We start from the raw sequence: 57671 nt of genomic DNA, 5'->3' as shown, positions 1-57671 counted from the left end.
ACATCGACATCGGCAATCTTGGACTGCCGTTGATTGTCATCTACACGATGGCGTCCGTCGGCAGTGTGGCTGGAGGATGGCTGTCGTCCCGGCTGATGCAGCGTTCCCACAAACCTAACGTCGCACGCAAGATCGCGATGGGTGTCTGCGCGCTGTGCGTCCTCCCGATTGCCACGCTTTCGCTCTTTCAAAGCCTCTGGTACGCAGTCTTCGCCGTCGGACTTGCCGCAGCGGCTCACCAGGGGTGGTCGGCAAATCTTGTCACGACCGTCGGCGACGTGTTTCCGCGCCGGATGGTTGGCACGGTGGTCGGTATCGGCGGCGTGGCAGGGATGATCGGCTCGTTCTTCTACTCGGGAATCATCGGCGAGACGTTGCAGCGCACCGGTCAGTATTGGGTGCTCTTCGCTGTCGGTGCATCGGCTTATCTGGTCGCGCTCGGCATCATTCATCTGCTGATGCCACGCATGACGCCTGTGAACCTGGAGCAATAGACTGCTCTCTGCTGAGGGTCTTCGGCAACCCCGAGACCGGCAGGCCATTGATGCAACGCGCGTCAACTGCTGCGTTGGATCTTCCACTTGAGGTGCTCGTCTGGGAGGATGCCAATGGCCGTACATGGTTGGCATTCAACTCCATCGCATATCTCCGTCGTCGTCACTGTCTTCCGCATGATTTGATGAGGCCCGTCAGTGGCGCGGCCGCCCTGGTGGAGGCGGCCGCTGCGCAAAAGAACCTTCAAATGCGGCTCCCACACGGTTCGCTGCACTCAAGTGACGGCAGCTGTTTGTCGGGAACCAACAGGCACGTGTCGTGCGCCAACCACCTAACGACATCCGAACATCCCGATGTTCGTGAGCCCGACTTTCTCGGCCATCGCAACCGGCAATATCGCGATTGGTTCTCGCCATTATTTGTCAGCCTCTTCATACATTGGTTCGAGTCTTCATGTGAGCTCAACGGCGAAGTAAAAAGGCGTAGACGCATTAGATAAAGGCTTGTAGGAGAGACTTGCGACTCTAGCCGTGACCTATGCTTGGACGATACGGTGTCGTCATTACGATCCCGATCTTCATACCATTGCTAAGGTTTCCTGACGGAGATGAACCATGGCTATTGCGTCGGCAGGAACCTTCAAGTTGCGTGAAATCTCCGATCTTCCGGCGCCGCGAGGCCTCCCGCTGATTGGAAATGCGCACCAGTTGACGCCATCGCGCGCGCATCTCATTCTCGAGCGGTGGGCGCAGGAGCTTGGCACGCCCTATCGTTTCCAGATCGGCTCACGGCCTGTGACGGTCTGGGACGACACGGAGTTGTGTCATTCGATTATGCGCGAGCGGCCAAACGGATATCGGCGATATTCGCCGATTGAGGAGAATCTTGACGAGATGGGCAGCAACGGCGTGTTTTCTGTCGAGGGCGCCGCATGGGAGCCGCAACGAAAGCTGGTGATGCAGGCGCTTTCCGTGGCGCATATCAAGGCGTTCTACCCCACCCTGGCGGCCATCACCGAGCGTCTCAGAGTACGGTGGGAACGCGCCGCGCGCAGTGACCGCGTCGTCGAGATGACCGAAGATCTCAAACGCTATACGGTCGATGTCACCAGCGCGCTCGCGTTCGGCGACGATCCGGGAACCCTGGAGCAGGACGGCAACGTCATTCAGGAACATCTGGCGTTGATTTTTCCCACGCTAATGAGCCGGATAAACGCTCCGTTCCCCTATTGGCGATACGTCAAACTGCCACGCGATCACCGGCTCGATCACGCCCTGGCGGAAGTGCATCGCTACGTGCGCTTGACGATGAATCGTGCGCGCGAGCGCATTCGAGACCAGCCTCATGACGAACCCGGCAATTTACTCGAAGCCATGCTGCAAATTCGCGACACACCGGGCTCTGGTATCACCGATGACCAGGTGGCGGCCAACGTGCTGACCATGTTGCTCGCGGGCGAAGACACCACGGCGCATTCGATCGCGTGGGCGCTTCTGTATCTGAGCGCCGACGATGCGTTGCAGAGTCGGGTTTCAAACCGGTCACGCGCCGTGTTGGGAGCCGCTGGCGTGTGCCCGACTTACGAAACACTCAAGACGCTCGACCTGTGCGAGGCCGTGTGCACTGAAGCGAGCCGGTTCAGGCCCGTAGTTCCCGTTCATGCGTTTGAGCCGCTGCAGGACGTCGAGCATCGCGGGATTCACTTGCCTGCCGGTTCCAGAATGTTCTTCTTGACGCGCCCCTCCATGCTGGACGCGAGCAACTTCGAGCATCCGGACAAATTTGATCCAGAGCGTTGGATGCATGAACGAACACCGGAGCGCGGAGCGCACGAGACGCGCGCGCATTTGCAGTTTGGCGGGGGACCGCGGGTATGTCCTGGCCGGCATCTTTCGACGGTCGAAATGCGGCTTGTTATTTCAATGTTATCGGCCGGGTTTGTTTCGCAACTTGCAGTCGATACGAGTTCTATTCGGGAAGTGGCCGCGTTTACGATGGTGCCGGATAGGATGCCAGTGCGGCTTTATATGCGGCAGTGATTGTCCGTTGGCAACACGTGAGCGCGGTCATCGAGTCGTGAAAATGTGATCGATGTCTCGTGGCAACAGATATCGCGTAACGCTCAAAAGAACCTTGGTTTGTCTGCTGTACGTGCTTATTGGTTTACTCAGGAGACCGCTTCAAGCCGTCGCATCCGCCTCGGCAATATGCCGCACGATCATGGCGTTGACGCTGTCGGCGTGCGTGAGCGGCCCCATGTGTCCTGCACCCTCGACGATTGCAAGACGCGCAGCGGGCAGCAGCATCGGCAGCCGCTCGGCGATCGCGCGCGTCGGGACGGGCGCGTGCTGGCCGCGCATGATCAGCGCCGGGACACGCAGGCCGGTGTATGCGCTTGCGGGCGTGCGTTCGTCGAGCAGCGCGCGAAAGTCGAGCGGCGCCTTTGGCGCCCAGCGTGTGAGTGCCGCCTGCACCGAGGGCCGCAACGCTTCCCATGCGCCCCGGCCGCCCCAGTAATCGACGAATGAAGCCGCCGCGCCCCGATAGTCGCCACAGGTCACGCCATCGGCGGTGCGCTTCGAGATGGCGATGATTTCCGCGAGCGCGTACGCTCCGTGCGCGCCCATCACTTTCAGCAGATGAAACGCCGAGGGCTCGTAGAGCGTGATGCTCGCGATGCGCTCCGGCCGTTCGACGGCCGCGCGCAACGCCACGCCACCGCCATACGAGTGCCCGACGAGATGCACCTTGCCGCGCGAGGCGTCGATGATGCCGATCGTCCTCGCGGCCTCGTCGGCGAGCGTGAACGCGCGCTCGCCGCTCCACGGGCCCGTGCTATCGCAGCCGTAGTGCTCGGGCGCGACGAACGCGTGGCGCGAGCCCAGCGCTTCGCCGAGCTTGCGCCATTGCGCCGCTCCCGAGCCGGAGCAGTGCAGTGCGATCACCGACGTTGCGGATGAGAAGGCTTGCGAAACGATAGTGCTATTCATGTCGTTCATGGAACTCAGGAGTTGGGCGCACGGATGCCGGATCGCGGAAGTCTCTACTATCGGCGCGGTGCGGGCGGCTGGCTATGATCGAGACGCCGGAGCGCATGTCCAGGCGTCCAAACTGATTGAGAGAGGGCGCGTTGGTTTGTCGCGTCAGCGGTCAATCTCCGTTAAATGCATGCGGCGTTCGAGTTCGCCCATGTCGGCGGCGGACGCGAGATATTCGTCACGACGACTGTGTTCAGCACGGTCAAGTGCCTTTTTCAGCAACGGGTAAAGATAGATGAGCAAGATAAGCAAGACGTCCTCCGGTTGGCGACCTGGTTGATTGCGTATCGCGCACGAACGGGCACGACACGTGGGTTCCAGGCGTGCATCCGGTGGGGACATCCGAGTTCGATGGATGGGCGGGTCGTGCTACGGCTGGACGCAGCGTAATGCAGAGTCCATGCCAAATTGCAGCGAGCCTTGTCTGGCGGACGTTTGGCGATATTTGAGGGGCGCGGATGGGGCGAAGTGTCGTCGCGCGGCCGACGAATATTCGAGTGGAAGTCGGGCCGCGACAGACACGTGCTCAGTACGTGGCACGCTATACCAAGCGCCACGCTTCGGAAAGGGGCAAGAACTCAGTCACGAGTTCCAGTGTGAACGCCCGACTACTGCGCGATGACATCGAGCATTCACTATCCATTTAGAACTGGTGACGAACACCCACCATCGCACCCGTTTGATCCACCCCGGGCAATGGCGTAGAAGCGGGTGGAATCACGCCGCCATCAATCGTGAACGCGGCGTTGCGCTGGTTGAACATACGCCCTGCTGTGACGTACACGGAAGTGCGCTTGGACAATAAGTACGACACACGCGCTGCGATCACGGAAGCTCCCGCGGAACTCCCACCGTTGACCGATATATGTCCGAACTGGGCGTCAAGCGCGATCTGTGGAACGGGAAAATAGGTCCCGCCAAGCCACCAGTAGTTGCTGACCGCGTCGAAAACAGTCGGCGTCTGTACCCCGTGATTAATTCGATGAAGGTATCCCGCACCGATCGTCGAGGTACCCAGTTTCACGTAGCCGTCGATGACGGCACGTGTATCAGTTTGCGAGGTATTGGGCTGGGGCGAGCCAGGGCCGCCACCGCCGTAATTGCGGTCAATCGCCGTCGCCACGCCCCATGTCGCCGCTTCATATTTCACCATGGCAGACATTGACTTGCAGGCCCGCCAGTCCGTCGGCGACTGCCCGGCGCACCCGCCGGCCGGCGCAGAATCCACCGCGTCGCGCCCGAACGAATAAGTCACGCCCACGGTCAGCCCCGATGACGTGAACGTGTAGGCGACCGCGTTGTCGAGCCGCGCTTGAGACAAGTACGGGTCCAGATCACCGGCGGCATAGACATTCGGCCCCATCGTGTCACCCGGCAAGGCCCAATAGATCTGAGAATATTGCCGGCCTAAAGATAATGTCCCCCACCGCCCTGAAAGTCCGACATATGCCTGCCTGCCAAACAGGCGACCACCCTGATTCAGCGTTCCCTGTGACGGGGCGAAGCCCGACTCCAATACGAAAACCGCGCTGAGACCGCCACCCAGATCCTCCTTGCCACGCAAGCCCCACCTCGAGGGTATCGATGCCGTGAGCGACGGCATACGCACGACGCTGGACTGGTGAGCACCGACATTTGTCACGTACTCGATACCGGTATCGATAATCCCATACAGAGTGACAGAGCTCTGTGCCTGCGATGCTCCCGGCGCACATGCCGCAAGAGACGCGAGTCCCCACCAAATTGTCTGACGCCACGAGAAGGCACGTCCCGTCCGACCCAGCCTCGAACTCATCATCTGTCTCCCTTTGGTTAAATGCTTCCACGGAAGATAATTTTTTGTCGTCTTCCCTGTCAAACGATTTGCCGTCGGGAGATACCCGCATCTGGAACCTCTGAGGCTTGGCATCGTCAGAAATAACGAGCCTTACCCACGAAATTCGCTGTGTTTGTCGAAATTTTCACATATTGGCGTTTGCCCTACCTCGACACTCATCGCTCAGAATAGTATCTTCCGTGGAAGACGTAATAGATTGACGTGATCAATTGAGCAGGAGTTCGTTGAAAAATGAAGCAATTGAAAGATCACCAGACAAACCACGGTCGCGGTGCCGCACCGTCACCGAACCCAGCGTGGGAGAAGGATCGCGTGCTCTCCGGCTTCGCCTGGCATGATGACTACGCCCTTGGCCATCAGGCGATGGACGAGACCCATCACGAGTTTGTCGCGTGTGTACACACGCTGCTGACAACGGACGACGAAAATCTCGAGAACGCGCTCGAAGCGTTTGCCGAGCATGCGCGCCGCCACTTTGATGACGAGGACGCCTCGATGCGCGAGACAGCCTACGGTTCAGCGGGCTGCCATATCGACGAGCACGCGGCCGTGCTCCGATCCCTCGACGAGGTACGCACCATGTTGGCTGATGGACGGACCGAGGTCGTCCGCTCTTTTGCCAGAGCGCTGGTGGATTGGTTTCCGGAGCATGTGCGCGTGATGGACCAAGGTCTGGCGCGCTGGCTGGTTCAGCGACAGTTGGGCGCCTCGCCAGTAGTCATCCGGCGTCGGCTTCACATCGCCGCATGACACGCTCTCCTCTCTTTACGGCTATATCCGTCATGGAACACAAATCGACCCCTATGAACACTTTGCTGCAAGTCAAAGTCTCTGCCAAAACCTGGCCGGCGGACGACATTGCCGGCTATGACCTCTCGCCATTGGCGGATAGTGCACTGCCTGCCTTCGAAGCAGGCGCGCACATCGACCTACACGTGCCTGGTGGCCCCGTACGTCAGTACTCCTTGTATGAACTGCCGGGCGAATACCCCCGCTACCGGATTGGCGTGCTGCGCGATCCCCAATCCCGCGGCGGCTCGGTAAAGCTTCTCGATAACGTGCATGCGGGAGATACGCTCACGATCAGCGCCCCGCGCAATCACTTCAGCCTGCACAGCGGTCAAAACAACCGTTCGATCCTGTTCGCGGGTGGCATCGGTATCACGCCGATCCTCTGCATGGCGCAGCAGTTGGCGCGCGAGCACCGCCCATTCGCGATGCACTACTGTGGGCGCACGCTGTCGCGCATGGCTTTCGTCGATCGCCTGCAACAAGCGCAATTTGGCGACGATTCGCAGATGCACGTGCACGTCGATGACGGCGCCCCCGACCAGCAACTCGATGCCCGCTCCGCGATAGGCTCGCCCTCTTCCGACAAGCATCTTTACGTGTGTGGACCCAACGGCTTTATGGACCACATCCTGCAGACCGCGCGCGAACTCGGTTGGGACGAGGGACACCTGCACCGCGAATATTTCGCGGCAACGCCAATCGATTCTTCAGAGGACGGACGGTTCGAAATCGAGATCGGCAGCAGTGGCCAGGTCATCGAGGTTCACGCGGATCAAAGTGCCGCGCACGCCTTGCTCGACGCCGGTTTCAACTTGCCATTGTCTTGCGAGCAAGGAGTTTGCGGCACCTGCATGACGAAGGTGCTGGCCGGCGCACCCGACCATCGAGATCTGTATCTGACGGACGAGGAGCGGGCACGCAACGACAGCTTCATGCCGTGCTGCTCGCGCGCCAAGACTTCCCGGCTGGTGCTAGATCTTTGAGGCCACCTGTTACTCACTGCCTGACACTGTAGCGAGGGGATCAACATGTTGACCAAGCAAGATAACGAATTGATGTGCCGTATCGGAGTAGGTACGGCCATGGGCGAGGCAATGCGCCGCTTCTGGCTGCCCGTCATCCAGGCGTCGGACATGCCGCAGGCGAATGGAGAGCCGCAGACGATAGATCTGCTGGGTGAGCGGTTTGTCGTGTGGCGCGACCAGCAGGGTCGCCCCGGCCTCTATGCAGAGGGCTGTCTACACCGGGGTGCTTCAATGCAGTTGGCCCGTTCGGAGGGCGATGGCCTGCGCTGCATCTATCACGGCTGGAAGTTTGCGGTGGATGGGACTGTCCTCGAGACCCCGAACATCGAAGACCCGAAATTCAAGGAGCGCATCAAGGGACGAACCTATCCAGTGCGGGAAGCGGGCGGCATCGTCTGGGGTTATCTGGGTCCCAAGGGTGAAGAGCCGCCCTTCCCGCACACGGCCTTCATGGACCAGCCGGACTCGCACCGCATCAACGCCTGCGCGGTCATCAACGCCAATTTCGTTCAGGTGATGGAAGGTCTCGTCGACTCATCGCATTTGACCGTCCTCCACAGTTCCGCCCTCGCGAGGACCAACGACTCCGATCTTGACTATGCGAAGAAGACTTCGCACATGCAGTTCGACGCAACCCCGAAGATCGAAGCAGACGAAACGGACTTTGGTTTCCACTATGTCGCAATCCGCCAAAACGGGGACAAACGTATCGCTCGAGTAACCGCATTCATCGCACCTTGCTTCATCGCCAACGCGAACGGGGATGTCTGGCTTGCGATCGTCCCGGTTAGCGACGAGCGCTGCAACCTGTATCACGTGTGGTGGGACGCCGAAAAGCGCATTGGCGTAGAACCGTTGCGCAGTGAGCAACTCACGTTCGTGGGCCTGGATCAGCCGACGCTGCGCAAGTACGGGATGACGACCGACACCTGTGACTCGTCGGCCGCGATGTCCGTCGCCAATGGCTATCGTCAGGACCGCGTGCAGCAGCGCAATGGCCACTTCACCGGTTTTGACGGCATCACGCAGGAAGACGCCGCGTGCAGCGTTTCGAGCGGCGCAATTCGCGACCGGTCGCAGGAAATGCTATCCACGGCCGACATCGCGATCAGCCGTCTTCAGCGCTGCTTGCTGGCGTACGCCCGGGCGGCCCGTGACCAGCAGGAGATAGCGGCGCTGCGAGCGAACGCTGGCAGCGCAATAGGCGTGTCCGGTGAGATCGGTATCGACGAGAACTGGCGCACCCTGGTTCCGCACCATCGGATCGTTTCGTCCCATGGTGCACGTGCAGAGCGCAGTTAATAACGAAAGTCAGGAAAGGAGCATTAAATGTTGAGCCACGCAGACAACGAGATTCTTTGCCGTATCGGTCCGGGTACCCCTGGAGGAAACCTGATGCGACGCTTCTGGCACCCGGTGTGCACCTCGGCCCAATTGCCGCATCCGGACTGCGCGCCACTGCGCGTCCGACTGCTCGGCGAGAACTATGTCGCGTTCCGGGACACCGAGGGCAAGGTCGGCTTTCTGGAAGAGCTGTGCATGCACCGGGGCGCATCGCTCGCACTGGGAAGGGTCGAGGAAGGCGGCATCCGCTGCCTCTATCACGGCTGGAAGTTCAGCGCGTCCGGCACCGTCATGGAAACGCCGAACCACGCCGATCCGAAATACGCTACACGGATGAAGGCGCCGGCCTTTCCAGTGCGCGAGGAAGGCGGCATCGTCTGGGCGTATGTGGGCCCAATCGAGTTGCTCCCGGCGTTTTCCCGCTATGCCTTCATGGATGCGGAACCGAACCACCGCGTCGTGCTGCGCGTCAACGTCGCCTGCAACTATCTGCAACTGGTGGAGGGTGGGGAGGACAGCTCTCACGTCGGCGTGCTGCATACCAACATGGCACGCCCCGGCTGGAAAGACAACGAGTTCACACGCAACCCTGACGTAATCAATCCTGCTGCGCTTGCATCCAATGACCTTGAACCGGCTCTGAAAATCGAAGAGACGGCCTTCGGTTTCCACTATGTCGCGCTGCGCAAGACCAATGAGCCGGGAGTCCGTAATGCACGCGTAGTCCCATTTATCGTCCCGTACGGCCGCATCATTCCTGCCCCGGCGTTTCAGTTCACCGTCCTCGAAGTCCCCGAAGACGACACGCACACCAGCACCTACATCGTCGTTCATGGCGACGCCCCGGTGAGCGAAGAGAAGATCATCGAGTTGCTCGGGCTGAACGACTGTACGTACTATGACCGCAAGAATTGCACGTTCACGGCTAGCTGGAACGACACCTTCGGCCAGAATCGCGAGCTGATGAAGGAAAGCTGGACCGGATTGCGCGGCGTCGAGGTGGAGGACGCCACGATCGGATTGTCTCAAGGGCCGCTCTACGACCGTTCGCGCGAGCATCTGGTGCCAGCCGACCAGGCTGTCGTGCGTGTGCGCCGCGTGCTGCTGGATTCGATCAAGCGTGTGACGCAGAACCAGCAGCCGCCCGCGCTCGGCCTCGACCTTCGGGGCGTGAGCGCCTGTGACCGACAACTCGAAGACGGTGTAGCCTGGCAAGAGCTGCTGCCTTCACATCGCCAGGTAGTGGCAGCCTGAGGAGGAGACTCGCATGAGCAACAACATCCATAACGACGTTCCGGACTACTTGTCCTTGTTACGACTCGACGGTCGCGGTTTTGTAGTGCTTGGCGCCGGCCAGGGTATCGGCGCGCAGACCGTTCATGCACTGGCTCAGGCCGGTGCTCGCGTGCTCTGCGTCGATCGCGACGAGACGCTCGCCCGGAACATTGCGGACGCCGTGGCCGGGATACCGTGCGTGGCGGACGCAACATCCCGCGTCGACATGCAGCGCGTGTTCGACACCGCGCGGCAGCATTTCGGCCGCGTCCATGGCGTCGTCGATATCATCGGTGTCGCGGGAATCAAGCCGCTATCCGCCGTCGACGATGAGTCGTGGGACCAGCAATTCGATATCGTCGTACGCCACGCGTACCTCGCGATTCAAATTGCCGGCGAAATGATGAAGGCCGATGGTGGCGGCACCTTTGCGTTTGTCGGCTCGCTCGCCGGCGATCGCGCGGTGCCGAACGAGGTTGCCTACGCGGCCTCGAAGGCGGCATTGCATCACCTCGTGCGCTGCGCGGGTGTTGAGTATGCCCCCCACAACGTGCGCATCAATGCAGTGTCTCCGGGTTTCGTCCGCACGCGCGACTGAATCAGCGTCTGGACGAATCGACGTGGACGACAGTCGGTCGCGCGATTCCGATTGGCCGGGCCGCCACGCCGGCGGAAATCGCGGGCCACCTGCTATTCCTTGCTTCCGATCTGAGCGCCCATATGGCCGGTGAGATCATCACTGTGGATGGCGGCCTCAGCGTCGTTGCCGCCATTCCCGCCATTACGTTCGCTCCCTCCACGACCCCGACTCCCTGAAATCAACGATGTCTTCTTCCTCTCAAAACCATATCCACCCGTCGCTTCGCGCTATTGCCGCAAATGCCGCAGCGAAACCGAGCATGGCGGAGGTGAGCCCCGAGGAGGCGCGTGCAGGCATCGCCGCACGCACTGCCGCACGGGAGCCCGGCCCCCGTATCGACAAGGTTTTCGATTTCATGATTCCGGGCCTCGACGCCGAAATCCCCGTACGCATCTACCATCCAAAGGGCGCCACAGGGGTCACGATGGCCTTTCACGGCGGCGGATGGCTGATGGGCAATCGGGACAGCTTCGACGCGGTATGCCGGCATCTGGGCCACGACTCCGGACTGGCGGTGGTCAGTGTCGACTATCGGCTCGCGCCTGAGCACCCCTTCCCTGCAGCGTTGGACGACGTGTGGGCCGCGACCTGCTGGGTCGCCGAGTACGGGCACACGCTGGGCCTTCCGTCCGAACGCTTGACCGTGTTCGGCGAGTCGGCCGGCGGCAATCTCGCGGCAGTGGTCTGCCTGCTTGCGCGGGACCACGCCAAGCCGCGCATTCTCGCCCAGGCACTCGTCTATCCTGCAACAGATGCTCGTCAGCAGATGGCCTCGCTATCCACCTATGCCGAAGGCTTCATGCAGCGCAAGGCCGACGTCGAGTACGCATTTCGCACGTACGCACTGGATCATGGTGTGACGCCCACAACCTGGAAGCTCTCGCCGCTCCTTGCCGACAACCATGCGGGACTACCGCCGGCCATCGTTATCACCGCCGAGTGTGATGCCGTGCGCGACGATGGCGAAGCCTACGCGCGGAAATTGGCCGAAGCGGGCGTCCCGGCGACGTGCGTGCGATACCTCGGCATGCTGCATACCTTTTACAGCATGCGCGGCCAAGTCGACGCGGCGGCGCTGGCCCAGCGCCAGATAGCCGACATGTTGCGCAATGCGGTGCAAGCGGTATAAGGACGACTATCCTCCAAGCGGAACTACTCGGCCGCGCGCCTGATCTTTGACGCGTCGTCGGAAAATTTACGTACAATTGTGCGCGGCCATATTGAGCCAGTCCCGCTAAAATTTGCCGGGAGTGAACATCCTTCCAGGGAAGTCATCGAGATGAGCATCGCAGCACCAAAGCGACCCGCGCCTACCCGAACCCGCAAGAATGCGGCATCGGAACAGTCGGAGCCCCCCAGGAAAGCGAATCTTCCTGGTAGCAGCCTGATCGAATTCATCACGCTGCAGTGGCAACGCGAACACAGCGAGCTCGATCTCTCCAACTTCCTGCTCGCGATCTATTTCATGCGGCTCGGCACGCTCGTAGAACAGGCGTTTGACAAAATGTGCCAGGGCCTGTGTGGCATTAGCGGGTCGGACATGCGTGTGCTGCTGGCACTGCGCCGCAGCGGTCATCCGTACGCGAAACGCCCCACGGATTTGTATCGGGCACTACTCGTTACCTCGGGCGCAATTACCAAAAAGATCGACCGTCTCGCGAGCCTTGGCTTGGTGGAGCGTCAGCAAGACCCAAGTCACGGCGGCGGATTCATCGTCCATTTGACCAGGAAAGGCCTTGATGTCGTTGAGAAGGCGATAGTGAAGCTGGCGGAAGAGTCGTCGATCGCGCCCGCGATGGCACACTTTTCAGAGGCGGAACGCGCTGCGGGCAACGAGTTCTGCCTGCGGACACTGGCGTTAATGGAAGAATTGGTCCTTCCGGGTCTTGAAGAACCCGACAACGCATTGTCGAAGCCTCGGGTCAAGGGCACGCGCTCGCCACGCAGTCGTTGAAGATCCACTCATCTTCACATACTGAGACTCTCCATTCGCCGGTGCTGGTCGCCCACGGCGGCTTCGCCCTGGTCGTGCGGCGCCCGAATGTGCTCGATATAGTCGTTCGCGCTACGGCTCAATTGATCCGCCGGAATAACGTGATTCGCGCCCTGCAACGCGAAAAGAGGCAAATAACGCGCGCCGACAAAACGCGCCGTTTGTTCGAGCGGACGAAGCAGTTCGACCAGCGTGTGTCCCACACGGCCATCTGACTGATAAGCGGCTTCAGGACTGCCGGTCGATACGACCAGCCCTATTTCTTTGTGCGCCAGCCGATTGCCACCCGGACCGTATGCCCAGCCATAAGCGAGGACGTCGTCGAGCCATTTTTTCAGCAGCGGCGGAGTGCTGTACCAATACAGCGGAAACTGCAGAAAGATTCTCTCGTGGCTTTCGAGCAGCGCCTGCTCCGCCGCGACGTCGATATTCCAGTCCGGGTATAGCTCATAAATATTCCGAATGGTGACCGGACCCGGAGCTTCCTGGAGCCTGGATCGCCACGCCGCATTGATCTGCGACTCGGCAAGGTTCGGATGAGCGAGTATGACCAACGTTTTCTTGCTCATGATTTCCTCGCTCCATGACGGAAATCGATGCGCGTTCATAATGCGTTTCATGTCAGGCTCCTTGACGGATAAGAGGGACCCAACGACCCGGTGTCTGCGCAAGATCTGCCTTCGCGCTCCGGTGCGTCGATCCGTTGCAGACATTCTTGCCCGCCAGAGCGGCCCCGCCAATTCCCCAAACATGCGGGCAACGGGTGCAGCAATGCACAAGTCCGCGCACATCTGCAGCCTTGCAATTAAAGTCAATCGTAGGCGCAAAAATAGTTGATTGAGATCGGTCCAGTCCGCTTCTAATATCTTTGTCCAGCCGCGTCACCTCGAGATTCGGACGATCAAGAGAGAAAAGGAGAGCATCCGTGTTCGACTGGGAGGATTTACGCTATTTCATTGCATTTAGTCAGGAAGAATCCCTCGCAAAAGCGGCGCCGCAATTGAAGGTCGACCACGCGACCGTCGCGCGAAGAATTGCTTCACTCGAACAGGCCCTTGAACTCAAGCTAGTCGACCGCCCCCGCGCGCCTATGTTCTGACCACGGACGGCGAACGCATCGCAGAACGCGGCAAGGAAGTATGGCTCTCCATCCACGACGATCTGCGGCACGCGCCGGCCATCCGTAGCTTCATTCAGTTCATTGCCAACTGCTTCCCCGGCGACGGTTGGCGCCAACAGCACGTCACCAAAGATTGTGCATTTCTTCACGGACCATCCGCACATTTCGGGAATTGGCAGATAGAAGACCGGTAGCAATAATGAGTTCACCGATCGACGAACAACACGAGATGAATCGTAGATTTTCCGCCTCGTCGTTGAACGTCTTCTCTTCGATCTCTCAAGGAGCATGAAATGAAACGCGTATTGATCCCGGCTGTTGTTCTTGCAAGTGTCATCGCATCATCCACTGTGTTCGCCGCGCCTGCCGACTACGGCAAGACTCGCGCACAAGTGCGGGCGGAACTGATCCAGGCTCGTGAAGCGGGTTTACTCGACGCGCCCGATACCACGTACCCCACCGCTCAGTTGCGCGCAGCAGCCGCACTGCAGGCCGCTAACACGGCCGCCACGAACGCCAGCGCATCAGCCGTGGGTGGCAGCGTCGCGGGCCACTCTCAAAGCGGACGCCGCACTGTAACCGCGCCCGAAGCACGGGACAGCATCTATTTCGGTCAATGAACGTCGCGTAAAGGAAGCATGCGCATCGCCAGAACCCGATGCGCATTTCTTCACATGCGGCGTGCAGTAGTGAGGAGTTCCGTGACGCCGGTCAGGCAACTACGATGAACTCACCGTAACCAGTCAAGGAGTAACGTGATGGAACAGTTCAAGATGCGCATCGGCAGCGAGTGGCGCGGTGCGAGCGATGGTCGGACGTTCGAAAGCCTCAACCCCTACAACGGCGAGATCTGGGCCGAGGTGCCGCGCGGCACAGCCGAAGATGTCGACGCCGCGGTGCGCGCCGCTCATGCAGCGTTCAAGCGCGGCCCTTGGGCGACGATGACAGCGAGCCAGCGCGGCATGGTCCTGCACAAGATCGGCGATGCGATCGCCGCGCACGCGGAGGAGCTGGCCGACATGGAAGTGAAGGATAACGGCAAGCTGAAAGCCGAAATGCTCAAGCAGATGGAATATCTGCCGCAATGGTTCTACTACTACGGCGGCCTCGCCGACAAGGTTCAGGGCAACGTCACACCGTTCGACAAACCCGGCATTTTCCACTACAGCACGTTCGAGCCGCTCGGCGTAGTGGCAACGATCGCGCCGTGGAATTCTCCGCTGCTGCTCGCGGTTTGGAAAATAGCGCCGGCGCTTGCAGCGGGTAACACGGTCGTCATCAAGCCATCCGAGTTCTCGTCGGCATCCTCCATTCTGTTTGCGAAACTGTGTGAAGAGGCCGGCGTGCCGGATGGCGTCGTCAATATCGTAACTGGCTTCGGCAAAGAAGTGGGTGAACCGCTCGTCGCTCATCCATTGGTCGCACGCGTCGCCTTCACCGGCAGCGAGGGCGGTGGTCGCCATGTGTACGAGAACGCGGCACGCTCCTTCAAGCGCGTTTCACTGGAACTGGGCGGCAAGTCGGCCAATATCGTCTTCGAGGATGCGAACCTCGACGACGCGGTGAAGGGCGCCGTAACCGCCATCTTCTCGGCAACGGGCCAGAGCTGCATGGCCGGATCACGCCTGCTCGTGCATTCGAGCATCCATGACGAGTTCGTCGAGCGGCTGGTGAAGTTCATGCAGGACGTGCGACTGGGCGATCCGATGTCGCCGGAGACGAACATGGGCCCTGTCTCTACCCAGCCACAACTCGAAAAAACCCTGTACTACATCGACGTGGCGAAACAGGAAGGCGCACGCCTCGTTCTGGGTGGCGGACGTTCGACGCGGCCTGGCACCGAGAACGGCTTCTTTGTCGAGCCGACCATTTTCGTCGATGTTCGCAACGACATGCGCATCGCGCAGGAAGAGGTATTCGGACCGGTCGTGGCGGTCATCAAGTTCGACACGGAAGAGGAAGCGATCGCGATTGCCAACGACAGCAACTATGGTCTGGCGGCCGGCGTCTGGACACGCGATCTTCGCCGCGCCATGACGGTGCCGAAACAACTCGAAGCAGGCAGCGTGTGGGTCAATGCGTATCGCCTCGTCAGCTATCTCGCGCCGTTTGGCGGTGTGAAAGCGTCGGGAATCGGCCGCGAGAATGGCATTCGTGCGATTTACGAATACCTCGAAGCCAAGAGTGTCTTCATCAACCCCACGCCGGGTGTCGAAAATCCGTTCGTGCTGGGCTGAGCAGGCCGTGTCTCCAGGACGATCGCCGACGTAGTCGCACGCCGGCGGTCGTCCTTACGCAAGGACACCGACTGCACACATTCTTCAACCAACGTCGACAGCAAGCGAAAGGGTTGGCAAGGCAATGCGTTCGAAGTGGATCCCCTCTTATAGCCTCGTGATGTTCGCGGGCCGTGCGGCTCTGGCCGCGACGCTCGCGCTACTCTGTTCGCTGCTTCTTGGCCTGCACGAGCCGCATTGGGCCGCATGGACCGCGGTTTCCGTCGGGCTTCCAGCACGCGGGGACGGTCTGCTGAAATCGCTCAACCGGGCGATCGGAACGGCAATTGGCGCGCCAACCGGCGTTCTGCTTGCTTTCGCGGCGCACGGCAGCGAGCCGCTGCTCGTCGGCTTGCTGGCGGCATGGCTCGCCGTGTCTGTGTATGCAGGTCTCTCGCTGCGTCATTATCGCGCCTACGCGGCGGTACTGGCTGGCTACAGTGCAGTCATCATTGCCATGTCTCTCACGGACCAAACGGGTCAACTGTTCGAGGTGGGGCGAGATCGTTGCGCCGGTATTTTCATCGGCATCGCCAGCACTTTGCTCGTGCTTCTTTTGTCGCGCGACGTACAAAGCGGACATGCAAGCCGACGTATTCGCCGCGCGATTGCGACGGCATGCACCTGGAGCGCGGACCGGCTTGTCGGCTTGCCGCGCGCCTGGGCCGCCGACGGCACCGGCCCGCAACGGCTGCGCAGCCAGTTGAGCGACATCCTGGCGCTTGACGGCGCCGTTCACAGTGCAGTCGCCGAGTCGCCAGCGTTGTGGGCTCGCGCGGGCCGTTTGCACAAGGTCGTGCCGGCACTGCTCGATCTGCTCGTCGTGTCGAGAAGCATCGAGCGGAACTTCGAAGAGGCTGCCGCCAGAAATAACCCCATAAGCGAAGAGGTCGAAATCGTCGTCGTCAAAGCATCCGTATTGCTCACGTCCATCGCTGGCGCACTAACCGACGATCCGGCACACGACATCGAAAAGCTGCCAGGCTTTCGGCGCCAGGCGCAGGCATTGCGTGGCATGCTCGTATGCATTCAGGCACGAAATGCGATTGAACGTCGGCGCATCGATCTCGTATCGGCACTCCTCGGCGCAACAGAAGCCGCGCTGAGAACCTATGCCGCCTTAACAGGGGAACAAGGTGGTGTCGATACAGAAAGCTATCCGGCCCCGGTCTACGCACTTGATCACAGCTACGCGATCGCTGCGGCGTTGCGCGCCGGGTTCGCGTTACTGTTAGCCGGCGCTATCTGGATTGCCTCCGGTTGGCAAGGCGGACCGCTGTTCGTCGCGTTTACGGCGATTGCAATTGCCCTCTTCGCCATCCGGCCCGACCCGCGAGATACGGGCCGTCATTTTCTCGCGTCGGGCGCGGTTGGGGCCGGCGCAGCGTTCCTGTTCTATGCGACGGTCTCGCCGCATCTTCCTCACGCGATAGGCGTTTCGCTCGCCGAGGGCGGCATTGTTTTTCTTGGGATCGTTGTCGCGTCCGTGCTTTCGAACGCGTTCTGGGCGTCGGGTTTTTGCCTCGTGTTCCTCGTCGTGTCGGATCCCGCGTCCATTGCTCATACGACCACGGCCGCGATAAGCGCGCATGCGCTGGGTGTGCTGGCCGGCTCCGCACTGGCCGCGCTAGCCTTCCATCTTGTTCCGTCGCGCAGGTTTGAACAACAGTGGCGCAAACAGCGCCTCAAACGGATAGCCGACGCGATCAGGACCTTGATCGCTTCACCCGTCGCGCAGCAAACGGTCGACATGCGCCATGCGTGGCAATGCCGTAGCATCGATACGCTGGTGCGACTCGCGTTGCCCGCCGCCTCCGTCAAGGAGGTGGACGAGTGCATGGCGTGGATAGAGATTGGAGGTGAACTTCTCAAGTTGAAGGAAGCTTCGCGCGTCGAGCCGCTTCCGTTGAACGCCAGAAAGTCGATCAACGACTTGCTGACGGACCTTCAGAGTCTCGAACTGCAATCGTGGCACGTGCGGTTGATCGTAGCCGATGCCGAACTGCGCGACGAGAAGCTCGCCGGCAACCAGCATGTACTGGGGACTCGCGCGGTGGTTCTTGAACTTGCCTCGCTTATACAGCGCATTGCGGCAGCGGAGAGTTGCGACAGCGGCGCAGAGTATCAACTGAAATCCAGGAGCAATACTGTATGGCAATGAATACCGATACCCGCTTCTTCCAGCTTATGGCCGGGTCTTATGAGCGACTCCTTGGGAAACCGCTTGTTCCCAAGGGATTAAGCGCCGTTCAGGGTGTTGAATGGCTTTATGCCGAAGCCCCGTTTGGCATTCTCGCGCACAACACCGCGGCTGATCCCGTGTTCATCTACGGCAACAAGCGCGCACAGTTCCTGTTCGAATACGACTGGGATGAGCTCACCTCGCTGCATTCGCGGCTGTCGGCTGAAGCACCGGAGCGCAGCGAACGCCAGGCGTTCCTCGATCAGGTAGGACGCGATGGATTCGTTACCGGATATCGCGGCATTCGGGTTGCGAAATCCGGTAGGCGCTTCTGGATTGAACGAGCCACCGTGTGGCAACTCTTCGACGAAGATGGGACGTATCGAGGTCAGGCCGCGATGATCCCTGAGACGACCGATATTTGACCCATCGTTCAAATGCTTCCGCAGGCCAGTTGTGACGCGCATGCATCGGCACTGGCCTCGGACACTGCTTCCCACCGCCCTGGTGTTATCGACCCTTGAACTGCGGCTTGCGCTTTTCCGCGAAAGCCCGGCGCCCTTCGATACGATCTTCCGATTCCCGCATTGCGCCCCAGGCCAACTCCGTGAATTCAAGCGCCTGGGTCAGTGGCACATTGCTGCTGGTTTCGGCAACCTTCTTGATCATCTGGACGGCTAGCGGTCCGTTACCCGAGATGATCCTTGCCAGCTCCAACGCTTTATTCATCAGGGATTCGGGCTCAACCACGTCCGACACCAGCCCAACACGTTCTGCGTATCCTGCGTCGACCTTGCCACCTGTCAGCAGCATTTTCATTGCAACGGCGGACGGCACCGCTTTCTGAAGCGCCTGAATGCCGCAGACGGCCGGAATGCTGCCCACGACAGCTTCAGGCAGGCCGAGCACAGCGTTGGTGGCGGCAATGCGCAGGTCGCACTGAAGGGCCAACTCAAGACCTCCGCCCAGGCAATAGCCATTAATCGCGGCAATCATCGGCTTGAAGATTCGAAGCGAACTGAGTTCGATCAGGCGAACGTAGACACCTTCAGCAGCGGCACGATCGATGGATTTGACGAACGACGAACCGAAGTTGGTCGAAGGCGGCAGCGTGTTTTTCAGGTCCGCCCCGACACAAAACGACTTACGCCCGGCGCCGGTCAGAACGATGACGCGAACTTCCTCGTCGTCCCGAGCCTCCGCCAAAACGGCGCGGAGTTCCTTCAGGCTCTCCAGATCGAGTGCGTTCAGTGCTTCCGGACGATCCAGGGTAACCGTTGCGATTCGATCCGAAACTGAGTAATGGATGGTCATGACCTTGCTCCTTAAACACTCGGCGAGGACAGTGATCGCCCACCACAGACATATAGCGTCTGCCCGGTGATATAGGACGACTCCCTTTGCGCGAAGAACAGAACCGCCTGGGCGATATCGTCGGGCGTTCCAATGCGCTGGACCGGAACCGATTTCTTCAGACGTTCCTGCAGTTCGACGTCAAATTTGCGAAAGAGCGGCGTGTCCACGATTCCCGGAGCAACGGCGTTCACCGTGATGCCAGCACTCGCCCATTCAAGCGCAAGACTCCGCGTGAGGCTTACCACGCCACCCTTGGCCGCCGAGTAGTTCGATTGCCCCACGCCACCCAGCCATGCCCGCGAAGAGATATTGACGATGCGGCCATAATTGGCCGGAACCATATGGTTCAATGCCGCCCGGCAGCACAGAAACTGCGATTTCAAATTGACGTTGATGACCGAATCCCACTCATCGTCGCTCATCTTGGTGATGCGTTTGTCTTTCACGATGCCGGCGTTGTTCACCAGAACGTCCAGCCGGCCCAGTCGCTCGGCGACCGCATCCACTGCCTGGTTCACGGATTCACTGCTCGTCACGTCCACTGGCATGCCTAGAACATCGGCCCCCGCGCGCGAAAGGGTTGTCGTGGCTTCATCGAGGCTGTCTAGGTCCATGTCAAACAGGACGATCCGTCGACCTTTCTGCGCCAAAGCCGACGCAATGCCGAAGCCAATGCCTTTGGCACCGCCCGTGATGATTGCGACTTCGGCGTCGCGACCAGTTTCAGATGAGTTCATGATGTTTACGCACGCGAAGAGATGGATGAACACGGCCGCCATGAATGCCGGCGAGCGCTCGGGCCACCCAGTTGAAGAGTGGACCGATTGCGATAGATGCTATTGCGTCGCTGTTTGGCGGGCAAATCACTTTTTCGCCGAGTTCGATTGACTTTCACTGTAGCTAGTCCACGCGTTGTCACCACTCGTCGTTCAGTTCATCAAATGTCAACCCAAACAGCAGGAAATGTCGGTTGTACCGCCCAGTTCGTTGCCATATCGTGGAATCAAGATGCGGCGTGTGTTGCTACCACGCGATCAATCTGTCATCGCTCAATGGATAGACACCGGACGTTTGGGAGACTGGAATGTTGGACGGAATGCGAATTCTCGCGTGGGGCTCACGCAGTGCAGTTGAATTGAGTGCGAGTCTGCTTGGACACGCGGGCGCGCAAGTGCATGTTGCAGACCCTGACTCAACTCAGTCGTTCTCAGGGTACGACGTGGTGATCGTCTCGTCTGATACGGCCAGTTTTGCAGCGTGGGCGGAGATATCGAGCCTGAAGGCGTCTGGCAAGCTCATCGTCTGCGACATATGCGCTACGGGCCCCCAGAGTGCGAGGTTTGCAGGCCGCTGGACAGATGGGCAAATCCAGGCGATCACGGGCCTGATGGACACGACGGGCTTTGAGAGCGGAGAACCGGTGAGTATCGGTATCCCGTTCACCGAAATCTCCGCAGCGTTATACGCTGCGGCGGCCATAGCGGCCGCATCGCGCGTCCTTCGTGCGCAAGGATTCGCACAGAACATCGACGTTTCCCTATTCGCCTGCGCGAGCAGCGCACTGACCACCTTTCTGCCGAAAGCGTTCACCCGCAGCAGCGTTGAACGTGTCGGGAACCGGCACCCGGCGTGCGCCCCGTGGAACGCGTATCGGACACTCGACGGTTGGGTCCTGATTTGTACCAGCACCGAAGACCAGTGGCGAAAACTGAAGATCGCAATCAATCAACCGGCACTCGACGACATTCGCTTCGCGACCTTGAATGAAAGGGTCCGCAACGTAGATTCACTTGATCCGGTTATCGAGGCCTGGTCTTCCGAGTTGACTACCGATCAGTGCTGCGCTCTGTGCGAGAAAATCGGCGTGGCAGCGGGGCCCATCGTACCCATTTCGTTGCTCCATGAAGAGCCGAATTTCAAGCTGCGGCATCCAGTGGCCGCCGCAGAGATTTTAGCGGGTGAAATCGGGAAGCACACGTATGCGGCGGTTACGCCGTTCCGGACATTCCCTCTGATGAACGACAGCGAGTTTCACAGTAATGCGCCTGAAACTCCGCGACGGTTGACTGCGAAATCTGCCGGTTACGTCGCAGGATTAGAGGCGCGACAAGGCCCAAATCCAGCCGGCGCATTGACGGGTGTCCGGGTGATCGAGATCGGGCAATACACAACCGCGCCCCTCGTCGGTAAACATCTTGCGGCGCTCGGTGCCGAGGTGATCAAGGTTGAGCCGCTGGAGGGAGAGGTTGCGAGAAACTGGTCTCCGGGACAAGACGGGTTGAGCTATTTCTTTGCCCTCAACAACACCGACAAGAAGAGCATCTCGCTGGATCTGAAGCAGGCATCTCACCTGCGTTACCTCGAAGCGTTGCTCGCCACAAGTGATGTCCTCGTCGAAAACCTTCGTCCGGGAGCGCTAGCCAAACTTGGCCTGGACCGATCCTCTTTGAAAGAGATCAATCCGGCGCTGATCTACTGTTCGATCTCGGGATTTGGAATTGAGTCCGCTTATCCGACGCGACCTGCGTTTGATACGGTCATCCAGGCGATGAGCGGCCTCATGGACCTCACACGCGATGGTAACGGCGCTCCTGTGAAAGCGGGCGCATCGGCAGCCGACATTCTCGGCGGCCAGGCGGCCTTGTTTGCGATAGTCGCCGAACTCGTTGGACAGTCGGAAGGAAGCGGGAGGTTCGTAGAGATATCCATGCAGGACGTGGCGGCGTGGAGCTGTCTATTCGCTGCCGGCAATCCTGCTTCGAAAAGCATGACCATTGCCTGTTCGGACGGATACGTCTCGGCCGAGGCAACGAATTCCGTGGAAATCGAAGTGGTCCATAGCCAGGCACCAGGCGCTCACTGTGAGGCGATGACTCGTGACCTCCTGATAGCAAAGCTTGAGTCACTGGGCATTGCAGCCGTGCCTGTAGTCCGCATGGACGAGCTAATGGACGACGCGGATTTTCTGGCGGATATATTGAGTGTCGGCCGGGACAATGAGGGGGCATTCTGGCCGCTCATAAAAATGCCCTATAGGCTGTCCCGCACGCCAGCAAAAGTTCGTACCGTTCCTAGCCGCCTTGAACGCGTGATGGTGCAGTTCACTGAAAAGCATGAGTCAACAAACGAAATACCTATCACCAATACGCACGAGAGTTGAAATGGCAAAGCGAGATTCAGTTCAGATCGCCGAGAAATTCTGGCGTGAAGTATGGCAGTTGCGTAATCCGAACGCTGCGGACCATCTGGTTTCGGAAGACTTCACCGTGATGTCCGGCGGTGTGGATATCAGATCGCGCGAAGCGTTCAAAAAGTGGGTGGCAGCATTCCTGTCGAGCATTGACGACTTTAAATTCAATGTCATCGAAACATTCCAGAACGAGACAGGCGACCGAGTGGTGACTCGCTGGCGTATCACGGGAAAAAACAAGGGTTTCATGGGTTCTGAATCGTGCGGGTCGCCGATCGACATGACGGGGACTGCTGTCTTGCACGTTGGTGAAGACGGCCTGCTGAGACACAACTGGGTGGAGCGCAGCGCGTTGGAAGTGCTTCGGAGCCTGTCCGCGAAAAGTCGATCCTTTGAGGCCGGATCGGCGTCGACCTGTCGACGTTCGAATGTCCTCTGATTCAGCGACCGAATCAAGCTGAAGCAGCTACTTCGCCCAGTCCTCGCGCCGCGCCAGCGAATGAAGTCAACAACGGGTGGCCGGCCCGCAAATCCACGCGACACAGCCGGAATTCGCGGTGCCAATCACGGCTTTCTTCTAAGCTCGGGCGGAGAAGTCCGTCGCACCGCTCGCAACTCCTTCCATACTTCCATCTCCTGCGTCATGTAGGCGTTTTTTTGCTGCGACAGCGACCAGCGTGTCGATGCCGCGCGGCCGCCGCAACGGGGAGTTCGGCGAATTGACCACCGTAGGTACGTGGTAACATTTCGTCATGCGAACGCTTCCGTCTCTCAACGCTCTGCGAGCTTTCGAAGCCGCGGGTCGGCTCCTCAGCGTCCAACTGGCCGCGGAGGAATTGCATGTCACGCCCGCCGCCGTTAGCCGCCACATCAAGCTGCTCGAAGATCAGCTCGGCGTGACGCTGTTTGACCGGGGACATCGATCGATAACGCTAACGCCGATGGGCGAGCGCTATCTCGTGGACATCGCACGCGCCTTCGAGGCGATGCGCACTGCGACCGTCAATCTGACCGAGAGTCGCCGCAGGCGGCACCTCAAGATCCGCGCATACACGACATTTTCGAGGAATTGGCTCATTCCTCGCCTTTCGTCGTTTCATCTTCAGCACCCGGATATTGAAGTGATTCTGACAACCTCGCTTCACGCGGTCGATTTCAACACCGACGATGTGGACGCTGCGATAAGGTTGTCCCACGCGCCGTCATCCGACATCGGCTTTGATCGGCTTGTGCCGAACGAGCTCGTCCCTGTCTGCAGCCCGGAATTCCTGCATGCTCATCCGGACCTGACGGACGCGACGCCGGAGGCGCTACGCACAGTACCTTTGCTTCACTCGCTCGCCCGCCGGGAAGATTGGGCAAAGTGGCTCGATGCCGCGGGCGTGAAAGGCGTCAATCCGCTCGGTGGTCTGAGTTATGAGAGTTCGATCCTCGCGTATTTCGCGGCCACGCAAGGGCATGGCGTCGCAATAGCGCAGCGTGTTCTGATAGCAGAAGATCTGGATTCCGGCCGTCTCGTGATGCCGTTCTCCTTCGTTCTCGATGAAGGCGCGTTCACGTACTATCTTGTCTATCCCAAGAGCCGCATCTCGTCGCCCGAATTTACGGCTTTCCGCGAGTGGCTTCTCTCGGTGGGTGGCGGGCAGACCTGATCTGTCCGCCACTCTGACTGCCCGCACCGCCATCCTATCCGAGCGACGACGTGCGGTGCAGCACGTCTCGAGATCAAGTCGAGAGGATGGTTACGAGAGCGACAGCCGAATCACCCGCCAGTTGACCACCATTGTTCTCGGCGAGTGCCACTTTGGCACCCGGACGTTGACGAGCGCCCGCCGTTCCCCGCAGTTGCTGGGTCAATTCGACAATTTGCGCGACACCTGTCGCCCCGACCGGATGACCACGGGAAAGAAGGCCGCCGCTCGGGTTGACGGAGATGCGACCACCGATGTCGGTGTCACCCGAACGGATTAGTTTGGCTGCATCGCCCGGAGCACAGAGGCCGAGATTTTCGTAGTGGATCAGTTCGGCCGGCGCGGAGGCGTCGTGAAGTTCTACCACGTGAACATCGGACGGCCCGATTCCCGCTTCTTCGTATGCCGCTCTCGCCGCTCGTACCGCAACGAGATCACCCGACCCATCGGCTTTCGCGGATACGATCGAACTTGCGCGAATGTAGACAGGACGAATATCGTGCTTCTTCGCGTAATCTTCCGAACAAATGAAGAGCGCGGCTGCGCCATCGCCAATCGAGGAGCACATGAACAGAGTGAGCGGATTGCTGACCATCCGGCTCTCCAGGACTTCCTCGATTGTCGTTTCCTTGCGGAATTGCGCGACCGGGTTAAGGGAACCGGCGCGACGGCTCTTCACCACGACCCGCGCGAAGTCGCTCGCCTCCGCACCAGTTTTTTCCATCCATTTGCGAGCCTTGGCGGCATAAAGATCCATGAAGAGCGAGCCGGTACCGGCTGTCACGCCTTCAGGCAGCGGTTCCTCGAGATCGACGGCCTTCGCGAATGCACCGAACGAGACGGCCTTATCTTCGTGAGTGAGTTTCTCCGTACCGACCACCAGCGCCGTTTCGGATTGTCCGGAAGCGACCGAGAGCCACGCCAGATTAAGGGCTGAACTGCCGGAAGCACAGGCATTCTCGACGTTATACATCGGCTTGCCATCGAGCCCGGTATTGCGAAGCGACGATTGCGCGCGAATCATCTCCTGACCGGTAACAACGCCTGCTGCCGCGTTGCCGAAATAAATCCGGTCTACGTCGTTGACCGTAACGCGAGCGTCCTTGAGCGCGAGGCCGACTGCTTCCTCCGACAGTGACTTCAGATTCCGCTCGATAAATTTACCAAAGTGCGTCATACCGATACCGCCAATAACGACCTTACGCATTTCTTTCTCCATCAATTCCAAGAATGTTCCGGGAGGAACTCACTCCGAGGCACCCGCATTACCTACATCAATCCAGCACCTTTCCTTTCGTCTCGGGCATCACGGCGTATACGCAGAATCCGACTGCGCAAACCACCGCAATGTAGACCCATATGTAGTCCGAGAAACCCGCGTTCGACATGGCTGTCACGATGTACGGAAGCGTTCCGCCAAACAGCGTCGCTGAGATCGCGTAAGGCAAGGCGACGCCGGTCGCGCGGATCTCCGCCGGAAACTGCTCGGCCATCACCGCTGCGCAGGTAGCGGTAAAGCCTGACGAGAGCAACATGCCGATCGTCACAATGACCGTGTCCGTCCAGAAATCATTCGCGAGAAAATGGAGACTCGGCCACGCGAAGACTGCGGAACCGCCGGCAAACGCGAGCAGAACAGGCCTGCGGCCAATTCGGTCAGAGAGCTTTCCAAAAAATGGAATCGCAACGAGTGAAACCACGATTGAGATGACGCTGGCGCTGAAGCCGTCACGCAGCGGCAGACCCGTCCGCATGTGGGCGAACGTTGGGAACAGGACGAGCCAGAGATAAACAGACAGGTTCCCTGCCATGGCGATACCAATCACGCGCAACGCGGCGCGGCGATGTTCGCCCACCAGGACCAGAAACGGATGTCGGCGATGTTGATGGCTACCGGCTGTTTTCTTGAAAGCTTCGGTTTCTGAAACAGATAGACGCACCCACAGAGCCACGAAACCCATCAGGCCGGCAATCGCGAACGCAAGCCGCCAGCCCCAACTTGCCATGCTTTGTTCGCTGATACAGGATGTCAGCACGTAGCCGATCATCGCCGCGACAAGGACGCCGGCGTTCACCGCAAAGTGTTGCCACGAGCCGGTAAATCCGCGTCGCGAGGGCGCGGAGGACTCTATGAGAAAGGTGGACGCGGAGCCGAATTCCCCGCCGGCTGCGAACCCCTGCACCAGCCGTGCGACAACAAGAATAATCGGCGCCACCATTCCGATTGCCGCGTATCCCGGACAGGCTGCAATCACAAGGGAACTCCCGGCCATCAATGCGACTGAGAGAGCAAGACCATTCTTTCGTCCGTGACGATCTGCATAAGCGCCCAGAACAGCACCACCGATTGGCCGCATGACGAACCCAACTGCAAATACCGCGAAGGCAGAGAGCAGCGAGATCTTTTCATTGTGGGCCGGGAAGAAATGGCGGGAAAACAGCGAGGCGAATGTTGCGTAGATGATCCAGTCGGCAAACTCGACGATAGTGCCCAGAGTCGCGGCAGCAATCGCTTTTTTCTGTTCACGCGTGAACGGGATCGAAGCTTCCACGGTAGCGTTGGACAAGGCGGTATTCATATCTGTCTCCATCAATCCTTATGGGTAAAGCGCATGGCTAGTCGCGGTGTCACGGACGTGGCTGCCCCATTCGCCACGCCTGGGTTCGTGGAGAGGATATTCAGCAGATCAAGCCATCATTGCCGGAGTTCTTGCCGGTGCCGCCCTGGCGACTTAGCACGTGTAGGCATCGTAGGTTTGCGTGTGATTTCGACGCAAACTACTTTTTTTGCTGGTTGGATTGACTTTTTTCTGGTGCAGCGAGGACAGCAGGAATCGAGCGGTGCCATGTCTGACATGGCGCTCGGTGATGGGCATTCTGGCCTGTCTTCAAGGACGGGGCGATCTTCTTTCGCTTACACCGAACGCGTCTATGAACTCCGCTGCCAGCCACGCGAGTCCCGGATCCTGATCCCTGGACGCAGCCCACATCAGCGCGACTTCATAGCCGGGCACGTCGAATGGCAATGGACTCATCGCCAGATCCAATGTGTCGCGCCAGACGCGACCGATGAAATCCGGCACCGTGGCGATCGCGGGCGTGTGCCGCACGATAAACGGGCTAGTCGCGAAATTCGAGCTGGAGAACACCACGTCACGCTTGAGACCCTGCATGGCCAGCTGCTCGTCTATAAAGCCTTGCAGGCCGGCGCTGAACGAGGTGAGCACATGCCGGTGCCGCAGGAACTCATCCATTGACAGGCGCTTGCGGCGCGTCTTGACGATCCGCGGATTGTAGACGCTCACGAAGCGCCACTGAAACAGCGGGCGGCGCCGCTGCCACTGCACGCATTCAGGGAACACGCCGACCGCCAGTTCGATCGCGCCCTCGTCGAGCATCGCCGCCGCGCGCGTCGAGTCTGTAGAGCGGGCGATCAGTTTCACGCCAGGCGCCTTGGTGGCCAGGCGGCCCATGATCTCCGGCATCAGCAGGACCTCGAGCGAATCGCTCAAGCCAATGCGAAACACGCGCTGAGCCTGTGCCGGATCGAACGCCGGCGGTTGCGTGAACGCCTGGTGCAGCGATTGGAGGAAGGGCTCGACCTGCCGCGCCAGTTCGAGCGCGCGGGGCGTCGGCGTAATGCCGTGCGGAGTACGCACGAACAGTTCGTCGCCGAACGCCTCCCGAAGCCGCTTCAGCGCGCCACTCATCGCCGGCTGGCCAAGGAAGAGTCGCTGCGCGGCACGCGTGACGCTGCGTTCCTCCAACAGCGCGCGAAAGGCCAGCAGCAAGTTCAGGTCGAAACGCCTGAAATCATTCTCAATGATGTCGGTCATCGTCACAAACGATTTGAATGATATGAGCCTGACACGCATTCTAGCGCCAAGGAGGTGCGCTGCAAGACGATGTGAGGGCACATCGGCCCGTGCCTCCTATCATCGACAGGAGCAGCGACATGGATTGGCAGAATCAGAAAGTCGTCGTGATGGGTGGTTCGTCCGGCATTGGACTAGCGACGGTGTCTCGGCTGAAGGAAGTCAGTGCGCATGTCGTGGCAGTTGGCCGCGGCCAGGCCAAACTGGATGAGGCGCTCGCTGGCCTCGAAGGACGTGGGAGTGTCACCGGCAATGCACTCGACTGCACCGACCGCGCCGCGCTCGACGGTTTCTTCGGCCGCTTGAGTGGCATCGATCATCTGGTGCTGACGCTCTCCGGCGGCGAGGGCGCTGGCCTGTTCAAGGAACTCGATTTGACATCCTTGCGCCGCGGCTTCGAGGCAAAGTTCTGGCCGCAGCTGGAAGCGGCCCAAGCTGGTCTCGCGGCCCTGCGCCGCGACGGCAGTTTGACGTTCGTGACTGCGATTTCCGCGCGCATCGCCAATCCGGGCACCGCAGGATTGGGCGCGATCAACGGCGCGCTCGAAAGCATGATCGGGACGCTCGCGCGCGAACTGGCGCCGTTGCGCGTCAATGCCGTGTCGCCCGGCGTGGTCGATACCGCCTGGTGGGACAGATTTCCCGGCGACGTCAAAGAGGACCTTTTTCGTCAGCAGGCCGAAACCCTGCCGGTGCGACGTGTCGGGGATGCGCAAGACGTCGCGCACGCGCTGCAGTTTCTGATGGAGAACACCTTCATGACGGGCGCGGTAATCGAATGCGACGGCGGCTTGCAGCTGCTATGACGGTGTCCCCATCGATCACCCGCATCGCCGCGCCGATGCGGAGGCACCTCAACGGTTATGACTGTCCCGCCGGGTGACGCGCGACGCTGGCACCCGCTTGTCTGCGCCGATAGTGGGTGTCCCGCGACGCGAGCCAGTAATACAGCGGCGACGTCAGAAGCAGTCCGATAACCCACGAGAGATCCGCGCCGTCGAGATACTTCGGCACGGGACCCGCGTACATCGGCGTGTTCATGAACGGAATCTGCACGACGATGCCGATTCCGTAGGCAATCAGCGCCTGTGGATTGAAGCGGCCGTAGATGCCGCCGTCCACCTGGAAGATCGACTGGATGTCGTATTTGCCTTTGTGAATCACATAGAAGTCGATCAGATTGATTGCGGTCCACGGCACCAGCACGACCAGCAGCGCGAGCACGAGATCGACCAGATTGCCGACGAAATTCGTCGACGCGCCGATCGCGCCATAGCAGCATGCGAGGAGAATCGCGATCGACAGCACGGCCCGCGCCTTCGCCGTGGGAATCCAGCGATAGGCGAAGGTCTGCAAGGACGTGATGGCCGCGAGCACCGCGCCGTAAAGGTTCAGCGCGTTATGGCTGATCACGCTCAGCAAGAAGAGGACTAGCATCGGCAGTCCGAGCGGTCCGGTGGCCAGCTTGACGGCGTCCATCGCGTCGGCGCCGGGCGGCACCGCGAGCACGGCTACCGCGCCGAAGACGAACGCGAGCGTCGAGCCGATCGTGCAACCGAGATAGGTCGCCCAGAACGTCGATGCGACGCGCACGTTCTCCGGCAGATAGCGCGAGTAGTCGGAGACGTACGGGGCGAAAGCGATCTGCCAGAGCGCTGACAGCGAAACGGTGGCGAGCCAGCCGGCGATGTTGAATCCGCCGCGCGTCAGAAAATCGTCCGTGGCGATATGCGTGAGGATATAGCCGAATCCGATGAAAATGCCGATCCCGAGCACCCAGGTTCCGATGCGGTTCAGGATATGGATGATCCGGTAACCGATGATTCCAATCAGCCCTGATCCCAACGCGCCGATCACGATGCCGACAGGAACCGGGATGCCGTTTTCAATGCCATGAAGAGACTTCCCGGCGAGCACGATATTGGACGCGAAGAACCCCACGTACATCACGCCTGCGATCACGGTGACCAGCAGCGCGCCCCATGAACCGAACTGAGCGCGGCTCTGAATCATCTGCGGGATGCCCATTTGCGGGCCCTGCGCCGAATGCAACGCCATCAGCACGCCGCCGACGGCATGACCGACGACGATCGCCACGATGCCCCACAGCAAATTCAAGTGGAAGATCTGCACGCCGAGCGCGCCCGTGACGATGGGCAATGGCGCGATGTTGCCGCCGAACCAAAGTGTGAACAGATCGCGCACCTTGCCATGGCGATCCTCAGGCGGCACATAACCGATGGTGTGTTTTTCGATCAACGCCGAGGCATTGCTTTCCGAAGTATTCAAGTTTGTCTCCTGTGTCGACGGGAGTTAGCGCTTTAGCGCTTACTCCCGTCCCTTACGTGATCAGGCGTGTTCGGTCTACCGAATCGCCATGCCTGGCATTCGAAAGTACTTGAGAGTCACCTCTCTATTTGAGCGACGTGCCGCCACGGCAGCGTCCGCGATGTCTACGTCTCAGGCCGCAGCCGAAGCGTAGTCCGCCAGCCGAGCCAGCATCGCATCGCAATCGCGCAATTGCTCGACAGTGACGAATTCGTCCGGCTTATGCCCTTGGTCCATGCTGCCGGGTCCGCAGACCACTGTTGGAATGCCCGCCTGATCGAAGAGCCCGCCCTCGGTGCCGAATGCGACCGTGCCGAAATCGATGGAGCCGCTGAGCAGCGCCAAAAGACGCGCCGCTTTGCTATCCGGAGATGTCGCCAACCCCGGATAGGCGGAGAGCGGCTGAAGCCGGATGTCGGTGTCGGACTTCACGGCGCGCATCTTCGGCAATAGCTCTGCCTCGGCGTAAGTCTGCAACTGGTCGGCTACCTGGTTTGCGTCGAAGCCAGGCAGCGCGCGCACTTCGAAGTCGAATTCGCATTCGGCCGGCACGATGTTGAGCGCACGGCCGCCTTTGATCACGCCCGCCTGCACGGTCGAGAACGGCGGATCGAATCGCTCGTCGTGATGCTCGGGCTGCGCCAACTGCTCGCCGATCTCTTCCAGACGGCCGATCATCCGCGCCGCGTATTGAATGGCGTTGACTCCATACGGTGCGTAAGCCGAATGGCAAGGCGCGCCTTTCACCTGACAGCGCATCGCCAGCTTGCCCTTATGGCCCAGCACCGGCTTGAGCTCGGTCGGCTCGCCGATCAGGCACAGGGCCGGCTTGTGGTCACGCCGCTCCAATTCCGCCAACATCGGCCGCACGCCGAGGCATCCGACTTCCTCGTCGTACGAAAAAGCGAGGTGCACCGGCAACTTCAACTCGCGCTCGATAAACCCGGGCACCGCCGCCAGCACCGAAGCGATAAAGCCCTTCATATCGGCCGTGCCGCGGCCATACAGCCGCCCGTCGCGCTCGGTGAGACGGAATGGATCGACGGTCCAAGCCTGGCCATCGACGGGCACCACGTCGGTATGGCCGGACAGCACGATTCCGCCGCGCTCACGCGGACCGATGGTCGCGAACAGATTCGCCTTGGTGCGCTCGGCGTTGTAGAACAGCTCGCTCTCGACGCCGAGTTCCTCCAGGTACAGCCGAATGAATTCGATCATGTCCAGATTGGAATCCCGGCTGACCGTGGCGAAGCCGATCAGCCGTTCGAGCAGCGCGCGGCTGGATCTGTCATTCATTGCCGGGTACTCCGTAGCTGGGCGCGGCGGTTGGATTCAACGCCCGCGCCAAGTAGTCCTGCATCTGCGGGCGATACGCCTGCCACAGACCGTCGAGCTGGCCGATGGGGTCGTCGTCCGCCCAATCGACCCGCAAATCGACGATCGGCCAGCTCACGTCGCCCACGATCTTGAGCGCCGCCGAATGCACGGGCCCCGCTTCGCCGCCGGCAGCTATCGCAGCATGCATGGCTGCGAGCAGGCGATCGGCAAGTGTGCCGGATGTCTGCTCGAACGCCGGCAGCATGGCCTCGATAACTTCGACACCAGCGAGCATGTTGCCTGCGGCTACGCACTGCTTGCCGGCGACAGCGTGATACGTGCCCAGTGCTTCCTTACCGCTGAAGAACGCCGTGCGACCCTGGCCATCGATCACCGTCACCTGGCGGTACTCGCTCCACTCGCTCGCTCCGAGCACGCGGTCCAATGCCGCGGCGGGATCGAGTTGCCCGTTCTCCAGAAGATCGAGAATCTGCGGCCCTAGAGCGGGCAGCGTGACGTTCTGCGTCGCCACCGCGCCCACGCCTGCGCGCAGCCACGGGCAGCGAGCGCCCACCGCGATGCTGGACGAACTGATCGCGATTCCAAGCTGCCCGGATTCCGGGCAACGTCCGACGATAGAGAATGTCATGTCCCGCTCCTTAGGCCTTCGGCGGCGTCCATCCATCTGGAATGACCGCGATAACGTCGATCTCCATCAACCACTGCGGCTGACCCAACGCGACCACCACCAAGCCGGTCGAAATAGGAAACACGCCCTTCAACCACTTTCCGACTTCCTGGTAGACCGGCTCGCGGTAGCGGATGTCGGTCAGGAACGTCGTCGTCTTGACGATGTGCGACAGGTCGCTGCCCGCTTCTTCCAGCAATTGCTTGACGTTCTTCATCGCTTGCTCGGCCTGGGCACGCGGATCGCCGATGCCGACCAAGCGGCCTTCGAAATCCGTGCCCACCTGACCGCGCACGTAGACCGTGTTGCCGGCGCGCACGGCCTGACAAAGATCGTTGTCGAGCGTCTGGTTCGGATACGTATCTTTCGTATTGAACATACGGATACGGGTATGCGTAGGTTGGCTCATCAATGCACCTTAATGTTAGGAAGAAATGGATCGCGGATTAGAAAGGCATACGCATCAATTCACACCCATCTCGCTGACTTTGTGGATGCGTGAATCGGCGGATGTGTTTTCAACGCTTGCAACGCTGTTCTCGCGGCGGCCGTGCGCCTCGCGTTGCTCATCATCGTAATAAGCCAGGTATTTACGCTGTGTGACGATGTGATCGGCGATGTGCTTCGCGTCGTGCCACACGCCCCAGATGAATGCGGAGCCGCGGCGCGATAGCCAGGGCAGACCGAGGAAATAGATTCCCGGCTCCTTCGAAACGCCGCGCTGATGTTTCGGCTTACCCGTTTCATCGAAAGCGTTGACGTTCAACCAGCTGAAATCGACTGCATACCCGGTCGCCCAGACAATCGACGTCACACCGGCTTTCGCCAGATCGAGATCGTGCAACGGGTGGGTCACGCATTCCGGATCCGCGGGAATGACGCGGGCTTCGGGCTCTTCGGGAAGCTCGAGACCGTTGCGCTCGGCATACGCGTCGGCCGCGTCCAGCAGCGACAGATAGTTCTCGTCGCCGCGCGCGATGTTCGCCGCGAGATCCGCTTCGAAGGTCACCACGCCGTCATCGAATGATTTCGTCAGACCCACGAGCGTGATGCCCTGATTCGCGAGACGCCTGAAGTCCACCGTATGGCCACCACGCGAACCGCTCACTGCAATCGTGACGTGCTCTCTGCCCGGCTTCATGACCTCTGCATCCCATTCGCCGAGCACTCCGAGCCACCAGCAGAAGTCCCGGCCGCGATAGGCGCGTGGCGGACGATCGTGCGCGCCGACCGACAGATAGACGCGCTTGCCCGCCCGTTGCAACTCGTCCGCGATCTGCACGCCCGACGATCCCGCACCCACCACCAACACGCCCCCTTCGGGCAATTGATTCGGATTGCGATAGTCGGCGGAATGAATCTGCGTAAGTTTCGGATCTTGCGGCGCGATCGGCGGAATGACGGGGCGCTGGAAAGGCCCGGTTGCGACCACCACGCGATTGGCCTCGATCGTGCCTTCCGACGTTTCGATGGTGAAGCCCTGCCGCCCCGCATTGCGCACGACCTTCTTCACTTCCACGCCGGTGCGGATCGGTGCTTCAAACTTTTTCGCATAAGCGACGAAATAGTCCGCGACCTGCTCCTTCGAAGCGAACGCGTCCGGGTTGAAGTCCGCGAACTCGAGGTTGGGGAAACGATCGTGCCACGCGGGGCCATTGGCAACCAGCGAATCCCAGCGTCCCGTGCGCCAGCGCTCCGCGATACGAGCGCGTTCCAGCACGAGATGCGGCACGCCAAGCTTGCTCAAATGTTCGCTCATGGCGACGCCGGCTTGGCCGGCGCCGACTACGAGCGTGTCGATTGACGTTGTTTCCACTGTCATGGCTGTGTCCTTCTGAAAAGGCGGAATGTTTCGATTCGATCGCGGCGTCGCGGCCTTTCAGCGCTTGCGATCGTTGCGGACCCGGTAGTGTTTTCCGACGGCGCGTTGCCGCCTGGTCCGTTCGTCTGCGTGAAAATCTACGCGCCCCTTCAGAATTTGAAAAATATATTTAAAAAATGCATGGCATCGGATTTACCTATGCAGGCCTTTTTGACCGCTTCACAATGCCGCCCATTGGAGACCTTGAACACGGAGCCTCGTCGATGGAGAGTCAACCGTTGCGCTACTCGTTGCGCCAGTTGCGTTATTTCGTGGTCACGGCAGAAGCCCTGTCCTTCACCGCCGCCGCCAAGCGTCTGCACATCTCACAGCCGTCCATCTCAACGGCGCTCGCGGATCTCGAAGAGTCGTTCGGGGTGCAACTCTTCATACGGCATCACGCGAGCGGCCTCTCGCTCACGCAAGCCGGCCGCGATCTGCTGGGGCAAGCGCGCAATCTTCTGAAGTTCGCGGAGGAATTGCAGACCACCGCGAAGGAAATGGACGGCGGCATGACAGGCGCCATCACGCTCGGCTGCCTCGTCTCGCTTGCGCCGCCGCTCATGCCGGGCCTGATCAGCCGATTCACGGGCGAGAACGCGGGCATCTCGTTTCGCACTGTCGAGGCGCATCAGGATGGCCTCTTGCGCGGCCTGCACGACGGCTCGCTCGACATTGCCCTCACCTACAGCCTCGACTTGACCGAGGAAATCGCCTTCACGCCGCTGCTCTCGTTGCCGCCTTATGCGATCCTGCCGAGGACGCATCGTCTGGCACGCGCGCGCAAGATATCGCTCGCAGACCTCCTGCCCGAGCCGTACGTGATGCTCGACCTGCCGCACAGCCGCGAGTACTTCGCCGCACTCTTCGACGCGGTGGGCAGCCGTCCTGTGCCCGCGTTCCGTTCGTCGCAGCCGGAGGTCGTGCGCGGCATGGTGGCCAACGGTCTCGGCTATAGCCTCCTGAACTTTCCGCTCAAATCGAATCGCACTGTCGATGGGGAAGAGTTCGTCATTAAGCGCTTCAAAGACAACGTCAACGCAACGACACTCGGCATCGCGCAATCGCGCACAATGAAGCCGCGCCAGGTGGTGCATCGCTTCGCGTCGTTCTGCGAAACCTATATTCGGCGGTTGCATATCGATGCATGATAGGAAAGCGCGTTTGTCTGCTTTAAGCGTGCACGCAATGCATAGGCAAAAGCTTTGCTTTGTATCTGAAAACAATATTTTGGCTTGCAATTTGGCTTGATAGATTGGTGTCCATGTTGAGCGCCACGCCGCAAAGCCTTACGTCGCCGCGCTTTCACCGTGACGAATCGAGGGGGAGACCATGAGCAACCCGGCAAGGACGATCGCAGTGCAAGCGCTTGTCGACGAACTGCAGACGGGTTGCGAACGGCCGTTCAGCGATGCGCACGCGATGCCGCCCGGTGTCTATACGTCGCCCGAATTCCTCACGCTGGAAGAGCGCGCTATCTTCGAGCGTGAATGGCAATGCGTCGGCCGCGCGAGTGCGCTCAAAGTGCCCGGCGATTACATGACGGCGCGGATCGGAGCGCAACCGATCGTCGTATTGCGCGACGAACAGATGCAGCTCAAGGCGATGTCGAACGTGTGCCTGCACCGCATGTCGGTACTGCTCGAAGGACGCGGCAACGTGCGTCGCATCGTCTGCCCATATCACGCCTGGAACTATTCGCTGGACGGCGCGCTGCAAGGCGCGCCGCTCATGGATCGGCAAGAGGGCTTCTGCAAGGAAAGCTACAAGCTGCCCGCCGTGCGCTGCGAAGAATGGCAAGGCTGGATCTACGTGACCCTCGACGAAAACGCGCCGCCCGTTCACGCGCAACTCGCCGAACTGAGCGACCTCGTCGGTGCGTACGGCATGGCGGACTACATCGAAACTTTCTATGAAGAGCACGTGTGGGACACGAACTGGAAGATCCTCGCGGAAAACTTCATGGAAAGCTACCACCTGCCGATGCTGCATCGCGCGACAGTGGGACCGCATTCACGGCTCGAGGAAATGGAATGCCCGCCCGGCTATCCAGCCTTCAACTATCACTGGATTACGAAGGAAGCGTCCTTGCCCATCGGCAACGCGCATCCGGACAACACGCGCCTCACGGGACATTGGCGCAAGACCACGGCGCTGCTCGCGATCTATCCGACGCATCTCGTCACGCTTACGCCGGGTTACTTCTGGTATCTCGTGCTGCAGCCTCAAGGCGTGGAGCGCGTGCATATCCGCTTCGGCGGCGGACTTGCGCCGGAGTTCATCGCCGATCCCGAAGCCAACGCGCACATGACGACGCTAAAGAAGCTGCTCGACGAAGTGAACGCGGAAGACAAACGCGGCGTGGAAGCCGTCTTTCGCGGCGTGCACGCGCCACTCGCGAAGCCCGGTCACTTGAGCCCTCTCGAACGCCCCAACTATGACTTCGCGCGCTATGTCGCCAGCAAAATCGCCGCGACGCAGCCCGGCACGCATTGATTACGACGCATCATCGACAGGACGCGATCACGATGTCAAACCCTTCCTTCATTTCGTTCTCGGGCGTGAGCAAATCGTACGACGGCGCTCAATACGTCGTCGATGACTTGAACCTCGACGTGCGCAAGGGAGAATTCCTGTCGCTGCTGGGTCCGTCCGGTTCGGGCAAGACGACGACGCTCATGATGCTGGCGGGATTCGAATCGCCCACGCACGGCGAGATACGTCTTGACGGACGGCGGCTCGACGACAAGCCGCCGCATCAGCGTGACATCGGCATGGTGTTTCAGAACTACGCACTCTTTCCGCATCTGACGATTGCGGAGAACGTCGCATTTCCACTCTCCGTGCGTCGCGTGAGCCGCGCCGAGCAGAAAACGCGCGTGAAGCGCGCGCTCGAGATGATCGAGCTGCCGCATCTGGCGAACCGGCGTCCCGCGCAGCTCTCCGGCGGACAGCAGCAGCGCGTGGCGCTCGCGCGCGCGCTCGTGTTCGAGCCGAGCGTCGTGCTGATGGACGAGCCGCTCGGCGCGCTCGACAAGCGCCTGCGCGAAACCATGCAATACGAAATCATGCGCCTGCATCGCGAGCTGTCGCTCACGATCGTCTACGTGACGCACGATCAGGCCGAAGCGCTGACGATGTCGGACCGCGTCGCCGTGTTCTCCGATGGCCGTATTCAGCAAGCCGCCACGCCCAGCGAACTCTACGAGAATGCGCAGAACGCCTTCGTCGCGAACTTCGTCGGCGAGAACAACGGGCTGACCGGGCGCGTCGTCACTGCCGGCGAAGAGTGGGCGACGCTCGCGCTCTCAGACGGCAGCGTCATTCGTGGCCGTTGCGAACCCGGCCTGCATGCGGGCGACGAAGCGATGCTGGCGCTGCGCCCCGAACGCGCGCATATCCCGAGCGCCGCAGGCGCGCAGGTCGACGAACACAGCAACGTGGTGCGCGCACACGTCGAGGAACTGGTGTATTGCGGCGATCATCATCGCGTGCACCTTGCGCTCGGGTCGCGCGATTCCTTCGTCGTGAAAGTGCCCAATACGCAACGCCATGCGCTGCCTTCGCCCGGCAGCGCGATCGAGATCGCATGGCGCCACGACGACTGCAAGATTCTCGCGATGAGCGCGCCGCGCAGCGCGCCCGTGATCCAGGCATCCACCCCGCTCTCACCTTCCATCATCACGACCGCACCTGCAGGAGCCAACTAAAATGCGCACTCTCATCAAAACACAAAGCGTCGCACTCGCAGTACTCGCCTTCGCCACCATGACCACCCAGGCAGCGGAGACGCTCTCCGTCGTGACCTTCGGCGGTGCATACGAAGCGGCGGCCAAGAAGGCTTATTTCGAGCCGTTCACCCAGGCGACTGGCATCGGCTTCTCGACCGAATCGTATGACGGCGGTCTCGCGAAGCTCTCCGCGATGGAGCAGGCGAAGAACACCACGTGGGACCTGATCGACCTCGAAACGAACGATGCAATCACGGCCTGCGACGAAGGCCTGCTGCAGAAGTTCGACAAGAAGACGCTCGGCAAGACGAGTGACTTCATCCCCGGCACGATCAGCGATTGCGCGGTTGCGAGCATGGTCTGGTCCACGGTCTACGCATACGACACGAGCAAGCTGAAGACCGCTCCGACCACCGTCAACGACTTCTTCGATCTGCAGAAATTCCCCGGCAAGCGTGGCCTGCGCAAGTCGCCGAAGGTCACGATGGAATGGGCGTTGATTGCGGACGGCGTCGATCCGAAAGATGTCTACAAAGTGCTCGCTACGCCCGCTGGCGTGGATCGCGCGTTCAAGAAGCTCGACACGATCAAGCCGAACATCGTGTGGTGGGAGTCGGGCGCGCAGGCGCCGCAGCTGCTCGCGGACGGCGCGGTCGTGATGACACAGGCCTACAACGGCCGTATTTCCGACGCCGCGAAGAAGGACAACAAGCCGTTCAAGACCGTCTGGGACGCGCAAGTTTACGACTTCGACTGGTGGGCCGTTCCGACGGGCGCGAAGCACGCCGACGCCGCCGCGAAATTCATCGTCTCCGCTTCGCAGCCGAAGGCGTATGCGGATTTATCGAAGTACATCGCGTACGCACCGCCGCGCAAGGACGCGATCGCGCTGGTCGACAAGCAACGCCTCGCCGATCTGCCGACCGCACCCGAGAACTTCAAGCGCGCCTTGCAGATCAACGCGAACTTCTGGGCGGACAACGCGGACCAGATCAATAAGCGCTTCCAGGTGTGGCTGACGCAGTAACACCACCGTCCGACGAGAGCCCAACTTGACTACCCACATGCCCGCTTCGGCCCGAGCCACGGCCCCGGGCTCTCCGACGAGAGCCGACGGCCGCGCGTCGTTTCAAAAGGCGCGCCGCCGTGCATCGGTGCAGGCGCTTTTGCTCGCGCTGCCGCTGATCGTGTTTCTGCTTTCGACGTTCATCGCGCCGATCGCGCTCCTGCTCGCGCGCAGCGTGCAGAATCACGAAGTGCCCGACAGCATGCCCGCGCTCACGCGCGCGCTCGTTGCATGGGACGGGCGCGGCGTGCCCGACGAGCGCATGTTCGCCCTGCTCGCTGCGGGGCTCAAGGAGGCGCAGCAAAACGGGCAGCTCGGCACGGTCGCGCGGCGGCTGAACTTCGATCAGGCCGAGTTCCGTAGCCTGTTGATGCGCACCGCGCGCCAGTTGCCCGCCGATGCGCCGCCCGTGTGGAAACCGGCGCTCATTGAACTCGACGCACGCTGGAATTCGCCGGAGATCTGGCGCTTGCTGAAGCGCGCCGCCACGTCGCCGACGCCGGACTACCTGCTCGCGGCCGTCGATGCGCAAGTGACACCGCAAGGCTCAGTGGCGTTCGTGCCGGACAACGCTTCCGTCTATCGACAGGCGTTCGTGCGCACGATCTCGATTAGCGCCACGGTCACGCTGCTGTGCCTTGTGTTCGGCTATCCGGTCGCATGGCTGCTCGCGAACCTGCCCGCGAAAAGCAGCAACCGCCTGATGCTCTTTGTGATCGTGCCGTTCTGGACCTCGGTGCTCGTGCGCACGACCGCGTGGTACGTTTTGCTGCAACCGGGCGGCGTCATCAACAGCCTGCTGATGGGGCTCGGGCTCACCACGCATCCGCTGCCGCTCATCTTCAACCGCGCGGGCGTGCTCATCGGCATGACGCATGTGCTCTTGCCCTACATGATTCTCGCGATCTATTCGGTCATGAAGAGGGTATCGCCCGTGTATGTGCGGGCCGCGCAATCGCTTGGTGCGCACCCGTTCACCGCGTTCGTGCGGATCTACATGCCGCAGACGCTGCCGGGCGTGGGAGCAGGCTGCTTCCTCGTGTTCGTGCTCGCGCTCGGCTACTACATCACGCCCGCACTGCTCGGCGGCGCAGGCGACGAGATGATCAGCCAGCTCATCGCGATACAGACCAACACGCAACTCAACTGGGGCCTTGCCGGTGCGCTCTCGGCCTATCTCGTGATCTTCACGGCGATCTTCTATTTCCTGTTCAACCGCATCGTCGGTATCGACCGCTTGCGCTTCGGTTGAGACTCGGTTGAAACTCGGTTGAAACATGCGGACACGACGAGGGAACGACATGCAAGATCAACGCAACAAGGTGCTGACGGAACGCATCGCCGCGCGCTGGGTGCGGCTGCATACAGCGCTTGTGCTGTTTTTCCTGATTGCGCCGATTCTCGCGATCATCCCGCTCTCGTTCAATTCGGGCTCGTATTTCTCCTACCCGTTGCAGGGCTTTTCGCTGCGCTGGTATGAGCAGGCGCTCACGAGCGCGGGCTGGCAACGATCGCTCCTGAACAGCATCGGCATCGGCGCGGCATCGACGCTGATCGCCACATGTCTCGGCACGCTCGCCGCGCTGGGCATTTCGCGCACGCAGTTTCCGCTGCGCTCGCTGATCATGCCGATCATCATCTCGCCGATGATCGTACCGATCGTCGTCGTCGCCGCAGGCTTCTATCTGATCTTCGCACCGCTCGGCCTGGTGAACTCGTATCCCGGCGTGGTCCTGGCGCATGCGGCGCTCGGCACGCCATTCGTCGTGATCACCGTGACCGCGTCACTGCTTTCGTTCGATCAGAGTCTGTTGCGCGCCGCTTCGGGGCTCGGCGCGACGCCGTGGGTCACATTCAGGCGCGTGACCTTGCCGCTCATCACGCCGGCGGTCGCGACCGGCAGCGTCTTCGCTTTCGCGACCTCGTTCGACGAGGTCATCGTCATTCTGTTTATCGGCGGCCCGGATCAAACCACCGTGCCGCGGCAGATGTGGAGCGGTATTCGCGACTCGATCGACCCGTCGATCCTCGCCGTGGCGACGATGCTGATCGTGTTCGCCGTGCTGCTCTTCGCGAGCATTAACTGGCTGCGCGGCCGCACGGCCGCTGCCAGCAAAGCGCTCGTCTGATGCATCGAGGCCGCCTGGGGCCAAGCTGATGCAAGCTTCAATTCGCGAGCGGGCCACGTTCTCGGGCAGGGTTTGTGTACCCCCGCCTCAGTGTCGAAAATGCAGGTTCGCCACATACTTTATTTTCACAGCTGCTGTAATCCACCCGACCGTCTAGTCCGGCTGGCTGTCAGGCCAGCGCCGCGCCGCTTTGTGGCTCGGTGTTTTCGCCCGCACATTTACTTGACATCTAAACTATCTACGCCTAAATTATCTCCATCAGCAGCGTTCACATATGGGGAACAAGCATGCGCATCGTTTGCATTGGTGGCGGCCCGGCCGGTCTGTACTTCGGCCTCTTGATGAAGAGCCGGAACCCGGCCTACGATGTCACGGTGGTCGAGCGCAACCGCCCGTACGACACCTTCGGCTGGGGCGTCGTCTTCTCCGACCAGACACTCGGCAATCTGCGCGCCGCCGACGCCCCCAGCGCCGACGCGATCCTCGACGCCTTCAATCACTGGGACGACATCGAGATCAATTTCCGCGGCCGGCAAATCCGTTCATCGGGTCACGGCTTCTGCGGCATCGGCCGTAAGCGTCTGCTGAATATCCTGCAAGCGCGCTGCGAGGAACTCGGCGTCAAGCTGGTTTTCGAAACCCAGGTCACGGACGACAGCGTCTACGAGGCCGACCTGATCATCGCTTGCGACGGCGCCAACAGCGCGGTCCGTCAAAAGTACGCGGCCACCTATCGCCCCTCCGTCGACATGCGCGATTGCCGCTTCGTCTGGCTCGGCACCAAAAAACTCTTCGACGCCTTCACCTTCGCTTTCGAAGAAACCGAGTTCGGCTGGTTCCAGGCGCACGCCTATCGTTTCGACGATCAGACCTCCACGTTCATTGTCGAAACGCCGGAGCGCGTGTGGCGCGCCGCCGGCCTCGACGAAATGAGCAAGGAAGACAGCATTGCCTTCTGCGAAAAGCTGTTCGCGAAGTATCTGGACGGCAACCCCTTGTTGTCGAACGCGGCGCATTTGCGTGGCTCGTCGCAATGGATTCGCTTCCCGCGCGTCGTCAACGAGGAATGGGTGCATTGGCGCAGCAACGCGGACGGCACGCAAACGCCGGTCGTCCTCATGGGCGACGCCGCGCATACCGCTCACTTCTCGATCGGCTCGGGCACCAAGCTCGCGCTCGAAGATTCGATCGAACTCGCCAACAGCATGGGCGCGCATCCGGGTGACCTCGCCGCCGCGCTGAAGCATTACACCGACGTGCGCAGCATCGACGTATTGCGCATTCAAAACGCGGCGCGCAATTCGACGGAATGGTTCGAGCATGTCGACCGCTACACGTCGTTCGAGCCGGAACAGTTCGCTTATTCGCTGCTCACGCGCTCGCAGCGTATTTCTCACGAAAATTTGCGTGAACGTGATGCGCAGTACCTGTCCGTCTTCGAAGACTGGCTCGCCCAGCGCTCCGGCGTGAATCGCGCGCCGGAGAAGCACTCCGTCCCGCCGATGTTCACGCCCTTCACGCTGCGCGGCGTCACGCTGAAAAACCGCGTGGTGGTGTCGCCCATGGCGCAATACTCGGCCGTCGACGGCATTGCGGGCGACTATCACCTGATGCATCTCGGCGCCCGCGCGATGGGCGGCGCAGGGCTCGTCATGACGGAAATGACCTGCGTCTCGCCCGAAGCGCGCATTACGCCCGCGTGTCCGGGCATGTACGCGCCCGAGCATCTCACCGCGTGGAAGCGCATCGTCGATCTCGTGCATCGTCAGTCGGATGCGAAGATCGGCATTCAGCTCGGCCATTCCGGCGCGAAAGGCTCGACACGTGTCTCGTGGGAAGGCATCGATCAGCCACTCACGGAAGGCAACTGGCCGCTCATCTCGGCATCGCCGCAGCAATATCTGCGTGGCGTCAGCCAGCATTCGCGCGAAGCCACGCAAGACGAGTTGCGTAAAATCGAAGCGCAGTTCGTCCGCGCCACGCAAATGTCGGTGGAAGCGGGTTTCGACTGGCTCGAATTGCATTGCGCGCACGGCTATTTCCTGTCGAGCTTTCTGTCGCCACTGACCAATCATCGCACCGACGAATACGGCGGCTCGCTGGAAAATCGTCTGCGCTACCCGTTGCAGGTTTTCAAGGCGATCCGCGCGGTCTGGCCGCAAGACAAGCCAATTTCCGTGCGCATTTCCGCAAACGATTGGGTCGAAGGCGGCACAACGCCCGACGACGCAGTGAAGATCGCTCAAGCCTTCAAGGCCGCCGGCGCCGACATGATCGATGTATCGTCGGGCCAGGTCAGCAAAGAAGAAAAACCGGTATTCGGCCGCATGTTCCAGACGCCATTCGCCGACCGCGTGCGCAACGAAGCCGGCATCGCGACCATCGCGGTCGGCGCGATCTCCGAAGCGGATCACGTGAACAGCATCATCGCGGCAGGCCGTGCGGATCTGTGCGCGATTGCTCGCCCGCATCTGGCGAATCCTTCGTGGACGTTGAACGAAGCGGCCAAGATCGGCTATTTCGATGTGATGTGGCCGAAGCCCTACACGGCGGCGAAGTCCCAACTGGAACGCAACCTTGAACGCGAGCGCGCTCAAGCCGCCGCGAACGCCGGTCTGTCGCCGCAAGAACGCGCGCAACGCGCTGAAGGAACCGTGTGAACACGCTCAATTCCACCCTCGCGGGACAGCACGCGGTCGTCACCGGTGGCGGCAGCGGCATCGGCGCGGCAGTCGCGGAAAGCTTGCTGCGCGCCGGCGCGCGCGTGACCTTGATGGGCCGCAATGCGGAACGTCTCGACATGCAGCGCGAAAAGTGCCGCGCGCTGGGCGACGTGGCGTGCATCAGCGTCGACGTCACGCAGGAAGACTCCGTCGCGAACGCGTTCCGTGAGGCCGGCGCAGTCGACATCCTCGTCAACAACGCGGGTCAGGCGCAAGCCGCGCCGTTCGCACACACCGACACGGCGCTCTGGCAGCGCATGCTGGACGTGAACCTCACCGGCGTCTTTCTCGGCACACGCGCGGTATTGCCCGGCATGCTCGAACGCTGTCATGGACGCATCATCAACGTGGCCAGCACGGCGGGACAGATCGGCTACGCGTACGTCGCTGCCTATTGCGCCGCGAAACATGGCGTGATCGGTCTCACGCGTTCGCTCGCGTTGGAAGTCGCGACGAAAGGCATCACCGTGAACGCCGTGTGTCCAGGCTATACGGAAACGGAACTGCTGCACGCATCGCTTGAACAGATCACCAGCAAGACCTCGCGCACCGAACAACAAGCGCGCGAGACCCTGCTTCGCTCGAATCCGCAACATCGCTTCGTGAGTCCGGAACAGGTCGCCAATGCGGTGCTCTGGCTCTGCCAACCCGGCTCGGACGCCATCACGGGGCAATCCATTTCCATCTCTGGTGGAGAAGTGATGTGACCAAGTCATCGAACATCAAGAAGCCCGCTGCGGCGGCTGAAACGAAACCGCCGCGCAAAGGCGTCCCCAAACCCGCGGAGAACGTCGTGGACCTCGAAATGAGCACCGGCGCGGATAGTCACATGGGCTTGCGGCTATGGCTGCGCATGCTGACCACGACCAACCTCGTGCAAGCCGAATTGCGCAAGCGTCTGCGCAACGAATTCGACACCACGTTGCCGCGTTTCGATCTGATGGCCCAATTGGAGCGACATCCCGAAGGCCTGAAAATGACCGAACTGTCGCGCCGTTTGATGGTGACGGGCGGCAACATCACCGGCATTACGGATCAGCTCGAAAAAGAAGGACTGGTCTCGCGCGACAACGATCCGAACGACCGCCGCTCGATCAGCGTGTGTCTGACACCGGCGGGTCGCAAGGCGTTCGACAAGATGGCGGTTGCGCACGAGCAATGGGTAGTCGAACTGTTCGGCGGTTTGAGCCTCGATGAAAAATCGCGCACCCATCAACGCCTCGGCAAACTCAAGCAACATCTGCTCGACAGTCTGAAAGACTGATCGGCATCGAAACGAGCGGACATAGGAGACATTCATGACACGATCCCACGCCGATGCCCTGCTGGCCGGCAATCGCCTCACGCTAGCCGGCTACGAAGCGCGGCACTTCGGCTGGTCGGTCGCCGACAAGGTTGCGACGATCACGCTGAACCGCCCGGAGCGCAAGAATCCGCTGACTTTCGAGTCGTATGCCGAGTTGCGCGATCTGTTCCGGCAATTGACCTATGCGACCGACGTCAAGGCAGTGGTGATTCACGGCGCCGGCGACAACTTCTGTTCCGGCGGCGACGTGCACGACATCATCGCGCCGCTGATTGATCTGCCGATGCCGGAACTGCTGCTCTTCACGCGCATGACCGGCGATCTGGTCAAAGCCATGCGCCATTGCCCACAACCGGTGATTGCGGCCGTCGACGGCGTCTGCGCCGGCGCCGGTGCGATTCTCGCGATGTCGTCCGACATGCGGCTCGGCACCGCGCGCAGCAAGCTCGCTTTCCTATTCTCACGCGTCGGTCTCGCGGGCTGCGATATGGGCGCTTGCGCGATTCTGCCGCGCATCATCGGCCAGGGCCGCGCCGCCGAATTGCTCTTCACCGGACGCTCGGCAAGCGGCGACGAAGGCCACGCGTGGGGCTTCTACAACCGCCTGTGCGAACCCGCAGCGCTCCTTGAAGAAGCGCACAAGCTCGCCGCCGACCTCGTCGCCGGTCCGACTTTCGCGCACGGCATCACGAAGAAGATGCTGCATCAGGAATGGAGCATGAGCATCGACGAAGCGATCGAGTCCGAGGCGCAAGCCCAGGCGATCTGCATGAGCACACGCGATTTCGAGCGCGCCTACAGTGCGTTTGCCGCGAAGTCGCGTCCGGTGTTCGAAGGAGACTGAGTTGAGCGCCAACACCGAACTGGATCTGCATAGCGCGCTGGCGTGGCCGTTCTTCGAGCCGCGTCATCGCGAACTGGCCGCGGGCATCGAAGCATGGTGCCGCGAGAACCTCTCGCACGAAGACCACAAGGACGTGGATGCGACCTGCCGTCGTCTGGTGCGTGAACTCGGCGCCGCGGGCTGGCTGAAGTACGGCGTGGGCGGCGTTGCGTACGGCGGCCACGGCGATACGATCGATACGCGCGCCGTTTGCCTGCTGCGCGAAACGCTGGCCAAACACTCGGGACTCGCGGACTTCGCTTTGGCGATGCAGGGGCTTGGTTCGGGCGCCATCTCGCTCGGCGGCACGCACGAACAGAAGACACGTTACCTGCCGCGCGTCGCCAACGGCACGGTCATCGCAGCGTTCGCGCTGTCCGAGCCTGAGGCGGGCTCCGATGTCGCCGCCATGGCGCTGTCCGCCCGCGAAGACGGCGACACCTACGTGCTCGACGGCGACAAGACGTGGATCTCCAATGGCGGCATCGCCGATTTCTACGTGGTGTTCGCGAGAACCGGCGAAGCGCCGGGTGCGCGCGGCATTAGCGCATTTATTGTCGATGCGGAAACGCCGGGCCTGGAGATCGCCGAACGCATCGACGTGATCGCGCCGCATCCGCTCGCGCGCCTGCACTTTGCCGGCGCTCGCGTGCCGCGCAGCCAGATGCTCGGCGCGCCCGGTGAAGGGTTCAAGCTCGCCATGCGGACGCTGGATATTTTCCGGACTTCCGTGGCGGCCGCGTCGCTCGGGTTCGCGCGTCATGCAATGGCCGAAGGGCTCACACGTGCCGCGTCGCGCAAGATGTTCGGGCAGACGCTCGGCGATTTTCAACTGACGCAGGCCAAACTCGCGCAGATGGCCTTGACCATCGACAGTAGCGCGTTGCTGGTCTATCGCGCCGCGTGGCTGCGCGATCAAGGCGAAAGCGTCACGCGTGAAGCCGCAATGGCGAAGTGGCACGCAAGCGAAGGCGCGCAACAGGTGATCGACGCCGCGGTGCAACTCTACGGCGGCATGGGCGTGCAAAGCGGTACGGCCGTCGAGTTGTTGTATCGCGAGATTCGCGCGCTGCGCATTTACGAAGGCGCGACCGAAGTGCAGCAATTGATTGTTGGACGCGATCTGTTGAAAGCGCATGCTGCCGCGACTGCCGGAGCGAACCTCAAATGAGCGCGTCTTTCGAACGGCCCGTACGCATCCGCTTCTCGCACTGCGATCCGGCGGGCATCGTGTTCTTTCCGCAATATCTGGTGATGACCAACGCGCTGGTCGAAGACTGGTTCAACGAAGGCCTGCATATCGATTACGCGCACATGATCTCGCAACGCCGCCTCGGCTTGCCGATCGTCAAACTCGACTGCGAGTTTTCGCGGCCGAGCCAGATGGGCGAAACGATCACGCTGACACTTAATGTTGCGGCGATCGGGCGGCGCTCGATCAGCATCGAGATCGTCGGCCATTGCAACGGCGAAACCCGTTTCCGCGCGAAACAGGTGCTCGTCACGACGTCGCTCGAACGCGGCACATCCATCGACATTCCCGCCGACATCGCGAGCGCGCTCGCGGCGTTCGCTCCAAAGCCCGACTCCATTGAGGCGCATCGCTCATGAAAAAAGCTCTTCTTCCCGCCGGCTGGGTCAAGCCGCGTGGCTACGCGAACGGCGTCGCGGCAAACGGTACGCAAGTGTTCATTGCCGGCCAGATCGGCTGGGACGAACAGGCGCGTTTCCAGACGACCGACTTCGCCGCGCAAGCCATCCAGGCGCTCAAGAATGTGCTCGCCGTATTGCACGAAGCGGGCGGCAAGCCCGAGCACCTGGTGCGATTGACGTGGTACGTCACCGACAAACGCGAGTACCTCGCTTCGTTGAAAGACATCGGCCGCGCGTTTCGCGAGCTGATCGGCGACTACGACATCGCGATGAGCGCGGTGCAGGTCGTCGCGCTGATTGAAGACGAAGCGAAAGTCGAAATCGAAGGAACCGCTGTGGTCCCGCAGTAACGCACACGCGAAAAAGTCCACGAAACCACCAAGCCAACCGAAGCGCATTTAGCCGGCTCAACGCCCGGGAGACCATGATGGAACCGTCAGCACACGTCGATACCTTCGCGCGCGACAATCTTCCGCCGCAGGATCAATGGCCCGTCTTTCTGCTCGACAACCCCGACGTCGCGTACCCGGCGCGCTTGAACTGCGCGACGGAATTGCTCGATAGAACCATCGATGCAGGCCACCGCGATCATCCCGCGATCTGGTCCGATGTCGACGGCACACCACGCGCCACCACTTACGGTGAACTGCTGGCGCTCGTGAATCGCAGCGCGCACGTGCTGGTCGACGAAATGGGACTGCAGCCCGGCAACCGCGTTTTACTACGCGGTCCGAACACGCTGCACATGGCCGTGACCGCGCTCGCGGCGCTGAAAGTCGGACTCGTCGTGGTGCCGACCATGCCGCTACTGCGAGCCAAGGAACTGAAGCAGATCATCGAAAAAGCGCAGGTCGGCGCGGCGTTGTGCGACGCTCGCCTGACCGCCGAACTGGCACGCTGCACCGATCCAGAAGACGAGTTCTATTGCGCGGGTCTGAAGCAAACGCGACTCTTCCACGACGACGCCGCCGATTCGCTCGATACGCTCGCGATCAACAAGCCCGACCACTTCACCGCGTGCGACACCGCCGCCGACGACGTTTGCCTGATCGCCTTCACCAGCGGCACGACCGGCGCGCCGAAAGGCTGCATGCACTTTCATCGCGATGTCGTGGCCATGTGCGATCTGTTCCCGCGCCACGTGCTCAAGCCCACATCGAGCGATATTTTTTGCGGCACGCCGCCGCTCGCGTTCACGTTCGGGCTCGGCGGCCTGCTGTGTTTTCCGTTGCGATTTGGCGCCTCCACGGTGTTGATCGAGAAGCTCACGCCCGAGACGTTGCTGCAGACCGTCGAGCGTTTTCACGCGACTGTCATGTTCACCGCGCCGACTTTCTATCGGCAAATGGCGCCGCTGGTTGCGCACCACGACGTCTCTTCGCTGAAGAAAACCGTGTCGGCGGGTGAAGCATTGCCGGATTCGACGCGGCGTCTGTGGCGCGACGCGACCGGCATCGACATGATCGACGGCATCGGCGGCACCGAGTTGATCCACATCTTCATTTCGGCGCAAGGCGACGAGATTCGCCCGAACGCCATCGGCCGCGCGGTGCCGGGTTACGTCGTGCAGGCCGTGGATGACGACATGCGACCGGTCGCGCCCGGCACGATCGGCAAACTCGCGGTGCGCGGCCCGACCGGCTGCCGCTATCTCGCCGACGAGCGGCAGAAGAAGTTCGTGCGCGACGGCTGGAACCTGCCCGGGGATTCCGTCTATCTCGACGAAGACGGCTACGTGTTCTACCAGGCACGCGCCGACGACATGATCGTCTCCGCCGGCTACAACATCTCCGGCCCCGAAGTGGAGAGCGTCCTGCTGCAACACGACGCGGTGTCCGAATGCGGCGTGATAGGTGTGCCGGACGAAACCCGCGGACAGATCGTCAAAGCGTTCGTCGTGGTCAATCCCGGTCACGAGCGCGACGACAAATTGGTCGCGCAACTGCAGGATTTCGTGAAAAATAGCGTGGCGCCGTACAAATATCCACGCGTCATCGTTTTCGTCGATTCACTGCCGCGCACCGAAACCGGCAAGCTCAAACGCTTCGAGTTGCGTACGATGGCCTAGCCCACATTTGTCGATCAACGATCGACACAGGAGACACACCGCATGGCCGCCTCTTTCATCGAAGTCGTCGCCCAGGATGGCGGCCGTTTCAATGCGTACGTCGCGCGCCCCGCGCAAGGGTCGGGGCCGGGACTCGTGCTCCTGCAGGAAATTTTCGGCATCAACGACACCATGAAGGCGACGGCGGACCGCTTCGCTGAGGAAGGTTATGTGGTGCTGGTGCCGGATCTGTTCTGGCGGATCAAACCGGGCATCGTGCTCGGATATGGCGAAGCCGACATGAAACAGGCGCTCGCCTATCTCGGCCAGTTCGACACGGACCTCGCGATCGACGATATCGCGGCCACCGTCGCCGCATTGCGCGCCATGCCCGAACAGGCCGGCAAGGTGGGCACAGTGGGTTACTGCCTCGGCGGCAAGCTCGCATTCCTGAGCGGCGCGCGAACCGATGTCGATTGCGCAGTCAGCTACTACGGCGTGGGCCTCGAAGCGTATCTGGACGAAGTGCCCGCGATTCGCTGCCCGATGGTGTTCCACTTCCCCGAAAACGACTCGCATTGTCCGCCGGAAACCCGCGAACGGATCAGCGCAGCGTTGCGCACGCGGCCGCAGATCGAGCAACACGTGTACCCCGGTTGCGATCATGCGTTTGCCGCGCCGTCGCGTCCGCAATACGACAAACCCGCCGCGATGATGGCGTATTCGCGCACGCTCGCGCTGCTGCGCAAGGTGCTGGGTCCGGTCTACGATCTCAACGCGCTGTGGGAAGCGCATTGCTACCACGAGTTCGCCACGCGTGACGTGGATGCGGTCATGCCGACCATGGTCGCGCAACCCTACGTCAATCACGTTCCGACCATGACCGGCGGAGTCGGTCATGACAACCTCAAGCGTTTCTATACGCATCACTTCGTCAACTCGAATCCTGTCGATACGAAGCTGATTCCGATTTCGCGCACCATCGGCGCGGATCGCATCGTCGACGAATTCATTTTCAGCTGCACGCATAGCTGCGAGATCGACTGGTTGCTGCCCGGCGTCGCGCCGACCGGTAAGTATTTCGAGGTGCCGATGCTCGCGGTCGTGTGTTTCCGCGGCGACAAGCTTTATAACGAGCACATCTATTGGGATCAGGCATCCGTGCTGGTGCAGGTGGGCTTGCTGAACCCAGAGGGGCTGCCTGTGGCCGGTATCGAAAGCGCGCGCAAGCTGCTCGACGAAACGCTGCCGTCGAATCAATTGATGGGCGGCAAATCACGCGTGTGAGGTGCGACTAGAGGCCCGCCTCTGCACAACAACCTTATGATGTGACACTCCATTGGCCACCGTCCCTCGACCCATGCTGACCGTCCATCATCTGAACAACTCGCGCTCGCAACGTGTGCTGTGGCTCCTCGAAGAACTCGGCGTTCCTTACGAGATCAAGCGTTACCAGCGCGATCCGAACACGATGCTCGCGCCGCCCGAGTTGCGCGCGGTGCATCCGCTCGGCAAGTCGCCCGTGATTACCGATGACGGCCAGACTATCGCGGAGTCGGGCGCGATCATCGAGTATCTGATCGGCAAATACGGGCAGGGACGGTTTGCGCCGGCGCCGGGCACGCCGGAGCGGCTGCGTTACACGTACTGGCTGCATTACGCGGAAGGTTCCGCGATGCCGCCGCTGCTGCTCAAGCTCGTGGCGCTGCGCATTGCCAGCGCGCCGATGCCGTTCTTCGCCAAGCCGATCGCGCGCAAGATTGCCGGCACGTTGCAGTCGAGCTTCATCGATCCGCAGTTGAAGCTGCACCTCGGCTACATCAACAAGGAACTGAGCGCGACCGGCTGGTTCGTCGGTGACGATTTCACGGCGGCTGACGTGCAGATGAGCTTCCCGCTCGAAGCCGCCACGGCGCGCGGCGGCATGGAAGGCCAGATTCCGGCGGTGGTCGATTTCCTCAAGCGTATTCACGCGAGGCCGGCTTATCAGCGAGCGCTGGAGCGCGGCGGCAAGTACGAATTGCTCGGCGGCGATTGAGGTTTGCGCGGCCCTGGAAATCGTAGTTGTGGGTCCAAACCCGCGGGTGCTAGACTGAAAAATCCCATTGTCGTCAACGAGTTGACAACCGGTTGGACGGTGTTGCGGCCGGTTGCGTTTCTTTCGGCGCAGCGCCTGTTTCAGCGGCGGCACGTCCGGCATCCGATAGACCGTGCCTAAGGAGCCGCCTGCATGACCCATTCCATCCACGGCAACAAACGCTGGCTCGCACTGATCGTGCTGTGCCTCGGCGTGCTCATGATCGTGCTCGATACGACGATCGTGAACGTTGCGCTGCCGTCCATTGCGGCGGATCTCGGTTTTACCGAGACATCGCTCGTGTGGGTGGTCAATGCGTATATGCTCACCTTCGGCGGTTGCCTGCTGCTTGGCGGGCGGCTCGGCGACCTGTATGGGCATCGCAAGCTGTTTCTTATCGGCATCACGTTGTTTACTCTGGCGTCGCTTGCTTGCGGCATTTCGAACTCGCAAGGGTTGCTGGTGTGCGCGCGGGCCGTTCAGGGCGTGGCGGGTGCCATCGTCTCGGCGGTTTCGTTGTCCCTCATCATGAATCTGTTCACAGAGCCCGGCGAGCGTGCCAAAGCGATGGGCGTGTATGGTTTCGTGTGCGCGGGTGGCGGCAGCATCGGCGTGTTGCTCGGCGGGCTGCTGACCAATCTGCTGAGCTGGCATTGGATCTTTCTCGTCAATCTGCCGATCGGTATTGCCGTGTACGCGCTGTGTGTCGCACTGTTGCCGTCCGCGCGCGGGCATGCGCACGGCGAGCGGCTCGATGTGGCCGGCGCGGTGTCTGTCACTGTTTCGCTGATGCTGGCGGTCTATGCGGTGGTGAATGGCAATGAGGCTGGCTGGACTTCGGCGCAGACGCTCGGTTTGCTGTTTGCCGCGTTGGCGCTGCTTGTCGTGTTCCTTGTGATCGAAGCGCGCGTTCAGCATCCATTGATGCCGCTTGGTCTGTTCCGCTTGCGCAATGTGGCGACGGCGAATGTGGTCGGCGTGTTGTGGGCGGCGGCGATGTTTGCCTGGTTCTTCATCTCTGCGCTGTATTTGCAGCGTGTGCTTGGCTATCGACCGTTGCAGGTCGGGCTTGCATTCCTGCCCGCCAATCTGATCATGGGGTTCTTTTCGCTCGGGCTGTCGGCGCGGGTGGTGATGCGCTTTGGTCTGCGGCTTCCGCTGGCCGTCGGTCTGCTGGTCGCGGCGTGCGGTCTTGCTTTGTTCGCTCGCGCGCCGGTGGGCGGCAGCTTTGTGCTCGATGTCATGCCCGGCATGATTCTGCTCGGCTTCGGCGCCGGTATCGCCTTCAATCCGATGCTGCTCGCCGCCATGAGCGATGTCGATCCGAGTGATTCGGGGCTCGCGTCGGGTATCGTCAATACGTCGTTCATGATGGGTGGCGCGCTTGGGCTTGCGGTGCTGGCGAGTCTTGCCGCGGCGCGGAGTGAGGCGATGCAGGCGTCTGGTGATGCGGTCGCGGCGCTGAACAGTGGGTATCACGTCGCGTTTTTGTTTGGGGCGATCTTTGCGGCAGTGGCGGGGGTGCTTGGGGGGCTGTTGTTGCGGCCGGGGCACGCGGTTGCGGCTGGGGCGCAGGAAGGGGCTCACGGTCACAACGTGACGGCAGCGGATGGACACTCCCCCGCCACGGGCAACAAAGCCGCGACCGAAAACTACTAAACGCCGCCCCCCCAAAACCGCAATCCCGATCAAACGCCCCGGATCGGCGCTCGCTAAGCTGGTTCCATGCTGACATGAGAGCCCATATGAACCCGGTTGGAAAAGCGCTGTGGTTTATCGAAAGCCACTTTGCCCACGAGTTGACGCTCGACGACATCGCCAACTGCGGATGCGTGTCGCGCTTTCACCTGGCGCGCGCCTTCGAAGCGGCCACGGGGTTTTCGGTGATGCGCTATGTCCGCGGGCGGCGCTTGAGCGAGGCGGCACGCCGTCTAGCGAGTGGTGCACCGGACATCCTCGCGGTCGCCATCGACGCCGGCTACGGTTCTCACGAGGCATTCACGCGCGCGTTTCGCGAGCAATTTGGGCTCACGCCCGACGCGCTGCGCGCGCGTGGCCATCTCGACAATCTCGCCCTCGTGGAGCCGATCAAAATGGACGAAACCCTGCTTACCCATCTCGAACCGCCGCGCTTTGAAGACGGCAAAGCGTTTCTTGTTGCGGGCTTGAGCGAGCGCTATACCAGCGAAACCTGCGCTGCAATTCCGTCGCAGTGGCAGCGCTTTGGTGACTACTTCGGCAAAGTGCCTGGGCAGATCGGCAATGTGGCGTATGGCGTCTGCTATAACGCTGACGATGCTGGCAACATTGACTATCTGTGCGGTGTCGAAGTCAGTGACTTTTCAGGATTGCCTGCTGAGCTGAGCCGCTTGCGGATTTCGCCGCAGCGGTATGCGTTGTTTAGCCATCGCGAACATATTTCGACTATCCGGCGCACCTGGAACACGATCTGGAATCAGTGGCTACCGGCATCGGGACATATTCCTGCTGATGCGCCGAATTTCGAGCGGTATGACGAGAAGTTTGATCCTGTTAGTGGGATGGGCGGGCTTGAGATATGGTTGCCGTTGAAGAGCTGAGGAGCCTCCATTCTCGGTGCGGCGATGCGTGTGGCGGGTGCGTTTCCGGTGACATTGAATAATCACCTGCACAAACGCACGAAGCGCCCGATGTTCGCCATGTGCATTCTTGAATGAGAATGCACACATATCAATCGCGAGATTGTCTTGCTCGCGCTGAACGTCTTGATCGAGGCGGCTCATCGCCTCCAACACACGCGTACCGTAGCCGCAGAAGCACCGGCCCCACGCCTCCTATTGGCCACGCGTCCCGGAAGTCCAGGTAGGCCTCGCTACGTCCTTTGGTTTGACCGAGTAGCAACGAACCATGTGATCGCAGTAGTCGCACACCGTGTGAATGACAAGCGCACCACTCTCAAGTTTCTCGTTATCACGCGATTCGCCACGTCCCGGATGTCGTCAGGCAATCTGTCGTACTCGTTGCGCTTTAAATCAGGCGGTGGGGCAACCTGAAAATCGGTCGCAAAATGCATCTCCGGTTGGACAGCGTCGACCGCCAAACCAAAGATATCGGCTATTCCTGCCCGAGCGCGCTCTCGTACAGTTTTATCGGTCATGAAAATGCAATACACGTCCGATATGGTCGCGAATTCTTCAACCTTTCAAATACTTACCGTACCGTGAAAATAAAACTTTTAATTTCTGCGATTCTCGCAGCCGGTCTTAGTGCATGTGGCGGGGGCGATAATAGCAGCAGCACTGCTGGTGACAATGGCGGCAATGCAGCGCCTGTAGTAGATAGCAAAATTCCTACGCTTGCATTTGCCAATCCGCAAAGCACCTATGATTTGAATAGCTACACGCAGACAGCAATGTTTCCTCTGCAGTTCGCTACGACCGGCACCAATCTGCTGAATGCAGAGGCGTCCGGCGTGACCTATGACAAGGATACCGATTCGCTGTTTGTCATTGGCGACGGTGCGACCTCAGTGGTGCAGGTTGCAAAGAGCGATGGTCACGTTATCGATTCCATGACGCTCAATGCCGGCGACTTCGAGGACACTGAAGGCATCACCTATGTCGGTGGCGGCAAGTTCGTATTAGTGGAAGAGCGTCTCCGTCAAGTCGATCTGTTCACTTACGTTCCTGGTGGAATACTGCACAGAGCAGACGTACAGTCCGTCAAACTGGGGACGACGGTTGCCAACGTCGGTATTGAGGGCGTTACTTTCGATACCAAAACAGGCGGCTACATTGCCGTGCGCCAGTCGCAACCCACCAGCATCTTCCAGGCCGCAATCAATTTCGCGGGCGGGTCGGCGACAGCATCGAACGGTACGCCCATCTTGCCGACGACAGACAATCCGCCGGTGCTGTTCGATGCGGCCACGACGGGCCTTTCTGCGTTCAATGACGTTTTCTCGTTGTCGAATATCGTACCGAGCAGCGCTCCGGATTACGGCAACATCATCATCATCGGCGCGCCGGATGGCAAGATCGTCGAGATGGATCGTACCGGCAAGTTGCTGAGCAGCTTGTATATGAGTGCCACTGCCCAGAACGAGGGTGTGACGATGGGCCCGGACGGGACCATTTATGCGGTTGGTGAACAGGCCGCGGGGCCGAGCCTGCCAGGCCTGACCATCTTCAAGCCAACCACCAGCACAAGCAATGTCGGCATTGGCAGCAACCTCTACCTGACGTTCGATCAATCGGTGAAGGCGGGTGCGGGTAATATCGTTCTCAGTAACGGCGCTGACGATACGCGGTCGATTCCCGTAACCGACGCATCGCAAGTGACGTTCAGCGGTAATGTGATGAAGATTCATCCAAAGTTCTACATGGTCGCCGGCACCACCTACCACATCACGTATCCAACGGGGGCGATCAAGACGGCAGCGGGGAACGATACCTCTGCCGTGTCCGACTTATCGACGTTCTCGTTCAAGGCGATTGGTACCGTTGACCACACAGCCCCGACATTGACCAGCACTGCGCCGGTCGATGGCGCGACAGGCATCATCGGCAACCACATGACACTGTCGTTCAGCGAAGTCGTGCAGGCCGGCACAGGTAACATTGTTATCAGCAACGGCTCTGATACGCGTAATGTGTCCGTTGACGACACGACCCAGGTCAAATTCAATGGCGGTCGGGTGAGCATCACCTTGACGACACCATTGCAGGATAGTTCTCGCTACACCGTGCAATTGGCCGGTAGCGTTATCACTGACCTGTATGGCAACGCATATGCAGGCACGACGCAGAGCTTCACGACTGCAGCAGCAGGTGCGCCAGCGCCGACCGTGCTGATCTCGGAGGTGAACTCGAACGCAGACGGCGGTCAGGATTTCTTTGAAATCTATAACTATGGCAGCACGGCAATTGATCTGACCGGCTGGAAGTGGGGCGACAATCATGCTGACGTCAACGATGCCAACAATAGCGCGGCATTTGTGGCCGGTACGATGCTTGCACCGGGTGAACATCTGGTCGTTGTGCCGGGTGTGCCCGGAACGGACGAAAATACGTTCCGCACAACCTGGGGCCTCGCCGGCACGGTTCCGGTCGTTGCGATGTTGAACGTCAATAACGATGCAGCGAATCCGATCGGTTTGGGTAAAGGCGATGCGGTGGTCGTCTATGATGCGAACGGTAATGTCGCGGCTGCAATGAACTACGGCACACCGATCAATGCAGCGCAGGGAGACGGCACGACGAAAGCGATTCCAACGGCCTCGGGTGCAGATGCCAGCCTCGTTGCCGCCGGAAATCATGCTGGTGCCGTCTTCGCCGGTGGCAATGCGAAGGTTTCCGCAGTATGGGATACGGTTTCGACAACGACGCCAAACTATGTTGAGGCAGTGATTGGCGTGCACGGCGGCATAGCCGAACCGCTTAAACCTGCGTCGATTGGTTCGCCTGGACAGTAATTTCACGTCGCTTTGCGGCATGAGTATGGCGAAGAACCGTCCGACTATGTCGGGCGGTTTTTTTATGGTCTACGAGCCCGAACTCGCACCGAATGTCGGCTGCGGGGTGAATTGAATCACGCCCACGGAGGTCCGCTCGTGGGCGACCTGAGCCGAACGACGATGGGCGCAGTTCGACCCACAAGGGACAGTCACCTTTCCGGATAGCGGCCGCTCAGCTCGGCCGTGAAAACGCTGCGACGTAGATGGGAGTCCTCGGGTGGCAGTTGTAGAGTGCATTA

The 57671-nt window shown here is 60.7% G+C and carries 53 protein-coding genes (1 of these 53 running past the window's edge); 39 read left to right on the top strand and 14 right to left on the bottom strand.

Annotation, left to right across the window (positions count from 1 at the left end):
- The 3 genes from P0D80_RS20420 to P0D80_RS20410 all read left to right on the top strand — a co-directional run.
- On the top strand, positions 1-494 hold the 3' portion of the coding sequence (locus P0D80_RS20420) for an MFS transporter (RefSeq protein WP_408286317.1). 796 nt of this gene lie to the left of the window's left edge; the window shows 494 of its 1290 coding nt (coding positions 797-1290); the start codon falls outside the window, past its left edge; it ends in the stop codon at positions 492-494.
- Positions 395-994: a DUF302 domain-containing protein gene (locus P0D80_RS20415; protein ID WP_408286315.1), complete on the top strand. Its 600-nt coding sequence runs from the start codon at positions 395-397 to the stop codon at positions 992-994. The genes P0D80_RS20420 and P0D80_RS20415 overlap by 100 nt, the downstream gene beginning before the upstream one ends.
- A 115-nt stretch (positions 995-1109) precedes the next feature.
- On the top strand, positions 1110-2534 hold the full coding sequence (locus P0D80_RS20410; RefSeq protein WP_408286313.1) for a cytochrome P450: 1425 nt from the start codon (positions 1110-1112) through the stop codon (positions 2532-2534).
- Between the two features lie 141 nt (positions 2535-2675).
- Here the strand turns inward: P0D80_RS20410 and P0D80_RS20405 are convergent, their stop codons facing one another.
- From P0D80_RS20405 to P0D80_RS20395, 3 genes are all read right to left on the bottom strand, one after another.
- On the bottom strand, positions 2676-3485 hold the full coding sequence (locus P0D80_RS20405; protein ID WP_132379048.1) for an alpha/beta fold hydrolase: 810 nt from the start codon (positions 3483-3485) through the stop codon (positions 2676-2678).
- A 153-nt stretch (positions 3486-3638) separates the two neighbouring features.
- Entirely contained in the window at positions 3639-3785 is a 147-nt protein-coding gene (locus tag P0D80_RS20400; RefSeq protein WP_243658347.1) for a DUF3563 family protein, read from the bottom strand.
- 391 nt (positions 3786-4176) lie between these two features.
- Positions 4177-5328 carry a porin gene (locus P0D80_RS20395; protein ID WP_494478258.1) on the bottom strand — a complete coding sequence of 384 codons (1152 nt, stop codon included), beginning with the start codon at positions 5326-5328 and terminating at the stop codon, positions 4177-4179.
- 273 nt (positions 5329-5601) lie between these two features.
- Between P0D80_RS20395 and P0D80_RS20390 the strand changes: the two genes are divergently transcribed.
- The 8 genes from P0D80_RS20390 to P0D80_RS20355 all read left to right on the top strand — a co-directional run bounded on the left by P0D80_RS20390 (position 5602) and on the right by P0D80_RS20355 (position 12400).
- Positions 5602-6120: a bacteriohemerythrin gene (locus P0D80_RS20390; RefSeq protein WP_408177364.1), complete on the top strand. Its 519-nt coding sequence runs from the start codon at positions 5602-5604 to the stop codon at positions 6118-6120.
- A gap of 53 nt (positions 6121-6173) precedes the next feature.
- The gene (locus P0D80_RS20385) at positions 6174-7145 is read left to right on the top strand and encodes a PDR/VanB family oxidoreductase (RefSeq protein WP_408286311.1); all 972 of its coding nucleotides are present in this window, start codon (positions 6174-6176) and stop codon (positions 7143-7145) included.
- 45 nt (positions 7146-7190) lie between these two features.
- Entirely contained in the window at positions 7191-8489 is a 1299-nt protein-coding gene (locus P0D80_RS20380; protein WP_408286309.1) for a Rieske 2Fe-2S domain-containing protein, read from the top strand.
- A 27-nt stretch (positions 8490-8516) separates the two neighbouring features.
- The gene (locus P0D80_RS20375) at positions 8517-9785 is read left to right on the top strand and encodes a Rieske 2Fe-2S domain-containing protein (protein WP_408286307.1); all 1269 of its coding nucleotides are present in this window, start codon (positions 8517-8519) and stop codon (positions 9783-9785) included.
- Positions 9786-9798: 13 nt separating this feature from the next.
- A complete protein-coding gene (locus tag P0D80_RS20370; protein WP_408286305.1) occupies positions 9799-10404 on the top strand; it encodes an SDR family NAD(P)-dependent oxidoreductase in 606 nt (201 codons plus the stop codon).
- Positions 10401-10622, top strand: a complete 222-nt coding sequence (locus tag P0D80_RS20365; RefSeq protein WP_408286372.1) for an SDR family oxidoreductase — start codon at positions 10401-10403, stop codon at positions 10620-10622. The genes P0D80_RS20370 and P0D80_RS20365 overlap by 4 nt, the downstream gene beginning before the upstream one ends.
- 8 nt (positions 10623-10630) lie before the next feature.
- Positions 10631-11575: an alpha/beta hydrolase gene (locus P0D80_RS20360; RefSeq protein ID WP_408286303.1), complete on the top strand. Its 945-nt coding sequence runs from the start codon at positions 10631-10633 to the stop codon at positions 11573-11575.
- Between the two features lie 150 nt (positions 11576-11725).
- Positions 11726-12400, top strand: a complete 675-nt coding sequence (locus P0D80_RS20355) for a MarR family winged helix-turn-helix transcriptional regulator (RefSeq protein ID WP_408286302.1) — start codon at positions 11726-11728, stop codon at positions 12398-12400.
- Positions 12401-12414: 14 nt separating this feature from the next.
- Here the strand turns inward: P0D80_RS20355 and P0D80_RS20350 are convergent, their stop codons facing one another.
- Complete coding sequence (locus tag P0D80_RS20350) at positions 12415-13059, bottom strand: NAD(P)H-dependent oxidoreductase (RefSeq protein WP_408177371.1); 645 nt, start codon at positions 13057-13059, stop codon at positions 12415-12417.
- Between the two features lie 305 nt (positions 13060-13364).
- Here P0D80_RS20350 and P0D80_RS20345 point away from each other — a divergent pair, with 305 nt between their 5' ends.
- The 5 genes from P0D80_RS20345 to P0D80_RS20325 all read left to right on the top strand — a co-directional run bounded on the left by P0D80_RS20345 (position 13365) and on the right by P0D80_RS20325 (position 18442).
- Positions 13365-13538 carry a helix-turn-helix domain-containing protein gene (locus tag P0D80_RS20345; RefSeq protein WP_408286299.1) on the top strand — a complete coding sequence of 58 codons (174 nt, stop codon included), beginning with the start codon at positions 13365-13367 and terminating at the stop codon, positions 13536-13538.
- 314 nt (positions 13539-13852) lie between these two features.
- Complete coding sequence (locus P0D80_RS20340) at positions 13853-14179, top strand: DUF4148 domain-containing protein (protein ID WP_408177373.1); 327 nt, start codon at positions 13853-13855, stop codon at positions 14177-14179.
- 138 nt (positions 14180-14317) lie between these two features.
- On the top strand, positions 14318-15796 hold the full coding sequence (locus P0D80_RS20335; RefSeq protein WP_408286297.1) for an aldehyde dehydrogenase: 1479 nt from the start codon (positions 14318-14320) through the stop codon (positions 15794-15796).
- A 124-nt stretch (positions 15797-15920) separates the two neighbouring features.
- Positions 15921-17996, top strand: coding sequence for an FUSC family protein (locus P0D80_RS20330; RefSeq protein WP_408286295.1), 2076 nt, complete (start codon positions 15921-15923; stop codon positions 17994-17996).
- Complete coding sequence (locus P0D80_RS20325; RefSeq protein WP_408286293.1) at positions 17987-18442, top strand: MEKHLA domain-containing protein; 456 nt, start codon at positions 17987-17989, stop codon at positions 18440-18442. The genes P0D80_RS20330 and P0D80_RS20325 overlap by 10 nt, the downstream gene beginning before the upstream one ends.
- Before the next feature lie 85 nt (positions 18443-18527).
- Here the strand turns inward: P0D80_RS20325 and P0D80_RS20320 are convergent, their stop codons facing one another.
- Positions 18528-19331 carry an enoyl-CoA hydratase/isomerase family protein gene (locus P0D80_RS20320; protein ID WP_408286291.1) on the bottom strand — a complete coding sequence of 268 codons (804 nt, stop codon included), beginning with the start codon at positions 19329-19331 and terminating at the stop codon, positions 18528-18530.
- Positions 19332-19342: 11 nt separating this feature from the next.
- Positions 19343-20110: an SDR family NAD(P)-dependent oxidoreductase gene (locus P0D80_RS20315; RefSeq protein WP_408286369.1), complete on the bottom strand. Its 768-nt coding sequence runs from the start codon at positions 20108-20110 to the stop codon at positions 19343-19345.
- Between the two features lie 347 nt (positions 20111-20457).
- Between P0D80_RS20315 and P0D80_RS20310 the strand changes: the two genes are divergently transcribed.
- From P0D80_RS20310 to gcvA, 3 genes are all read left to right on the top strand, one after another.
- On the top strand, positions 20458-22533 hold the full coding sequence (locus tag P0D80_RS20310; protein ID WP_408286289.1) for a CaiB/BaiF CoA-transferase family protein: 2076 nt from the start codon (positions 20458-20460) through the stop codon (positions 22531-22533).
- A 1-nt stretch (position 22534) separates the two neighbouring features.
- Complete coding sequence (locus P0D80_RS20305) at positions 22535-23002, top strand: ester cyclase (RefSeq protein ID WP_408286287.1); 468 nt, start codon at positions 22535-22537, stop codon at positions 23000-23002.
- Between the two features lie 313 nt (positions 23003-23315).
- Positions 23316-24215 (top strand): transcriptional regulator GcvA, encoded by a 900-nt coding sequence (gene gcvA / locus P0D80_RS20300; RefSeq protein WP_408177380.1) that lies wholly within the window; start codon positions 23316-23318, stop codon positions 24213-24215.
- Positions 24216-24288: 73 nt separating this feature from the next.
- Here gcvA and P0D80_RS20295 read toward each other — a convergent pair whose 3' ends face one another.
- The 3 genes from P0D80_RS20295 to P0D80_RS20285 form a co-directional block, all read right to left on the bottom strand.
- Positions 24289-25461, bottom strand: coding sequence for a thiolase family protein (locus tag P0D80_RS20295; protein ID WP_408177475.1), 1173 nt, complete (start codon positions 25459-25461; stop codon positions 24289-24291).
- A 67-nt stretch (positions 25462-25528) separates the two neighbouring features.
- Positions 25529-26833 carry an MFS transporter gene (locus tag P0D80_RS20290; RefSeq protein WP_408177381.1) on the bottom strand — a complete coding sequence of 435 codons (1305 nt, stop codon included), beginning with the start codon at positions 26831-26833 and terminating at the stop codon, positions 25529-25531.
- 309 nt (positions 26834-27142) lie between these two features.
- Positions 27143-28090 carry a LysR family transcriptional regulator gene (locus P0D80_RS20285; RefSeq protein ID WP_408286285.1) on the bottom strand — a complete coding sequence of 316 codons (948 nt, stop codon included), beginning with the start codon at positions 28088-28090 and terminating at the stop codon, positions 27143-27145.
- A gap of 119 nt (positions 28091-28209) precedes the next feature.
- Between P0D80_RS20285 and P0D80_RS20280 the strand changes: the two genes are divergently transcribed.
- Positions 28210-28935, top strand: a complete 726-nt coding sequence (locus P0D80_RS20280; protein WP_408286284.1) for an SDR family oxidoreductase — start codon at positions 28210-28212, stop codon at positions 28933-28935.
- 55 nt (positions 28936-28990) lie between these two features.
- Here the strand turns inward: P0D80_RS20280 and P0D80_RS20275 are convergent, their stop codons facing one another.
- From P0D80_RS20275 to P0D80_RS20255, 5 genes are all read right to left on the bottom strand, one after another.
- Positions 28991-30418, bottom strand: a complete 1428-nt coding sequence (locus P0D80_RS20275; RefSeq protein ID WP_408286282.1) for a purine-cytosine permease family protein — start codon at positions 30416-30418, stop codon at positions 28991-28993.
- 171 nt (positions 30419-30589) lie between these two features.
- Positions 30590-31753, bottom strand: a complete 1164-nt coding sequence (gene argE, locus P0D80_RS20270; RefSeq protein WP_408286280.1) for an acetylornithine deacetylase — start codon at positions 31751-31753, stop codon at positions 30590-30592.
- A complete protein-coding gene (locus P0D80_RS20265; RefSeq protein ID WP_408286279.1) occupies positions 31746-32423 on the bottom strand; it encodes a DUF1028 domain-containing protein in 678 nt (225 codons plus the stop codon). Before P0D80_RS20265 ends, argE begins: the two co-directional genes overlap by 8 nt.
- Positions 32424-32433: 10 nt before the next feature.
- On the bottom strand, positions 32434-32871 hold the full coding sequence (locus tag P0D80_RS20260; RefSeq protein WP_408177386.1) for a RidA family protein: 438 nt from the start codon (positions 32869-32871) through the stop codon (positions 32434-32436).
- Between the two features lie 54 nt (positions 32872-32925).
- Entirely contained in the window at positions 32926-34284 is a 1359-nt protein-coding gene (locus P0D80_RS20255) for a flavin-containing monooxygenase (RefSeq protein WP_408286277.1), read from the bottom strand.
- 263 nt (positions 34285-34547) lie between these two features.
- Here P0D80_RS20255 and P0D80_RS20250 point away from each other — a divergent pair, with 263 nt between their 5' ends.
- The 19 genes from P0D80_RS20250 to P0D80_RS20160 all read left to right on the top strand — a co-directional run bounded on the left by P0D80_RS20250 (position 34548) and on the right by P0D80_RS20160 (position 57390).
- Positions 34548-35474 carry a LysR family transcriptional regulator gene (locus tag P0D80_RS20250; RefSeq protein WP_408177388.1) on the top strand — a complete coding sequence of 309 codons (927 nt, stop codon included), beginning with the start codon at positions 34548-34550 and terminating at the stop codon, positions 35472-35474.
- Positions 35475-35655: 181 nt separating this feature from the next.
- A complete protein-coding gene (locus P0D80_RS20245) occupies positions 35656-36819 on the top strand; it encodes an SRPBCC family protein (RefSeq protein WP_408286276.1) in 1164 nt (387 codons plus the stop codon).
- A gap of 32 nt (positions 36820-36851) precedes the next feature.
- Entirely contained in the window at positions 36852-38033 is a 1182-nt protein-coding gene (locus P0D80_RS20240) for an ABC transporter ATP-binding protein (RefSeq protein WP_408286275.1), read from the top strand.
- A gap of 1 nt (position 38034) precedes the next feature.
- Positions 38035-39081 (top strand): ABC transporter substrate-binding protein, encoded by a 1047-nt coding sequence (locus P0D80_RS20235; RefSeq protein ID WP_408286273.1) that lies wholly within the window; start codon positions 38035-38037, stop codon positions 39079-39081.
- A gap of 37 nt (positions 39082-39118) precedes the next feature.
- Positions 39119-40372, top strand: coding sequence for an ABC transporter permease (locus P0D80_RS20230; RefSeq protein WP_408286366.1), 1254 nt, complete (start codon positions 39119-39121; stop codon positions 40370-40372).
- A 49-nt stretch (positions 40373-40421) separates the two neighbouring features.
- Positions 40422-41249 (top strand): ABC transporter permease, encoded by an 828-nt coding sequence (locus tag P0D80_RS20225; protein WP_132379104.1) that lies wholly within the window; start codon positions 40422-40424, stop codon positions 41247-41249.
- 287 nt (positions 41250-41536) lie between these two features.
- Positions 41537-43909 (top strand): bifunctional salicylyl-CoA 5-hydroxylase/oxidoreductase, encoded by a 2373-nt coding sequence (locus P0D80_RS20220; protein ID WP_408286270.1) that lies wholly within the window; start codon positions 41537-41539, stop codon positions 43907-43909.
- On the top strand, positions 43906-44679 hold the full coding sequence (locus P0D80_RS20215) for an SDR family NAD(P)-dependent oxidoreductase (protein ID WP_408286268.1): 774 nt from the start codon (positions 43906-43908) through the stop codon (positions 44677-44679). The genes P0D80_RS20220 and P0D80_RS20215 overlap by 4 nt, the downstream gene beginning before the upstream one ends.
- Positions 44676-45236 (top strand): MarR family winged helix-turn-helix transcriptional regulator, encoded by a 561-nt coding sequence (locus P0D80_RS20210; RefSeq protein WP_132379110.1) that lies wholly within the window; start codon positions 44676-44678, stop codon positions 45234-45236. Before P0D80_RS20215 ends, P0D80_RS20210 begins: the two co-directional genes overlap by 4 nt.
- Positions 45237-45270: 34 nt before the next feature.
- On the top strand, positions 45271-46122 hold the full coding sequence (locus P0D80_RS20205; protein ID WP_408286266.1) for an enoyl-CoA hydratase family protein: 852 nt from the start codon (positions 45271-45273) through the stop codon (positions 46120-46122).
- A gap of 1 nt (position 46123) precedes the next feature.
- The gene (locus P0D80_RS20200; RefSeq protein WP_408286264.1) at positions 46124-47332 is read left to right on the top strand and encodes an acyl-CoA dehydrogenase family protein; all 1209 of its coding nucleotides are present in this window, start codon (positions 46124-46126) and stop codon (positions 47330-47332) included.
- Positions 47329-47772 carry an acyl-CoA thioesterase gene (locus P0D80_RS20195; RefSeq protein ID WP_408177396.1) on the top strand — a complete coding sequence of 148 codons (444 nt, stop codon included), beginning with the start codon at positions 47329-47331 and terminating at the stop codon, positions 47770-47772. The genes P0D80_RS20200 and P0D80_RS20195 overlap by 4 nt, the downstream gene beginning before the upstream one ends.
- Positions 47769-48164 (top strand): RidA family protein, encoded by a 396-nt coding sequence (locus tag P0D80_RS20190; RefSeq protein ID WP_408177397.1) that lies wholly within the window; start codon positions 47769-47771, stop codon positions 48162-48164. The genes P0D80_RS20195 and P0D80_RS20190 overlap by 4 nt, the downstream gene beginning before the upstream one ends.
- Positions 48165-48241: 77 nt before the next feature.
- Positions 48242-49882 (top strand): AMP-binding protein, encoded by a 1641-nt coding sequence (locus P0D80_RS20185; RefSeq protein ID WP_408286262.1) that lies wholly within the window; start codon positions 48242-48244, stop codon positions 49880-49882.
- Between the two features lie 42 nt (positions 49883-49924).
- Positions 49925-51148 carry a dienelactone hydrolase family protein gene (locus tag P0D80_RS20180; RefSeq protein ID WP_408286260.1) on the top strand — a complete coding sequence of 408 codons (1224 nt, stop codon included), beginning with the start codon at positions 49925-49927 and terminating at the stop codon, positions 51146-51148.
- Between the two features lie 73 nt (positions 51149-51221).
- Complete coding sequence (locus P0D80_RS20175; RefSeq protein ID WP_408286259.1) at positions 51222-51899, top strand: glutathione S-transferase; 678 nt, start codon at positions 51222-51224, stop codon at positions 51897-51899.
- Positions 51900-52091: 192 nt separating this feature from the next.
- Positions 52092-53597 carry a DHA2 family efflux MFS transporter permease subunit gene (locus P0D80_RS20170; protein ID WP_408286257.1) on the top strand — a complete coding sequence of 502 codons (1506 nt, stop codon included), beginning with the start codon at positions 52092-52094 and terminating at the stop codon, positions 53595-53597.
- Positions 53598-53683: 86 nt separating this feature from the next.
- Complete coding sequence (locus P0D80_RS20165) at positions 53684-54517, top strand: AraC family transcriptional regulator (RefSeq protein ID WP_408286256.1); 834 nt, start codon at positions 53684-53686, stop codon at positions 54515-54517.
- 479 nt (positions 54518-54996) lie between these two features.
- Complete coding sequence (locus P0D80_RS20160) at positions 54997-57390, top strand: SdiA-regulated domain-containing protein (protein WP_408286254.1); 2394 nt, start codon at positions 54997-54999, stop codon at positions 57388-57390.
- Positions 57391-57671 lie beyond the last annotated feature (281 nt).

Source organism: Paraburkholderia sp. RL17-373-BIF-A, from assembly GCF_046030175.1.
Taxonomy (GTDB): domain Bacteria; phylum Pseudomonadota; class Gammaproteobacteria; order Burkholderiales; family Burkholderiaceae; genus Paraburkholderia.
The sequence above is the reverse complement of the archived record's forward strand: the minus strand, read 5'-3'. Positions and strand labels throughout refer to the sequence as shown.

Coding starts and splice junctions, on each gene's coding strand:
- P0D80_RS20410 (WP_408286313.1), top strand. CDS start 1,110: ATGGCTATTGCGTCGGCAGGAACCTTCAAGTTGCGTGAAATCTCCGAT.
- P0D80_RS20405 (WP_132379048.1), bottom strand. CDS start 3,485: ATGAATAGCACTATCGTTTCGCAAGCCTTCTCATCCGCAACGTCGGTG.
- P0D80_RS20395 (WP_494478258.1), bottom strand. CDS start 5,328: ATGAGTTCGAGGCTGGGTCGGACGGGACGTGCCTTCTCGTGGCGTCAG.
- P0D80_RS20390 (WP_408177364.1), top strand. CDS start 5,602: ATGAAGCAATTGAAAGATCACCAGACAAACCACGGTCGCGGTGCCGCA.
- P0D80_RS20385 (WP_408286311.1), top strand. CDS start 6,174: ATGAACACTTTGCTGCAAGTCAAAGTCTCTGCCAAAACCTGGCCGGCG.
- P0D80_RS20380 (WP_408286309.1), top strand. CDS start 7,191: ATGTTGACCAAGCAAGATAACGAATTGATGTGCCGTATCGGAGTAGGT.
- P0D80_RS20375 (WP_408286307.1), top strand. CDS start 8,517: ATGTTGAGCCACGCAGACAACGAGATTCTTTGCCGTATCGGTCCGGGT.
- P0D80_RS20370 (WP_408286305.1), top strand. CDS start 9,799: ATGAGCAACAACATCCATAACGACGTTCCGGACTACTTGTCCTTGTTA.
- P0D80_RS20360 (WP_408286303.1), top strand. CDS start 10,631: ATGTCTTCTTCCTCTCAAAACCATATCCACCCGTCGCTTCGCGCTATT.
- P0D80_RS20355 (WP_408286302.1), top strand. CDS start 11,726: ATGAGCATCGCAGCACCAAAGCGACCCGCGCCTACCCGAACCCGCAAG.
- P0D80_RS20350 (WP_408177371.1), bottom strand. CDS start 13,059: ATGAAACGCATTATGAACGCGCATCGATTTCCGTCATGGAGCGAGGAA.
- P0D80_RS20340 (WP_408177373.1), top strand. CDS start 13,853: ATGAAACGCGTATTGATCCCGGCTGTTGTTCTTGCAAGTGTCATCGCA.
- P0D80_RS20335 (WP_408286297.1), top strand. CDS start 14,318: ATGGAACAGTTCAAGATGCGCATCGGCAGCGAGTGGCGCGGTGCGAGC.
- P0D80_RS20330 (WP_408286295.1), top strand. CDS start 15,921: ATGCGTTCGAAGTGGATCCCCTCTTATAGCCTCGTGATGTTCGCGGGC.
- P0D80_RS20325 (WP_408286293.1), top strand. CDS start 17,987: ATGGCAATGAATACCGATACCCGCTTCTTCCAGCTTATGGCCGGGTCT.
- P0D80_RS20320 (WP_408286291.1), bottom strand. CDS start 19,331: ATGACCATCCATTACTCAGTTTCGGATCGAATCGCAACGGTTACCCTG.
- P0D80_RS20315 (WP_408286369.1), bottom strand. CDS start 20,110: ATGAACTCATCTGAAACTGGTCGCGACGCCGAAGTCGCAATCATCACG.
- P0D80_RS20310 (WP_408286289.1), top strand. CDS start 20,458: ATGTTGGACGGAATGCGAATTCTCGCGTGGGGCTCACGCAGTGCAGTT.
- P0D80_RS20305 (WP_408286287.1), top strand. CDS start 22,535: ATGGCAAAGCGAGATTCAGTTCAGATCGCCGAGAAATTCTGGCGTGAA.
- gcvA (WP_408177380.1), top strand. CDS start 23,316: ATGCGAACGCTTCCGTCTCTCAACGCTCTGCGAGCTTTCGAAGCCGCG.
- P0D80_RS20295 (WP_408177475.1), bottom strand. CDS start 25,461: ATGCGTAAGGTCGTTATTGGCGGTATCGGTATGACGCACTTTGGTAAA.
- P0D80_RS20290 (WP_408177381.1), bottom strand. CDS start 26,833: ATGAATACCGCCTTGTCCAACGCTACCGTGGAAGCTTCGATCCCGTTC.
- P0D80_RS20285 (WP_408286285.1), bottom strand. CDS start 28,090: ATGACCGACATCATTGAGAATGATTTCAGGCGTTTCGACCTGAACTTG.
- P0D80_RS20280 (WP_408286284.1), top strand. CDS start 28,210: ATGGATTGGCAGAATCAGAAAGTCGTCGTGATGGGTGGTTCGTCCGGC.
- argE (WP_408286280.1), bottom strand. CDS start 31,753: ATGAATGACAGATCCAGCCGCGCGCTGCTCGAACGGCTGATCGGCTTC.
- P0D80_RS20265 (WP_408286279.1), bottom strand. CDS start 32,423: ATGACATTCTCTATCGTCGGACGTTGCCCGGAATCCGGGCAGCTTGGA.
- P0D80_RS20260 (WP_408177386.1), bottom strand. CDS start 32,871: ATGAGCCAACCTACGCATACCCGTATCCGTATGTTCAATACGAAAGAT.
- P0D80_RS20255 (WP_408286277.1), bottom strand. CDS start 34,284: ATGACAGTGGAAACAACGTCAATCGACACGCTCGTAGTCGGCGCCGGC.
- P0D80_RS20250 (WP_408177388.1), top strand. CDS start 34,548: ATGGAGAGTCAACCGTTGCGCTACTCGTTGCGCCAGTTGCGTTATTTC.
- P0D80_RS20245 (WP_408286276.1), top strand. CDS start 35,656: ATGAGCAACCCGGCAAGGACGATCGCAGTGCAAGCGCTTGTCGACGAA.
- P0D80_RS20240 (WP_408286275.1), top strand. CDS start 36,852: ATGTCAAACCCTTCCTTCATTTCGTTCTCGGGCGTGAGCAAATCGTAC.
- P0D80_RS20235 (WP_408286273.1), top strand. CDS start 38,035: ATGCGCACTCTCATCAAAACACAAAGCGTCGCACTCGCAGTACTCGCC.
- P0D80_RS20230 (WP_408286366.1), top strand. CDS start 39,119: ATGCCCGCTTCGGCCCGAGCCACGGCCCCGGGCTCTCCGACGAGAGCC.
- P0D80_RS20225 (WP_132379104.1), top strand. CDS start 40,422: ATGCAAGATCAACGCAACAAGGTGCTGACGGAACGCATCGCCGCGCGC.
- P0D80_RS20220 (WP_408286270.1), top strand. CDS start 41,537: ATGCGCATCGTTTGCATTGGTGGCGGCCCGGCCGGTCTGTACTTCGGC.
- P0D80_RS20205 (WP_408286266.1), top strand. CDS start 45,271: ATGACACGATCCCACGCCGATGCCCTGCTGGCCGGCAATCGCCTCACG.
- P0D80_RS20195 (WP_408177396.1), top strand. CDS start 47,329: ATGAGCGCGTCTTTCGAACGGCCCGTACGCATCCGCTTCTCGCACTGC.
- P0D80_RS20190 (WP_408177397.1), top strand. CDS start 47,769: ATGAAAAAAGCTCTTCTTCCCGCCGGCTGGGTCAAGCCGCGTGGCTAC.
- P0D80_RS20185 (WP_408286262.1), top strand. CDS start 48,242: ATGGAACCGTCAGCACACGTCGATACCTTCGCGCGCGACAATCTTCCG.
- P0D80_RS20180 (WP_408286260.1), top strand. CDS start 49,925: ATGGCCGCCTCTTTCATCGAAGTCGTCGCCCAGGATGGCGGCCGTTTC.
- P0D80_RS20175 (WP_408286259.1), top strand. CDS start 51,222: ATGCTGACCGTCCATCATCTGAACAACTCGCGCTCGCAACGTGTGCTG.
- P0D80_RS20170 (WP_408286257.1), top strand. CDS start 52,092: ATGACCCATTCCATCCACGGCAACAAACGCTGGCTCGCACTGATCGTG.
- P0D80_RS20165 (WP_408286256.1), top strand. CDS start 53,684: ATGAACCCGGTTGGAAAAGCGCTGTGGTTTATCGAAAGCCACTTTGCC.